Source organism: Brevundimonas sp. MYb52 (genome assembly GCF_002979535.1).
Classification (GTDB): Bacteria; Pseudomonadota; Alphaproteobacteria; order Caulobacterales; family Caulobacteraceae; genus Brevundimonas.
Genome location: NZ_PCPB01000006.1, coordinates 54,483 through 110,003 on the forward strand (window position 1 = coordinate 54,483; position 55,521 = coordinate 110,003).

The 55,521-nt window shown below is 67.8% G+C and carries 55 protein-coding genes (2 of these 55 running past the window's edge); 30 read left to right on the plus strand and 25 right to left on the minus strand.

Translation table 11 applies throughout. From position 1 onward, the window contains the following. The 5 genes from ispG to CQ039_RS08795 form a co-directional block, all read left to right on the plus strand. Window positions 1-15, plus strand: the end of a protein-coding gene (gene ispG / locus CQ039_RS08775) for a flavodoxin-dependent (E)-4-hydroxy-3-methylbut-2-enyl-diphosphate synthase (protein WP_105563246.1). Its footprint begins 1,119 nt before the window's first position; 15 of the gene's 1,134 nt are visible here — the last part of the coding sequence; its start codon lies off the left edge, out of view; it ends in the stop codon at window positions 13-15. A gap of 58 nt (window positions 16-73) precedes the next feature. Beyond that, the gene (locus CQ039_RS08780; RefSeq protein WP_105563221.1) at window positions 74-937 is read left to right on the plus strand and encodes an alpha/beta hydrolase; all 864 of its coding nucleotides are present in this window, start codon (window positions 74-76) and stop codon (window positions 935-937) included. A 4-nt stretch (window positions 938-941) separates the two neighbouring features. Further along, entirely contained in the window at window positions 942-1,538 is a 597-nt protein-coding gene (locus CQ039_RS08785; RefSeq protein ID WP_105563245.1) for a glutathione S-transferase N-terminal domain-containing protein, read from the plus strand. 117 nt (window positions 1,539-1,655) lie between these two features. Further along, window positions 1,656-2,120 carry a translation initiation factor 2 gene (locus CQ039_RS08790; protein WP_105563220.1) on the plus strand — a complete coding sequence of 155 codons (465 nt, stop codon included), beginning with the start codon at window positions 1,656-1,658 and terminating at the stop codon, window positions 2,118-2,120. Then, window positions 2,117-2,671, plus strand: a complete 555-nt coding sequence (locus CQ039_RS08795; RefSeq protein WP_105563219.1) for a hypothetical protein — start codon at window positions 2,117-2,119, stop codon at window positions 2,669-2,671. Before CQ039_RS08790 ends, CQ039_RS08795 begins: the two co-directional genes overlap by 4 nt. A gap of 56 nt (window positions 2,672-2,727) precedes the next feature. On the opposite strand, the gene CQ039_RS08800 is transcribed toward CQ039_RS08795, so the two are convergent. Beyond that, window positions 2,728-3,510 carry a sulfite exporter TauE/SafE family protein gene (locus CQ039_RS08800; RefSeq protein WP_105563218.1) on the minus strand — a complete coding sequence of 261 codons (783 nt, stop codon included), beginning with the start codon at window positions 3,508-3,510 and terminating at the stop codon, window positions 2,728-2,730. A 59-nt stretch (window positions 3,511-3,569) separates the two neighbouring features. Beyond that, window positions 3,570-4,178 (minus strand): response regulator, encoded by a 609-nt coding sequence (locus CQ039_RS08805; protein ID WP_105563217.1) that lies wholly within the window; start codon window positions 4,176-4,178, stop codon window positions 3,570-3,572. A gap of 187 nt (window positions 4,179-4,365) precedes the next feature. On the opposite strand from CQ039_RS08805, the gene prfA reads away from it, so the two are divergent. After that, complete coding sequence (prfA, locus tag CQ039_RS08810; RefSeq protein WP_105563216.1) at window positions 4,366-5,433, plus strand: peptide chain release factor 1; 1,068 nt, start codon at window positions 4,366-4,368, stop codon at window positions 5,431-5,433. Between the two features lie 165 nt (window positions 5,434-5,598). Here the strand turns inward: prfA and CQ039_RS08815 are convergent, their stop codons facing one another. Next, on the minus strand, window positions 5,599-6,834 hold the full coding sequence (locus CQ039_RS08815; RefSeq protein ID WP_233190193.1) for a YihY/virulence factor BrkB family protein: 1,236 nt from the start codon (window positions 6,832-6,834) through the stop codon (window positions 5,599-5,601). 78 nt (window positions 6,835-6,912) lie between these two features. Between CQ039_RS08815 and prmC the strand changes: the two genes are divergently transcribed. The 5 genes from prmC to CQ039_RS08840 all read left to right on the plus strand — a co-directional run bounded on the left by prmC (window position 6,913) and on the right by CQ039_RS08840 (window position 11,810). Then, entirely contained in the window at window positions 6,913-7,809 is an 897-nt protein-coding gene (gene prmC, locus CQ039_RS08820; protein ID WP_105563214.1) for a peptide chain release factor N(5)-glutamine methyltransferase, read from the plus strand. Between the two features lie 282 nt (window positions 7,810-8,091). Continuing rightward, a complete protein-coding gene (locus CQ039_RS08825; protein WP_105563213.1) occupies window positions 8,092-9,078 on the plus strand; it encodes a DUF4167 domain-containing protein in 987 nt (328 codons plus the stop codon). Between the two features lie 82 nt (window positions 9,079-9,160). Beyond that, complete coding sequence (locus tag CQ039_RS08830) at window positions 9,161-10,516, plus strand: ATP-binding protein (protein ID WP_158255994.1); 1,356 nt, start codon at window positions 9,161-9,163, stop codon at window positions 10,514-10,516. 104 nt (window positions 10,517-10,620) lie between these two features. Beyond that, entirely contained in the window at window positions 10,621-11,328 is a 708-nt protein-coding gene (locus CQ039_RS08835) for a DUF4893 domain-containing protein (protein WP_105563211.1), read from the plus strand. Between the two features lie 77 nt (window positions 11,329-11,405). Then, complete coding sequence (locus CQ039_RS08840; RefSeq protein WP_105563210.1) at window positions 11,406-11,810, plus strand: hypothetical protein; 405 nt, start codon at window positions 11,406-11,408, stop codon at window positions 11,808-11,810. 1 nt (window position 11,811) lies between these two features. On the opposite strand, the gene CQ039_RS08845 is transcribed toward CQ039_RS08840, so the two are convergent. Genes CQ039_RS08845 through CQ039_RS08855 form a run of 3 tightly spaced genes read right to left on the minus strand, consistent with a single transcriptional unit; the run spans window position 11,812 to window position 16,292 of the window. Next, entirely contained in the window at window positions 11,812-12,612 is an 801-nt protein-coding gene (locus tag CQ039_RS08845; protein WP_146112077.1) for a M48 family metallopeptidase, read from the minus strand. A 53-nt stretch (window positions 12,613-12,665) separates the two neighbouring features. Then, window positions 12,666-14,321, minus strand: coding sequence for a serine hydrolase (locus CQ039_RS08850; protein WP_105563208.1), 1,656 nt, complete (start codon window positions 14,319-14,321; stop codon window positions 12,666-12,668). A gap of 60 nt (window positions 14,322-14,381) precedes the next feature. Continuing rightward, entirely contained in the window at window positions 14,382-16,292 is a 1,911-nt protein-coding gene (locus CQ039_RS08855) for a BCCT family transporter (protein WP_105563207.1), read from the minus strand. Window positions 16,293-16,443: 151 nt separating this feature from the next. On the opposite strand from CQ039_RS08855, the gene CQ039_RS08860 reads away from it, so the two are divergent. From CQ039_RS08860 to CQ039_RS16535, 3 genes are all read left to right on the plus strand, one after another. Next, entirely contained in the window at window positions 16,444-18,723 is a 2,280-nt protein-coding gene (locus CQ039_RS08860; protein ID WP_105563206.1) for an outer membrane beta-barrel family protein, read from the plus strand. Between the two features lie 172 nt (window positions 18,724-18,895). After that, entirely contained in the window at window positions 18,896-21,484 is a 2,589-nt protein-coding gene (clpB, locus tag CQ039_RS08865; protein WP_105563205.1) for an ATP-dependent chaperone ClpB, read from the plus strand. 6 nt (window positions 21,485-21,490) lie between these two features. Further along, window positions 21,491-22,702 carry a hypothetical protein gene (locus tag CQ039_RS16535; RefSeq protein WP_146112078.1) on the plus strand — a complete coding sequence of 404 codons (1,212 nt, stop codon included), beginning with the start codon at window positions 21,491-21,493 and terminating at the stop codon, window positions 22,700-22,702. A 29-nt stretch (window positions 22,703-22,731) separates the two neighbouring features. On the opposite strand, the gene CQ039_RS08870 is transcribed toward CQ039_RS16535, so the two are convergent. From CQ039_RS08870 to CQ039_RS08895, 6 genes are all read right to left on the minus strand, one after another. Continuing rightward, window positions 22,732-23,091: a YciI family protein gene (locus tag CQ039_RS08870; protein ID WP_105563204.1), complete on the minus strand. Its 360-nt coding sequence runs from the start codon at window positions 23,089-23,091 to the stop codon at window positions 22,732-22,734. Between the two features lie 167 nt (window positions 23,092-23,258). Continuing rightward, window positions 23,259-24,656 (minus strand): dihydrolipoyl dehydrogenase, encoded by a 1,398-nt coding sequence (lpdA, locus tag CQ039_RS08875; RefSeq protein WP_105563203.1) that lies wholly within the window; start codon window positions 24,654-24,656, stop codon window positions 23,259-23,261. Then, window positions 24,653-25,192: a hypothetical protein gene (locus CQ039_RS08880; RefSeq protein WP_105563202.1), complete on the minus strand. Its 540-nt coding sequence runs from the start codon at window positions 25,190-25,192 to the stop codon at window positions 24,653-24,655. Before CQ039_RS08880 ends, lpdA begins: the two co-directional genes overlap by 4 nt. Window positions 25,193-25,339: 147 nt before the next feature. Beyond that, complete coding sequence (locus tag CQ039_RS08885; protein WP_105563201.1) at window positions 25,340-26,992, minus strand: 2-oxo acid dehydrogenase subunit E2; 1,653 nt, start codon at window positions 26,990-26,992, stop codon at window positions 25,340-25,342. Between the two features lies 1 nt (window position 26,993). Then, window positions 26,994-28,019, minus strand: a complete 1,026-nt coding sequence (locus CQ039_RS08890) for an alpha-ketoacid dehydrogenase subunit beta (RefSeq protein ID WP_199183570.1) — start codon at window positions 28,017-28,019, stop codon at window positions 26,994-26,996. 2 nt (window positions 28,020-28,021) lie between these two features. Beyond that, on the minus strand, window positions 28,022-29,254 hold the full coding sequence (locus tag CQ039_RS08895) for a 3-methyl-2-oxobutanoate dehydrogenase (2-methylpropanoyl-transferring) subunit alpha (RefSeq protein ID WP_233190192.1): 1,233 nt from the start codon (window positions 29,252-29,254) through the stop codon (window positions 28,022-28,024). Between the two features lie 145 nt (window positions 29,255-29,399). Here CQ039_RS08895 and CQ039_RS08900 point away from each other — a divergent pair, with 145 nt between their 5' ends. Together CQ039_RS08900 and CQ039_RS08905 are read left to right on the plus strand one after the other, a co-directional pair. Next, window positions 29,400-29,888 carry an Lrp/AsnC family transcriptional regulator gene (locus CQ039_RS08900; RefSeq protein ID WP_105563200.1) on the plus strand — a complete coding sequence of 163 codons (489 nt, stop codon included), beginning with the start codon at window positions 29,400-29,402 and terminating at the stop codon, window positions 29,886-29,888. Window positions 29,889-29,910: 22 nt separating this feature from the next. Then, entirely contained in the window at window positions 29,911-30,798 is an 888-nt protein-coding gene (locus tag CQ039_RS08905; protein WP_105563199.1) for a pirin family protein, read from the plus strand. A gap of 6 nt (window positions 30,799-30,804) precedes the next feature. Here CQ039_RS08905 and CQ039_RS08910 read toward each other — a convergent pair whose 3' ends face one another. Further along, entirely contained in the window at window positions 30,805-31,764 is a 960-nt protein-coding gene (locus CQ039_RS08910) for an alpha/beta fold hydrolase (RefSeq protein ID WP_105563198.1), read from the minus strand. Window positions 31,765-32,029: 265 nt separating this feature from the next. On the opposite strand from CQ039_RS08910, the gene CQ039_RS08915 reads away from it, so the two are divergent. Both CQ039_RS08915 and ybaK read left to right on the plus strand, forming a co-directional pair. Beyond that, window positions 32,030-34,702, plus strand: a complete 2,673-nt coding sequence (locus CQ039_RS08915) for an ATP-dependent DNA helicase (RefSeq protein WP_233190194.1) — start codon at window positions 32,030-32,032, stop codon at window positions 34,700-34,702. 224 nt (window positions 34,703-34,926) lie between these two features. Next, complete coding sequence (gene ybaK / locus CQ039_RS08920; protein ID WP_105563197.1) at window positions 34,927-35,400, plus strand: Cys-tRNA(Pro) deacylase; 474 nt, start codon at window positions 34,927-34,929, stop codon at window positions 35,398-35,400. On the opposite strand, the gene CQ039_RS08925 is transcribed toward ybaK, so the two are convergent. Next, the gene (locus CQ039_RS08925) at window positions 35,397-35,831 is read right to left on the minus strand and encodes a VOC family protein (RefSeq protein WP_105563196.1); all 435 of its coding nucleotides are present in this window, start codon (window positions 35,829-35,831) and stop codon (window positions 35,397-35,399) included. The genes ybaK and CQ039_RS08925 overlap by 4 nt on opposite strands. A gap of 102 nt (window positions 35,832-35,933) precedes the next feature. Between CQ039_RS08925 and CQ039_RS08930 the strand changes: the two genes are divergently transcribed. From CQ039_RS08930 to hisC, 3 genes are read left to right on the plus strand one after another with little or no spacing between them, the layout of a single operon-like run. Next, window positions 35,934-36,998 carry a DUF2125 domain-containing protein gene (locus CQ039_RS08930; protein WP_105563195.1) on the plus strand — a complete coding sequence of 355 codons (1,065 nt, stop codon included), beginning with the start codon at window positions 35,934-35,936 and terminating at the stop codon, window positions 36,996-36,998. Beyond that, window positions 36,998-37,678: a hypothetical protein gene (locus CQ039_RS08935; RefSeq protein WP_105563194.1), complete on the plus strand. Its 681-nt coding sequence runs from the start codon at window positions 36,998-37,000 to the stop codon at window positions 37,676-37,678. The genes CQ039_RS08930 and CQ039_RS08935 overlap by 1 nt, the downstream gene beginning before the upstream one ends. 24 nt (window positions 37,679-37,702) lie before the next feature. Then, complete coding sequence (gene hisC, locus CQ039_RS08940) at window positions 37,703-38,806, plus strand: histidinol-phosphate transaminase (RefSeq protein ID WP_105563241.1); 1,104 nt, start codon at window positions 37,703-37,705, stop codon at window positions 38,804-38,806. A gap of 12 nt (window positions 38,807-38,818) precedes the next feature. Here the strand turns inward: hisC and CQ039_RS08945 are convergent, their stop codons facing one another. From CQ039_RS08945 to CQ039_RS08965, 5 genes are read right to left on the minus strand one after another with little or no spacing between them, the layout of a single operon-like run. Beyond that, complete coding sequence (locus tag CQ039_RS08945; protein WP_105563240.1) at window positions 38,819-39,622, minus strand: MipA/OmpV family protein; 804 nt, start codon at window positions 39,620-39,622, stop codon at window positions 38,819-38,821. A 47-nt stretch (window positions 39,623-39,669) separates the two neighbouring features. Then, complete coding sequence (locus CQ039_RS08950; protein ID WP_105563193.1) at window positions 39,670-40,383, minus strand: 1-acyl-sn-glycerol-3-phosphate acyltransferase; 714 nt, start codon at window positions 40,381-40,383, stop codon at window positions 39,670-39,672. Further along, window positions 40,384-41,013 carry a YdcF family protein gene (locus CQ039_RS08955; RefSeq protein ID WP_105563192.1) on the minus strand — a complete coding sequence of 210 codons (630 nt, stop codon included), beginning with the start codon at window positions 41,011-41,013 and terminating at the stop codon, window positions 40,384-40,386. Between the two features lie 9 nt (window positions 41,014-41,022). After that, window positions 41,023-41,904: an ABC transporter permease gene (locus CQ039_RS08960; protein ID WP_105563191.1), complete on the minus strand. Its 882-nt coding sequence runs from the start codon at window positions 41,902-41,904 to the stop codon at window positions 41,023-41,025. Beyond that, window positions 41,901-42,626, minus strand: a complete 726-nt coding sequence (locus CQ039_RS08965) for a cell division ATP-binding protein FtsE (RefSeq protein WP_105563190.1) — start codon at window positions 42,624-42,626, stop codon at window positions 41,901-41,903. Before CQ039_RS08965 ends, CQ039_RS08960 begins: the two co-directional genes overlap by 4 nt. 74 nt (window positions 42,627-42,700) lie before the next feature. Between CQ039_RS08965 and CQ039_RS08970 the strand changes: the two genes are divergently transcribed. Genes CQ039_RS08970 through CQ039_RS08980 form a run of 3 tightly spaced genes read left to right on the plus strand, consistent with a single transcriptional unit; the run spans window position 42,701 to window position 44,770 of the window. Further along, entirely contained in the window at window positions 42,701-43,573 is an 873-nt protein-coding gene (locus tag CQ039_RS08970) for a DUF3426 domain-containing protein (RefSeq protein ID WP_105563189.1), read from the plus strand. A gap of 16 nt (window positions 43,574-43,589) precedes the next feature. After that, window positions 43,590-44,129 carry a phosphoribosyltransferase gene (locus tag CQ039_RS08975; protein WP_105563188.1) on the plus strand — a complete coding sequence of 180 codons (540 nt, stop codon included), beginning with the start codon at window positions 43,590-43,592 and terminating at the stop codon, window positions 44,127-44,129. Continuing rightward, the gene (locus CQ039_RS08980; protein ID WP_105563187.1) at window positions 44,129-44,770 is read left to right on the plus strand and encodes a DUF3885 domain-containing protein; all 642 of its coding nucleotides are present in this window, start codon (window positions 44,129-44,131) and stop codon (window positions 44,768-44,770) included. The genes CQ039_RS08975 and CQ039_RS08980 overlap by 1 nt, the downstream gene beginning before the upstream one ends. Here the strand turns inward: CQ039_RS08980 and lysA are convergent. Genes lysA through argH form a run of 3 tightly spaced genes read right to left on the minus strand, consistent with a single transcriptional unit; the run spans window position 44,767 to window position 47,728 of the window. After that, on the minus strand, window positions 44,767-46,068 hold the full coding sequence (lysA, locus tag CQ039_RS08985; RefSeq protein ID WP_105563186.1) for a diaminopimelate decarboxylase: 1,302 nt from the start codon (window positions 46,066-46,068) through the stop codon (window positions 44,767-44,769). The genes CQ039_RS08980 and lysA overlap by 4 nt on opposite strands. Before the next feature lie 38 nt (window positions 46,069-46,106). After that, window positions 46,107-46,328, minus strand: a complete 222-nt coding sequence (locus CQ039_RS08990; protein WP_105563185.1) for a hypothetical protein — start codon at window positions 46,326-46,328, stop codon at window positions 46,107-46,109. Then, entirely contained in the window at window positions 46,325-47,728 is a 1,404-nt protein-coding gene (gene argH, locus CQ039_RS08995) for an argininosuccinate lyase (protein ID WP_105563184.1), read from the minus strand. The genes CQ039_RS08990 and argH overlap by 4 nt, the downstream gene beginning before the upstream one ends. Here argH and CQ039_RS09000 point away from each other — a divergent pair. Next, entirely contained in the window at window positions 47,727-48,338 is a 612-nt protein-coding gene (locus CQ039_RS09000) for a TlpA disulfide reductase family protein (RefSeq protein ID WP_105563183.1), read from the plus strand. The two genes, argH and CQ039_RS09000, sit on opposite strands and share 2 nt — an antisense overlap. Window positions 48,339-48,498: 160 nt before the next feature. Here the strand turns inward: CQ039_RS09000 and CQ039_RS09005 are convergent, their stop codons facing one another. Next, on the minus strand, window positions 48,499-49,533 hold the full coding sequence (locus CQ039_RS09005; RefSeq protein ID WP_105563182.1) for a 2'-deoxycytidine 5'-triphosphate deaminase: 1,035 nt from the start codon (window positions 49,531-49,533) through the stop codon (window positions 48,499-48,501). A 104-nt stretch (window positions 49,534-49,637) separates the two neighbouring features. Here CQ039_RS09005 and apaG point away from each other — a divergent pair, with 104 nt between their 5' ends. After that, entirely contained in the window at window positions 49,638-50,045 is a 408-nt protein-coding gene (gene apaG, locus CQ039_RS09010; protein WP_105563181.1) for a Co2+/Mg2+ efflux protein ApaG, read from the plus strand. Window positions 50,046-50,402: 357 nt separating this feature from the next. Here the strand turns inward: apaG and CQ039_RS09015 are convergent, their stop codons facing one another. Then, window positions 50,403-50,945: a GcrA family cell cycle regulator gene (locus tag CQ039_RS09015; RefSeq protein WP_105563180.1), complete on the minus strand. Its 543-nt coding sequence runs from the start codon at window positions 50,943-50,945 to the stop codon at window positions 50,403-50,405. Between the two features lie 231 nt (window positions 50,946-51,176). Between CQ039_RS09015 and CQ039_RS09020 the strand changes: the two genes are divergently transcribed. The 4 genes from CQ039_RS09020 (at window position 51,177) to argF (ending at window position 55,335) form a co-directional block, all read left to right on the plus strand. Then, window positions 51,177-52,001, plus strand: a complete 825-nt coding sequence (locus tag CQ039_RS09020) for an ABC transporter permease (RefSeq protein WP_105563179.1) — start codon at window positions 51,177-51,179, stop codon at window positions 51,999-52,001. 54 nt (window positions 52,002-52,055) lie between these two features. Beyond that, entirely contained in the window at window positions 52,056-52,952 is an 897-nt protein-coding gene (locus CQ039_RS09025; protein ID WP_105563178.1) for a M20/M25/M40 family metallo-hydrolase, read from the plus strand. A gap of 130 nt (window positions 52,953-53,082) precedes the next feature. Beyond that, window positions 53,083-54,258: an aspartate aminotransferase family protein gene (locus CQ039_RS09030; protein WP_105563239.1), complete on the plus strand. Its 1,176-nt coding sequence runs from the start codon at window positions 53,083-53,085 to the stop codon at window positions 54,256-54,258. A gap of 159 nt (window positions 54,259-54,417) precedes the next feature. Further along, a complete protein-coding gene (gene argF, locus CQ039_RS09035) occupies window positions 54,418-55,335 on the plus strand; it encodes an ornithine carbamoyltransferase (RefSeq protein ID WP_105563177.1) in 918 nt (305 codons plus the stop codon). Between the two features lie 75 nt (window positions 55,336-55,410). On the opposite strand, the gene CQ039_RS09040 is transcribed toward argF, so the two are convergent. Next, a protein-coding gene (locus CQ039_RS09040) for a hypothetical protein (protein ID WP_105563176.1) crosses the window boundary here: on the minus strand, window positions 55,411-55,521 show its 3' portion. The gene runs 102 nt beyond the window's last position; the window shows 111 of its 213 coding nt (coding positions 103-213); the start codon falls outside the window, past its right edge — the gene reads right to left on this strand; the stop codon is at window positions 55,411-55,413.

The following is a 55,521-nucleotide window of genomic DNA, read 5'->3' on the forward strand; positions in this document are numbered from 1 at the left end:
AAGGCGGCGGAATAGCCCTGTTCCGCTTCGAACGGCTGCGCTAGTCAGGCCGGATACTGGGTTGGGGAACATCATGATCCGTCGCATCGCGCTGACGTCTGTCTTGGCTTTGTCGCTCGGGAGCGTTGCCGCGAGCCCGGTTCTGGCGCAGGCCGCCGTGACCGCGACGGCCGCAACGCCGGCGACCCATGTCGCCCTGCAAGCCCCTGACGGCCGCGCCATCGACCTCAGCGTCTGGGCGGCGGCGGACGAGCAGGCGGTGATCGTCTTCAGTCACGGCTGGAACAGCGACCCGGCCCGTTATCATCGCATCATCAAATACTGGACCGATCGCGGCTTCACCGTCATCGCGCCGATGCATACGGACTCGTTGCAGCATCCCCGCCACGCCGAGGGCGACCAACGCAGCTTCGTCATGAGCCGGATCGTCGATATGGCGGTGGTGCGCGGCTATGCGCAGGCGACCTATCTGGCCAAGCCGATGATCGCCGCCGGCCATTCCTTCGGGTCCTTCGATTCTCTGATGTCGGCGGGCGCGGTCAGCGTCGCCGGGCCGCTGGGCGATCCGGCGGTCAAGGCGGTAATCGCCATCTCGACGCCCGGCGTGGTGCCGGGTTTGGTCAGCCCCTCAACCTACGCCACGGTCGCCGCCCCGGTGCTGATCGTCACGGGCGACGCCGATCTGGTGCAGGGCTTCGTCACCGACCCCCGCGACCACCGGGCGGCTTTCGACGCCAGCCCGAGGGGCGACAAGATGCTGATGACCTTCGCGGGCGGCGATCACGGCTTCATCGGCAACGCCGACCCTGCCGACTTTGAGCTGATGGCCGCCACGACGGTTGATTTCATGCGCGCGCACGCTCTGGGCGATGCGGCGGCGCAAGCCCGGCTGGATGCCCTGACCGCGCCCGAGGGCGTCACCATTGAGCGTCGCTGAGATCATGAAGCTTTACATCACCACCCCGTCGCCCTTCGCCCGCAAGGTCCGTATCGTCGCCCGCGAGAAGGGGTTGTCCGAGCGGATCGAGGAAATCGCGGTCGATCCCTACGCCAATGCGCCGGAACTGCTGGCCACCAATCCCGTGGTGCAGGTGCCGACCCTGATCGCCGAGGATGGCCTGCCCCTGACCGACAGCCCGGTCATCTGCCAGTATCTCGACGCCATCGGCTTCGGCCCGCGCCTGCTGCCCGCCGAGGAGGCTGAGTGGCTGCGTATCAAGCGTCTGGAGACCCTGGCCAACGCCACGCTGGAAATGGGCGTCAAGCTGGTGCTGGAGAAGCGCCGCCCCGAGCAGGAGCGCTCGCCGACGTGGATGGAGCGGTGGACCTTCAACATGGGGCGCGCGCTTGATGCGCTGGAAGCGGCTGCGCCCGACGCCGAGGATTTCAACATGGCCGTGCTGAGCGCCGGGATCGCCGTCAGCTGGATCAGCTTCCGTCACCCCGACTACGACTGGAAGACCGGCCGCCCCAACCTGGTCGCGCTTCAGACCGCGCTGGAAAAGAGGCCCAGTTTCCAGGCGACTGCGCCGGTCTGACCGCTGCTGCAGGCGGTTGGGGATGTCACGCGTTCGTGATTGACGGTCGAACGACGTGATGCCAGACAGGCGGAAGGTCAGCCGGGGGGGCTGGACCGTATCCTCTTAGGGATCGTCATGATTTCCAAACGCCATGCACGGCTGGCCGTGCAAGCCCTGACGCTTGCGGGCTTGAGCGTCAGCCTGCCAGCCTGCGCCACCATCACGCGCGGCACCACCCAGGAATTCGTCATCGAGAGCAGCCCGCCCGGCGCGCGCGCCTCGACCTCGAACGGGTTCTCGTGCGAGGCCACGCCCTGCACCTTCCGCATGCCGCGCAAGGATGCCTTTACCGTGACCATCGCGCGCGAGGGCTATGCGGCGCAGACCCATTCGATCGAAAGCCGCATGTCGGGCGGCGGCGGGGCGGCTATGGCCGGCAATATCCTGGTCGGCGGTCTGATCGGCGCTGGCGTGGACGCCACCTCGGGCGCCCTGAACGACCTGACGCCGAACCCGCTGATTGTGACGCTGGAAACCGAAGGTGCAGCGACGGCCCAGGCCGCCGCAGTCGCCGCTCCTGCCCCGCAGGCCCAGCCGTGAGCCGCGCCGTCGTGATCCGCCGCGCCGTCGTCGCCGTGATGTCCCTGGGCCTGTTGTCGCTGGGCGCCTGCGCCTCGGCGGCCCGTCCCGAGGCCATGACCGTCCTGCCCTCCAGCGTGAGTGCGGCCAAGGCCGGGGACGTGGGCTATCAAGCGGTGAAGATCGTCAACGTCTCGGGCGGCACGGAGACCAACCCCCTGCTGTGGTCCGAGGTCGCCAGCGGCGACTTCCGCCAGGCGTTGGAAAGCTCGCTCAAGGCGACCGGCTACCTGGGAGCGACGGACAGCGCGCCCCTGTCGTTGACGGCGGCCATGCTGGAACTGAAGCAGCCCCTGGCCGGCCTCGACCTGTCGGTGACCAGCCGCGTGCGCTACTCGGTGACCGACGCCTCGGGGCGTCTGGTGTTCGACGAAACGGTGGCGGCGACCGGCACCGCCAAGATGGGCGAGTCCCTGATGGCGACGGAACGTCTGCGTCTCGCCAACGAGTACGCCGTCCGTGAAAACATCAAGGCCTTCATCGAACGCTTCCGCGCTCACGTCGCGCGCTGATCGGTCGAGACGGCAGGCAGGGGGCGGGACGGGCGCAGGCCGGTCCCGCCCTTTGGCTATCGGCCGATCAGTCCCGCCAACTGGGCGCCCTGGAAGGCGGCGAGGAAAAGCAGCAGGAAGCCGACCGCATAGGCCAGCCCCTTGCGCGGCACCTTTTTGACGATCAACCCCGCGAAGGGCGCGGCGATCAGGCCGCCGACCACCAGTCCGGCGACGGCGGCGGCATGGTTTTCCAGCGCCCCGGCCTCTTCCCAGTGACCCGTCACCAGGGCCCAGACGAAGGTGGCCGAGATGGCGACGGTCAGGAAGAATTCGGCGGTGTTGACCGTGCCGATGGCCTTGCGCGGATCGTGACCGGCGCCGACCATGGTCGAAGACACGGTCGGCCCCCAACCGCCGCCGCCCACGGCGTCGAGGAAGCCGCCGACCACGCCCAGCGGGGCGGTGATCCAGGCGGGCAGATGGCGATGCGGCACGTCATGCCCCGCACGCCACAGAATCCAGGCGCCGATCAGGGCCAGATAGGCGATGATGAAGGGCTTGATCATTGCGCCGTCGATCCCGGTCAGGACATAGGCGCCCAGCACCCCGCCGATCACCCCGGCGATGGCCAGCGGCAGAAACAGCCGCCACTCGACATTCCGGTGCCAGGCGTGACTGCCCGCCGAGGCGGCGGTGGTGAAGACCTCGGCTGCGTGGACGCTGGCCGAGGCCGTGGCCGGCGGCACGCCGAAGGCCAGCAGCACAGAGGACGAGATGACGCCATAGGCCATGCCCAGGGCGCCATCGACCGCCTGGGCCAGAACGCCCACCAGCAGGAACAGGAAAAAAGTATCCATTCAGCCCTCAGCCTTGGCCCGCATCAGGCGCACCGCTCGACTGACTTGGCAATGGCGGATCAGGCGGCGGGCTCCAGTCGCGCCAAGGCGTCCAGCACGTCGCGGCCCGTATAGGGCTTGATGACCATGGCGGCGGCCAGTTCGGCGTTGGCGGCGGCTGCGCTAACGTCGCCCGACAGGAAGATGACCGGGGTGCCCCAGCGCGCCTTGAGGCTGCGGGCCAGATCGACGCCGGTGGCCTCGCCGGACAGGTTGATGTCCAGCAGGGCCGCGTCGATGGGGTGCAGGGCCGTGGCGGCCTCGGCGGCTTCGGCGCTGTGGAAGGGGCCGACGATCCGGTGTCCGGCGGCGTCCAGCGCCTCGGTCAGGGCGGCGGCGGCTTCGGCGTCGTCCTCGACCAGAAGCACGGTCAGGGGTTCGACCTGGGGCGCGGCGGCGGGAGTTTCAGCCGGCGCCTGACGCACCAGGACGGCGCGCAGATAGGGCCAGAGTTCGGCGGCGGGGCGTTCTGCGTCCAGGTCGAAGATCTTGGCCAGAGCCTTCAGCTCGGTTTCGGCTTCAGCGGACACGGTGGCGTCCGGGCGCTCCAGCAAGCCGTCGTAGAGGGCGCAGAGCCGCGCCACATTGGCGTCCGCCCCGACGCTGGAATCCGCGTTTCCATCGAACATGCCTGTCTCCTGTCAGTTTCAGCCCAGGTGGAGCTAGGGTGTTTGCAGGTGCGAAGAAACCGCCCTGACGGGCTTGTGACGACTGTTCACAATCGCTCCATCTGCGCGTGTTCGGGCCTTTTCATCGACAGGGAGCGGTCCGGCGGGTAAGGCTCCGCGCTCGATTTTTCCTTCGAAGGACGCTCCATTGCGACTGCCCCAGGCTCGGCTCGATCAGGTGCTCGACCGCTTCCATCAGGTGGAGGCCCGCATGGGCGCGGCGTCGGACGGCGCCGAGATCGTGCGTCTGTCGAAAGAGCATGCCGAGCTGAAGCCGGTGGCCGACGCCGTGCAGACCCTGGCCCGCGCCCGTGCCGAGGCCGAGGACCTGCAGGCCATGGCTTCGGACCCTGAAATGGCCGCCATGGCCGCCGACGAACTGGAGGCCCTGAACGCACGCCTGCCGGAGCTGGAGCGCGAGGTCGCCCTGCTGCTGGCCCCGCGTGACGCCGATGAAAACGCCTCGGCCGTGCTGGAAGTGCGCGCCGGGACCGGTGGGGACGAGGCGGCCATCTTCGCTGGCGACCTGTTCCGCATGTATTCGCGCTACGCCTCCACGCGCGGCTGGCGGGTCGAGATCGACAGCCTGACCGAGGGCGACGCGGGCGGCTACAAGGAAGTCATCGCCACCGTCACGGGCGAAGGCGTGTTCGGCCGACTGAAGTTCGAGAGCGGCGTGCACCGGGTCCAGCGGGTGCCGGCGACCGAGTCGCAAGGGCGCATCCACACCTCGGCGGCGACGGTCGCGGTCCTGCCCGAGGTCGAGGACGTGGAGATCGAAATCCACGACAAGGATATCCGCATCGACACCTATCGTTCGTCGGGCTCGGGCGGCCAGCACGTCAATACGACCGATTCCGCGGTGCGCATCACCCACCTGCCCACCGGCATCATGGTGACGTCGTCGGAGAAGTCCCAGCACGTCAACCGCGACAAGGCGATGAAGAACCTGCGCGTGCGCCTCTATGACATGCAGCGTCAGGCCAAGGACCTGGCCCGATCCGATACGCGCAAGTCGCAGGTCGGCTCCGGGGACCGGTCGGAACGCATCCGCACCTACAACTATCCGCAAGGCCGGGTCAGCGATCACCGCATCAACCTGACCCTGCACAGCCTGCCCCAGATCATGGAAGGCGACATCGACCCCCTGCTGAACGCCCTGATCGCCGAGGATCAGGCGGCTCGCCTGGCTGATCTGGAAGCCGAGTTCGGCTGACAACGAATTCTCCCTCCCCTTTATGGGGAGGGTGGCTGAGCCCGAAGGGCGAATACGGGTGGGGGCGGCAAGGCCAATCAAGCGCCGAGGCCAGGATCACCTCGCCCTCCCCACCCGGTCGCTGCGCGACCTCCCTCCCCATGAAGGGGAGGGAGAGCTGCAGCATTATCTGCGTTTGACGCGCCGCTTCAGCACCCGGTCGCCCAGGGCCTCGGCGTATTTCAGCGTAAAGGCCAGGGCCGCCGGATTGCCCCGACGCGGGCCGACCGAATCCGCCATGATCGCGCCGCGCTCGCCGATCGGCAGGGGCGCACCGGTGGTGGTGTCTATGGCGGTCTGATGCTCGATCTCGGCGTTCAGCCGCGCCCCCATCAGGATCACCTGCACCGAGAACCAGGTCCACAGCAGGAAGCCCATGGCCGCCGCCAGGGGGCCGTAGGAGTCGGTGCGGACGAAGTTGCTCAGGAACCAGCTGAACAGGAAGGACACCAGCAGGCTCAGCGCCGCCGCGAACAGGGCGCCTGGTGTCAGCCAGCGCCAGCGCGCCCGCGCCCGGCACGGCCCGATTCGATAGATCAGGGCCAGGGCCGCGACATAGCCGAGATAGAGCAGGGGCCAGCGTAGCGGCGCCAGATGGGCCCATTCCTCCTCCAGGCCGAAGACCGACAGAACCACAGGCACGCCGACCACCAGGGCCGAGCTGAGCAACACCGCCAGCAGGCCCGAGACGGTGACCCCCATACAGAGCAGGTTGTAGGTCAGGATGTTGCGTCGCTCGACCTCGTGATAGGCGAGGTTCAGCCCATAGAAGAGGGTCTTCACCCCGCCATTGGCCGCCATCAGCGACAGGGCCAGGGTCCAGACCAGGGTGAAGGTCAGTTGCCCAGTCGAGCCGCCCGCTAGTCGCGTCATCTCGGCGCCAAGGAACTGGGCCACGTTCGAGGGCAGCACTTCATAAAGGAAGCTGAGCTGGTTCCAGGCGTCGGCCGGATCGGCGAACAGGCCATAGATGGTGACGAAGGCGCCGAGCGTCGGGAACAGGGCCAGCAGCATGAAGAAGGTCACGCCCCCGGCGACGAAGCCGACCCGGTCGCCGAAATAGCCCATGCCCGTGCGCCAGGCGATGTCGATCCAGCCCTTGCGCGGGATATGGGTCGGGTGCTGCGCCAGCCGTCCGCGGCCGGGCTCCTCGGCGTCATAGTCCTCGGGCGTGGGATCGCGCGGGGGCAGGGGCTCGGGCCGCTTGGGCCGCAACTCGACGCCGTACTTGTGGCCCTGGGTATAGAGCAGGTGCGCCGCCGTGGCGCCCGCAGCCAGTCCGCCCGCCGCCGCGCCCAGATAGCGCCAGAGCGCGCCGCCGTTTCCGCGCCGACGCGGCGCGCGTTTCAGAAGGTTCTGCATCCCCATCCGCCCCTCAACGGCCACGCTCCGACTGCGTTCCGTCTTGAAATCGCCCGCCGCAGGGGCCAATCAGCGATCATGTCCGAAAACGCCCCCGCCGCCCCGACCCTGCTCACCGCCTGGAAGGGCGCGCAAGCCCAGTTCAAAGCCGCCGGCATCGACAGCCCGTCGATCGACGCCCGCCTGTTGCTGGAGGCGGCGACCGGCGCAGGCCGCGTCGACATTCTGACCGATCCCTACCGCGTCATCGACGCCGACAAGTTCGCCGCCCTGGAGGCCATGGTGGCGCGTCGCCTGAAGCGCGAGCCGGTGTCGCGCATCCTGGGCAAGAAGGGCTTCTGGAAGATCATGCTGAACGTCACCCCCGACGTGCTCAGCCCCCGCCCGGACACCGAAACCCTGCTGGACGTCATCGTCCGCGCCTTTGCGCCGCAACGCGCCTTCGACTTTATCGACCTCGGCACCGGCTCGGGCGCTATTCTTCTGGCCACCCTGGTTGAGCGCCCCGGCGCGCGCGGCGTCGGGACCGACATCTCGACCGAAGCCATCGCCGTGGCGCGCGAGAACGCCGCCAATCTGGATCTGAACGACCGCTGCACCTTTATCCGCACCGAGTGGGCCACGGGTTTCGCCGACGACAGCTTCGACCTGGTGGTGTCCAACCCGCCCTATATCCCGACCAGCGACATCGCGGGGCTGGACCCGGAGGTGCGCGAGCATGACCCGCATCTGGCGCTGGACGGCGGCCCCGACGGCCTGCAGCCCTATCGCGATCTGGCCCCGGAAATCGCCCGCATCCTGCGCCCCGAGGGCGTCTTTGCGGTCGAGATCGGCTGGGATCAGGGCGAGGCGGTCAAGGCGCTGTTCGAGGCGGCGGGCTTTACGGGCGTCAAGGTGGTCAAGGACCTGGGCGAGCGTGACCGCGTCGTCACCAACGGCCCTGACCCGCGCGTCGATCCTATCCCCGAGGCCTGATCGGGGTCGAAGGGCAGGCGCAATAAAAGCCTTGGAAACCGCTTCAGCGCGCGCTAAGTCCTTTTTCGTCTCCCACTCAAACGCATCCTTTTCGGGCAGGTTTGCTCGTTCAAGCGCGTCTGGGCCAGTGACGGTCGGACCGGCTTGGTCCGGCGGACCACAGGGCGACGAACGGTTTTCCGAGCACATCGATACGGGGATTGGCCCCGACCGAACGGAACGACGAACTGGGTCCTGCCCGTCCTTGAACGACGGCGGCCCGCACCAGCACGGTAAGCTCCGATGAGAGATTTCAAGGGCATGAAGCGTCAGCGCGGACGCAACCGGAAGCCCGGCAGCGGCGGCGGCAACAACGCCAACGCCACCAATCCGAACCGGTCGTGGGATTCGCAGGGCCCCGAGAACATCAAGGTCCGGGGCAATGCCCAGACCGTCTATGAGCGCTACATGCAGCTGGCGCGCGACGCCTCGGCCGCTGGCGACCGCGTCCTGGCCGAGAACTACACCCAGCACGCCGAACACTATTTCCGCGTCCTGCGCGCCCTGCAGCCGCAACGTCCGGTCAGCGAGATCGCCCAGCGCGAACTGGCCGGCCAAGGCTTCGACATCGACTTCGAGGACGAGTCGGGCGCTCAGGCCGCCGCCATTATCGCCGCCGCCGCCGCCGAGCAGCAGAAGGCCGAGGACGAGGCCCGTCGTCAGGCCGAGCGCGCTGAACGCGACGCCAATCGCGACAACAACCGTGATCGGGACCGCGACTACAACCGGGATCGCGACAACAATCGCGACCGTGATCGTGAACCGCGCGAACCGCGTGAGCCGCGCGCCGAGGGCGACCGTGAGCCGCGCGCCGAGGGTGACCGCGAAGGCGGTCGCCGCGAAACCCGCCGCGAGCGCTGGGAGCGTCGCCGCGAGGAACGCAACCGTCGCTTCGAGGCCGGCGAGGCCACGCCCGAGGACGAAGCCCGCGCCCTGGCTGAGGCTGAATACGCTCCTGACGCCGCCGTCGAACCTGTCGCTGACGAACCTGCGCCTGCCGCCGCAGAGGTCGAGGCCCGCCCGGCCCGCGCTCCGCGCCGTCCGCGTACTGAACGCGCCCCGGCCGAAGCGCCCGCCGACGGCGAAGTCAGCGACGGCATGGGCCTGCCCGGCTTCCTGACGCGTCCTGCAGCCCCCGCTTCGGATGAGGCCGAGATCTCGGACGAGGCTCCGGCGCCCAAACGCCGCGCGCCGCGTCGCAAGGTCGAACCCGCCGCCGACGAGGGCTGATCGTCGGCGCGCAACTTTAGCGCGTATATTTACATAACCGCAATCTATGGGCGTCATTCTCGATCTATCGGGAGGACGTGCAATGGAACTCGTTCTGGTGGTGGTCGCTCTGGCCTTGTCCGGCTGCTGGGCGGGGATAAGGCTCGCGATCAGGGCCAGGCGCGAGGCGGCGACCTTGCGGCGGTTGAACGCCACGCTGGAGGCGCGGACCGAGCAGCGCGCGCGTGAGCTTCAGACCGCCCTGGCCGTCGCCGAGGGTCAGGCAGCCCAGGTCGAGGCGGCGCATAGGGCCAAGACCGAGTTTCTGGCCAGCATGAGCCACGAACTGCGCACTCCGCTCAACGCCGTCATCGGCTTTTCCGACCTGATGCGGATGAACGAGGCGCACGAGCCCCTGACCCATCGCCAGCATCAGGCTCTGGAGCAGATCCGCGCCGCCGGCGCCCGGCTGCTGACCCTGGTCGACGAGGTGCTGAACCTGGCCGACATCGAGGGTGGGCGGCTGGCCTTGAATGTGGAGCGCGTCGATCCCCTGCTGGTCGCGCGACAGGTCTGCGAGACCCTGCGCCCCATGGCTGAGGCGGCGGGGATCGAATTGCGCGAGCCGCCGCCCGTGGCGGGTCTGGCGGCCCTGGCGGATCGCGAGCGCCTGCGTCAGGTGCTGACCGCCCTGGTCGCCAACGCCGTCAAATACAATCGCCCCGGCGGCGTGGTGTTGATCGAGGCGCGTCAATCGGCCGAGGGGGTCAGCCTCAGCGTCCATGACACCGGGCCCGGCCTGCCCGCCGCGCGTATGGACGGCCTGTTCCAGCCCTTCAATCGTCTGGGGCGCGAAGCCTCGGAGGTGCCGGGCGCGGGCCTGGGCCTGGCCGTGGCGCGGCGTCTGATCGAGGCCATGGGCGGACAGTTGGGCGGCGACAGTCGCGAGGGTGAAGGGGCGGTCTTCACTGTCCGCCTGCCGGTCGCGACAGAGGCGCCCCGGACAGTGACGGCTTCGTTCGCGCCGACGATGACCCTGCCTGAGGCGACCCTGCTCTATGTCGAGGACAATCCGTCCAACATCGCCCTGATGCGCCATGTGATCACCGCCCTGGGCGGGATGCGGCTGCATGTCGCCGAAACGGGGCCGGAGGGTCTGGCCCTGGCCCGCGACCTGCGACCCGACGTCGTCATCCTGGACATCAACCTGCCGGGCATGGACGGGTTCGAGGTCAAGGCGCGGCTGGCCGAAGATCCGCTGACGCGCGACCTTCCCGTCCTGGCCCTGTCGGCCAGCGCCGCCTTCGCCGATATCCGGCGCGGGCGAGAGGCGGGCTTCCTCGAATACCTGACCAAGCCCCTGCAGATCCCGGCCCTGGCCCAGGCCTTGTCGCGGGCGCTGACGCCGGATGTCGAGGCCCCAGGCGCGTGCGGGGATGCTGGCGCGAACGCCGCCTGACGCGGTCGGGCGAACGCTGTCGCCGCCTGCCGGGGTTGACGCGGCGCGCCGAGAGGGCTTCCTAGGGGGCGAGGGGCTTTTCAACCCTGTGTGAGGGAGAGCCCATGTCACGCTCGTCGGCCGGTATTGCGCGATCCAAGGCGAAGGGACCTCGCGCCCTGATCCCGAGCCTGCTGGCGACGGCCCTTCTGGCAAGCTGCGCGACCACGCCGCCGCCGCCCCCTCCGCCGCCGCCGCCGTCCGTGCCGGATGCGCCCAGCGGCGCTGTCCTCAGCGATTGGCGCGGGGTCATCACCGCTTCCGATCGCGATCGCTATCAGCGCCGCGACGCCGCCTGGACCCTGGCCTTGCAGCAGGCGAGGCGCCAGCCCGGATCGGGCGACCTGTCCTCGCTCGGCGATCTTATCGAACCGAACGCCGCCCGGCCTTCGGTGGCGCCGCCGGTCGGCGCCTACCGCTGCCGCACCATCAAGCTGGGGTCGCAGGGCGGCGAAGAGGGACTGGGTTATGTGGTCTATGGCTGGTTCGCCTGCCGCATCGAGCAGACCTCGGGCGGCCTGAAATTCTCCAAGCTGACCGGGTCCCAGCGGCCGAGCGGCCTGTTGTATCCCGAGAACGACCGCCACATGCTCTTGCTTGGCTCGATGGCCCTGGCCTCCGAGCCCGCCGCCCGCGCCTATGGTCGGCGGCCGGATCGCGACATGGTCGGCGTGGTTGAGCGCATCGGCGAACGGCGCTGGCGTCTGGCTATTCCCTGGCCCGCGAACGAGTCCAACCTCGACCTGATTGAACTGGTCCCGGCCGCACGCTGAGCCGGACCGTGGCCCCTTGACCGGGGTCGCAGGGGGCGTCCACCCTGAAGCCTGTTCAGAATTCAGGGGAGGCGCACATGCGCGGTATTGGTTTCACTATCGGTTCGATCATCGCTGTCGGCGTGCTGATCGCCGTCGTCCTGGTCGGCTTTCCGACCTACAACGTCTATTCCAAGCAGATGGCGGGCAAGGCCGCCTATGAGGAGGCGGTGCAGAACCGCCGCATCCGCGTGCTGGAGGCTCAGGCGGCCCTGGACTCGGCCAAGCTGACCGCCGCCGCCGAGATCGAGCGCGCCAAGGGCGCCAATGAGGCCAACCGCATCATGGCCGAGGCGCTCGGCGGCCCCGAAGCCTATCTGCGCTGGTCCTATATCAACATGCTGCAGGAGACGGCGGGCAAGGAAGGTCGTCAGACCATCTACATTCCCACCGAGGCCGGAATGCCCATCCTAGAGGCGGGTCAACGTCCGGCGGCGCGCTGATTCAGCTCGCCGTCTTGCAGGTCAGCGGCGTCTGATAGAGGGGCCTGGCGGGGTCCAGGCGTCGGGCCTCGGCCATCTGGCGCTCGGCGTCGTCGCAGCGGCCCAGCGCCGCGAGGGCCGAGGCGTAACTGTGACGGATCTGGGGGATTTCGGGCAGGCTGGCCAAGGCCGCCTCGCAATAGGCCAGCCCCTCCGCGGCCCGCTCGGCGCGGACCAGGGTGTAGCAGTGATTGTTCTGCAGCCCCGGATCGTCGGGGCGCAGCTTCATGACCTTTTCGCTGGCGGCCAGGGCGCCGGGGAAGTCGCCCAACTGTTCCAGCAAGGCGGCGCGCTGGATCAGGGCGTCGGTCCCGTCGACCGAGATGCGCTGATAGGCCTCGAAGGCCGGAACAAAAGCCGGATCGCCGCCAGCCTTGAGAATCGGCAGGATGAAGTAGAGGACGAAGCTGCGGTATTCGCCCTCAGTCGGCGGCGGGTTCTGAGGATCGACGATGCGGGCGCCGCTCAGAATGTCCCAACTGGTCCGGGCGTCGGTCAGGGCCTCTTTCGAGCGCCCGACATGGTCGTAGGCGGCGCCACGGAACGCATGGAAGACGGGGTCGGAATAGACCTCCTGGCGGTCGCCCGGACGCGCCTCGTCATACAGGCGCGCGGCCTGCGCCATGTCGCCTTCGACGAAGGCCTGGCTGCCCAGATTGATCAGCGCCCAACTGCGCGCGGGCGAGCCCGCCGGAGCGGCGTTGGCGCAGGTGCGATAGTTGATCTGGCCCATCGGCAGTTGGCATGACGGCGGCGTGGTCATGTCGGGCCCGGCGAAGGACAGGGCGGTGATCAGGGCGAGGCCGGTCAGTATGGTCAGGTGATCCTGGTCAGTTTGAGGTCCTGATAGTCGTAGGAGAAGTCGATGTCGGGCGAGACGCCTTTCAGCGTCGCCGTCGCCGGCTTGGCGGTCATGATGTTGAAGGTGATGAAGGCGTCCTCCTCGCGCTTGTCGGGGAAGCGGGTGCGGAAGGTCTCGCCGTCATAGGGCTCCAGCCAGCCCTTCAGCGCCGGGGTGTGGGTGAAGGCCAGCCACAGGCCGGTCTTGCGGTTGCGGCCGCGCCCCTCGGTCTTTTGCTCAATGGTGATGTCGCCGTACCAGGGGTCGCGCCAGGTGCCGACATAGGCGTCCAGCGGCATGGAGGGCGCGGCGCCCGCCGCCTGCTTGGCGTCGATCTCGACGGCGGCCTTGAGCGACTTCTCTGTGCCCTCAGCCTCGCGTTTCTGGGAGTCGGCGATCCAGTCGACATCGACCTGGTTCATGGCGATGTCGGAAAGGCCCGAGCGCAGGGCGCGCAAGAGGAAGCTCTCCTCGGCGTTGGTGAAGACCGAGAAGCCGATCTTGCGGCCGGGGATCAGGACGGTCGAGGAAATGCCGCCGGGCGAGCCGCCGCCGTGGGTGGCCAGCCGCTCGCCGCGATAGTCCTGCACCTGCAACCCCATGGCGTAGGTCGAGGCCACGGCCCGGTTGGGCAGTTCCGCCGTCGGTCCGTTTGAGGACGAGACGATGATGTTGGGCTTGTACATCTCCTTCGCGGCGGCTTCGGAGAACAGGCGCGAGCCGTCGGCCAGTTTGCCGTCGTTCAGGCGCACGGCGATCCACTTGGCCCAGTCCGTGGCGCTGGCGCAGATGCCGCCCGCCGCCGCCGCCGAATCCCAGTTCCACACCTCGGCGATGGAGGCCGCAATCTGCGTCATCGGCCCCTGAAGGCGCAGCGGCGGCCCGACGCGGGCGTGGGGTAGGGCGCTCTTCTTCGGGTCGGCCAGACGCGCCAGCGGCACGCTCTCGCTCATGCCCACGCGGTCAAAGATGCGGGTCTGGACGAAGTCCTCCCACGACAGGCCCGAGACCTTCTCGATCACCGCGCCGGCCACCACGAACATCAGGTTGCAGTAGTGGTAGTCCTCGCGGAAGCCGTCCTCGATCGGCACGAAGGCGGCCTGGGCCAGGACCTCGGCGCGGGTCCGGTCGCTGTTGGGCCAGAACAGCAGGTCGCCGGCGCCCAGGCCGAAACCGGCGCGGTGGCTGAGGGTGTCGCGGACGGTGATGCGCTCGCCCACCATCGGGTCCGACAGGGTGAAGGCGGGCAGATAGGTCTTGATCGGCTCGTCCCACTTCACCTTGCCCTCATCGACCAGGATGGCCAGGCAGGCGGCGGTGACGTTCTTGGAGTTGGAGGCGATGGCGAACAGGGTGTGGGCGTCCGCAGGCTCGGCCTTGCCCTGACGACGCACGCCATAGCCCTTGGCCAACACCGTCTTGCCGTCGCGCACCAGGGCCAGGGAGACGGCGGGCTGCTCCGGCCAGGCGGCCATGCAGCGCTGGACCCAGGCGTCGGCGGCGGCGGCGATCTCCTCGTCCGAGCGTGTGTCGGGGCGGGTCTGGGCCAGGGCTAGGGCGGGCAGGGCGGCGCTGGAGGCGGCGACGGCAGAGGAAAACAGCGCCGCGCGGCGCGACAGACGGATCGACATAGGCAGGCTCCGGCAAACAGAACGGCGACGCTAGCGCCGCCGGTCCGCCGGGCCAAGAGCCTAGGCCGCCAACCGCCACCTCTGCAGATGCTCCAGCACGTCGGCGACGATCTGCGTCCGCGTGAAGCCGGTCAGGTCGCGGGGGCGGGTGCCGTCGCCGGTCTGGGCCGTCATCCGCCATTCCAGGGCGCGGCGGCCCTCGGGCGCCTCCAGCGCGGTCAGGGCCGGCAGGGGGCGCGACCGGGCGCCGATGCGATAGAGGAAGTCGCGGCCGTTGGCGTGCTCGACCACCAGCCAGACCCCGTTTTCGTCCGCCTCGACGCGGCTGTGGTCCACCCCTTCGTTGGACAGGGCGTCGCGCACCTCGACCAGGGCCGGGGCGCCCTGCCGCTCGATCTGACGGGCGATGTCCTTGCGGCTGGCGGGCGAGAAGATGCGTTTCAGCCGCTCGCCGATCGGCGGAGCCTCGGTCTCGACCGCCTCGCCCTTGAGGTCGGCGTTCATCTGTCGCGCCAGACCGAAACAGGCCAGGATCATGATGACGGCGAAGGGAAGGGCCGCCACCAGGGTCGCCGCCTGCAAGGCCCCCAGGCCGCCCGCGAGCAGCAGCAGGGCCGCCGCCAGACCTTGCAGCACGCACCAGTAGATCCGCTGCCAGCGCGGCGTTTCCTCGGCCCCGCCCGAGGCCAGGGTGTCGATCACCAGAGAGCCCGAATCCGCCGAGGTGACGAAGAAGACCGCCACCAGGGCGATGGCCAGGGTCGAGGTGATGGCCGTCCCCGGCAGGTATTCGAAGAAGTGGAAGAGGGCCGTCGACAGGTCGGTCTGCACGGCTTCGGAAATGGCCCCCGCCGCCACGCCGAGGTCCAGGCTCATGGCCGAATTGCCGAAGACCGTCATCCACAGGAAGGTGAAGGCCGAGGGGACCAGCAGCACGCCGATCAGGAACTCGCGCACCGTCCGCCCGCGCGAGATGCGGGCGATGAACATGCCCACAAACGGCGACCAGGCGATCCACCAGGCCCAGTAGAACAGGGTCCAGTCCGCCATCCAGGCCCTCGGCTCATAGGCATAGAGGGTGAAGGTGCGCACGAAGAAGTGGTCCAGGTAGAGACCGAAATTCTGCACATAGGCCCGTAGCAGGAACAGCGTCGGCCCGACCGCCAGCACGAACAGCATCAGGCAGACGGCCAGAACCAGGTTCAGCTCGGACAGCCGTCGCACCCCCTTGTCCACACCGGTCAGGACCGAGATCGTCGCCGCTCCCATGACCACGGCGATCAGACTGACCTGCATGATGACGCTGCTGGGCAGGCCAAAGACATAGTGCAGGCCCGAGTTCATCTGGGCCACGCCCAAGCCCAGGGAGGTGGCGATGCCGAACAGGGTGCCGCAGATGGCGAAGATGTCGACCGCATCGCCCAGCCAGCCGTTCACCCGCTTGCCCAGCAAGGGATAGAGGCTGGAGCGCATGGTCAGGGGCAGGCCCTTGCGGTGCGCGAAATAGGCCAGGCTCAGCCCCACCACGGCGTAGATGGCCCAGGCATGGACGCCCCAGTGGGTATAGGTGATGACCATGGCCTCGCGCGCGGCGGTCAGGGTTCCGGGCTCGGCTTCGGGCGGCGCGATATAGTGTTGCACCGGCTCGGCCACGGCGAAATACATCAGGCCGATGCCCATGCCCGCCGCGAACAGCATGGCCAGCCACGAGACGTAGGGGAAGTCCGGCTCGGCGTCGTCCGGCCCCAGCTTCAGCCGCCCGGTCGGGCCGACCGCCAGAACGGTCACGAACAGCAGGAAGCCCGCTACAGCGGCCACGTAGAACCAGCCGAAGGTGTCGATCACCCAGGCTTGGGCGGCGCCGAAGATCAGGCCGGAAGTGGAGGGCGCCAGAAGCGCGAGCAGCAACAGCCCGCCGGCAATGGCGCTGGCCCCCCAGAAGACACGGGGGTTCATCTTGGTCGTCAGCATGGGGCCCCAACGCAAGGCTACGCTTGCGGTTCCAAATTCGGCCACAGACCCGCCATTCGGATAAAAAATATGTAACTCGGTTACATGAGGAGCGGCTGATAGTCGCGCTGTCTTGAAGGACGTTGAGGGACGTCCGTGTCGGGGCAGGACCATGTCGAAATATAAGCTCGCGCCGCTTTTCGGCGCCGTCCTGGCCTTGCCGGCGACGGGCGCGCTGGCTCAGACGCCGCCGACCCCGCCTCCAGCGACCGCCCAACAGGCCCCGGCGCCGACGGCTCAACCCACACCGCAGGAAGACAAGGACGAACCCGCCACCGTGGGTGATGTCGTCGTCACCGCCCGCGCCAACGACGTCCGCACCTCGATCGATTCCATCAGCTACAGCCTGGCCGACGATCTTCAGGCCACGACCGGCAGTCTCGCCGAGGCCTTGCGCAACGTGCCTTCGGTCGATGTCGACCCCCAGGGCAATGTCTCCCTGCGCGGCGACGGCAATGTCACCATCCTGGTCGATGGCCGCCCCTCGGCCATCCTCTCGGGGCCCAATCGCGCCGATGCGGTGCTGCAGTTGCCGGCCGACCGCTATGGGCGGATCGAGGTCATGACCAACCCCTCGGCCGCCTACAGCCCCGAGGGCTCGGGCGGGGTCATCAACCTGATCACCAAGCCGATCCCGGCTGCCGCTCGGGGCGCGGCCGCCTCGGCTCCGGATGCGACCGTCACGACGGGTTCAGTCCGGGTCAACATCGGCGACAACGGTCGTTGGAACGCCGGCGTCAGCGGTTCGCGCCAGCGCGGCAAGCTGACCCTGACCGGCGACGTCAGCTATCGCTACGACGATCAAACCTTCGCATTCGACCGGCTGCGCGAACAACTGGACCCGACGACCGGCGGCGTGACCGCAACCACCACCACGCATCAGGAAAACGACTCTGTCCAGAAGGGCGCCTTCGGCCGTGTTGCGGCGGAGTATCGCCTGACCGACAAGACCATGTTGACCGGCGAACTGCGCGCCAATCAGTTCGATATGGAGGGCACGGCTCTCGGCCTGTTCGAGACCCGTGACGCCGACGGCGTCCTGACAAGGGCCTATACCCGTGATGGAACGAACGGCTTTTCCATGAAGGGCTGGGGCGTCACCAGCCGCGTGCTGCACCAGTTCGACACCTCAGGACACGAGTGGTCGAACGAGTTGCGCTATGATCGCAACGACAACGAAAACACCTCCTTGGTCGCCAATGTCTTCCAGACGCCGGTTTCGCCCGCGCTCTATGAGGCCACGCGCTGGCTGAACGAGCAGGAGATGATCGGTTTCACCAGCGCCTACACTCGTCCGATGGATGACGGCTCCAAGCTGCGCGCCGGCTATGAGCTGACTCTGACCAGACCGGATCAGGGCAATGTGCTGCGGCGCGGGCCGTCCGAGGCCGCCCTGACCCCTGTGCCGGGTCAGAGCAACCGCTTTACCGCCGAGCAGACGGTCCACGCCCTCTACGCCACCTATGAGCGCCCCTTCGGCGACAAGCTGTCGGCCCAGTTCGGCCTGCGCCTGGAACAGGCCGAGGTTGAGGTCGAGGATGTCACCAACGCCGTCCGCGCCTCTCAGGACTATTTCCGCGCCTACCCGACCGGCCACCTCCAATACAAGCTGACGGACACGCAGACCCTGCGCGCCAGCTATTCGCGCCGCATCCAGCGGCCCCAGCCGACCCAGCTGAACCCCTTCGTCACCTACAGCGACCCGCTGAACCTGCGCTCGGGCAACCCTGACCTGGAGCCGCAGGAGACGGACAGCTTCGAGGCCATGTGGCAGATGCGGCGCGGCCAGAGCTTCTATCAGGCCACGGCCTATTACCGCGACACCACCAAGGCCTTCACCGATGTGGCGACCGACGTGGGCGGCGGCGTGCTGCTGACCCGGCCCGAGAACCTGGGCGCGCGGCGGGACCTGGGCGTCGAACTGACCGCCAGCGGCCGCCTGCATCCCACCTTGCGCTACAACGCCAGCGTCAACGCCTTCCGCCAGGAAATCGACGCGGCGGGCATTCCGGGCGGGCGCGACCGCGAGGGCGAGATGCTGACCGGTCGCGTCAGCCTGAACTGGCAGGCCACGCCCAAGGATTTCGTCCAGGTCATGGGCTTCTGGCAGGGCGACCAGTTGTTGGCGCAAGGAACCCGCGAGAGCGGCGGCATGGTCAACCTGGGCTATCGCCGCAAGCTGAACGACACCCTGTCGCTGCAGTTCACGGCGCGCGACATTCTCAACTCCTTCGGGGGCGCCACCACCTATGACACACCCCTGTTCCGCGAGCGGATCGATCAGGACATCAACCTGCGCGCCTTCTATCTGGGGCTGACCTGGTCGTTCGGCGGCGGCCCGCGTCGCCAGCCTGATCAGTTCGACTTCTCGACTGGCCCGACCGGGGGCTGAGGCTTTCGGCTCGTGATGCGTCAACGCCCGTCGCCCGTCCGGCGGCGGGCGTTTTCGCCTGAGCCCTTGCGTGGCCGATCGGCCACACCCACCTCGGTTTGACACAACTCAAGGCGTCGCTTCGCAGAAGGGCGCGTTGATGGTTTTCCGCCTTCCGAGGGGACTGCACACGATGAATCTCGACCTCTATTCCGACCGCGCCAAACAGGCCGTCCAATCCGCCCAGTCGCTGGCCCTGGCCCGCCGCCACCAGCAGTTCGCGCCCGAGCACCTGCTGAAGGTGCTGCTCGAGGAACGCGACGGTCTGGCCCGCAAGCTGATCGATCAGGCCGGCGGCGATCCGTCCGCCGTTGAACTGGTGACCGAAGGCCTGCTGAAGAAGCGGCCCCAGGTCGAGGGCGGCTCGGGCCAGCTCTATCTGGACGGCGACACCGCCCGCGTCTTCAACGCCGCCGAGGACGCCTCGAAAAAGGCCGGCGACGCCTTCGTCACCACCGAACGCCTGCTGGCCGCCATCGCCAAGGAGGGCGGGGCCGCCGCCGAGGCGCTGAAGTCCGCCGGCGTCACGGCCAAGAAGCTGGACGAAGCCGTGACCGAGATGCGCAAGGGCAAGACCGCCGACAGCGCCTCGGCCGAAGACGGCTATGACGCCCTGAAGCGCTATGCCCGCGACCTGACCGAGGCCGCCCGCGACGGCAAGGTGGACCCCGTCATCGGCCGCGACGAGGAGATCCGCCGCACCATCCAGGTCCTGGCCCGGCGCACCAAGAACAACCCCGTCCTGATCGGCGAACCCGGCGTCGGCAAGACCGCCATCGTCGAGGGCCTGGCTCTGCGCATCGTCAACGGCGACGTGCCGGAAAGCCTGAAGGACAAGAAGGTCCTGTCGCTCGACATGGGCGCGCTGATCGCCGGCGCCAAATACCGCGGCGAGTTCGAGGAACGGCTGAAGGCCGTGCTGAACGAGGTGGCTGCGGCCGAGGGCGGCATCGTGCTGTTCATCGACGAGATGCACACCCTGGTCGGCGCCGGCAAGGGCGACGGGGCCATGGACGCCTCCAACCTGCTGAAGCCTGCGCTGGCGCGCGGAGAGCTGCACTGCGTCGGCGCCACCACGCTGGATGAGTATCGCAAGCACGTCGAGAAGGACGCGGCCCTGGCCCGTCGCTTCCAGCCGGTTTTCGTTTCTGAGCCCACCGTCGAGGACACGGTGTCGATCCTCCGTGGGCTGAAAGAGAAGTATGAGGTCCACCACGGGGTGCGGATCAGCGACAGCGCCATCGTCGCCGCCGCGACCTTGTCGAACCGCTACATCACCGACCGCTTCCTGCCCGACAAGGCCATCGACCTGATCGACGAGGCCGCCTCGCGCGTGCGCATGGCCGTCGATTCCAAGCCCGAGGCTCTGGACGAAATCGACCGCCGCCTGGTCCAGCTCAAGATCGAGCGCGAGGCCCTGAAGAAGGAAAGCGACAGCGCCTCCCAGCAGCGTCTGGAGAAGCTGGAGGACGAGATCGCTGACCTCGAAGGTCAGTCGGACGACATGACCGCCCGCTGGAAGTCGGAGAAGGACAAGGTGGGCCAGGGCGCGCAACTGCGTGAGACCCTGGACCGTCTGCGCGCCGAACTGGCCGCCGCCCAGCGCGCTGGCGACCTCGGCCGCGCCTCCGAGATCGCCTATGGCCAGATCCCTCAACTGGAACGCCAGCTGGCCGAGGCCGAAGCCGCCGAGAAACCCGCCGAAGGCCCCCTGACGCCCGAGGTCGTCGACGCCGAGCAGATCGCCGCCGTCGTCAGCCGCTGGACCGGCGTCCCCGTCGACAAGATGCTGGAGGGCGAGCGCGAAAAACTGCTCAAGATGGAGGACGAACTGGGCCGCCGCGTGGTGGGTCAGGACGAGGCGCTGGAAGCCGTGTCCGACGCCGTCCGCCGCGCCCGCGCCGGTCTGAACGACCCCAACAAGCCGCTGGGCAGCTTCCTCTTCCTCGGCCCGACGGGCGTGGGCAAGACCGAGCTGACCAAGGCCCTGGCCGGCTATCTGTTCGATGACGACAACGCCATCACCCGCATCGACATGAGCGAGTACATGGAGAAGCACTCGGTCAGCCGCCTGATCGGCGCCCCTCCGGGCTATGTCGGCTATGACGAGGGCGGCGCCCTGACCGAGGCCGTGCGTCGGCGTCCCTATCAGGTCATCCTGTTTGACGAGGTCGAAAAGGCCCACCCCGACGTCTTCAACGTGCTGTTGCAGGTGCTGGACGACGGCCGCCTGACCGACGGCCAGGGCCGCACCATCGACTTCAAGAACACCCTGATCATCATGACCTCCAACCTGGGCAGCCAGTATCTGGCCGACCAGCCCGAGGGCGAGGACGTCGAGGCCGTTCGCCCCCTGGTCATGGAACAGGTCCGCGCCCACTTCCGGCCCGAGTTCCTGAACCGCATCGATGAGATCATCCTGTTCCACCGCCTCGGCCGCGAACAGATGGGCGGCATCGTCCGCATCCAGCTGGCGCGCCTCGAAAAGCTGATGGCCGACCGTCGCCTGACGCTCGCTCTGGACGACAGCGCCCTGACCTGGCTCGCCGACAAGGGCTACGACCCCGTCTACGGCGCCCGCCCCCTAAAACGCGTCATCCAGAAGGAACTGGTCGACCCCATGGCCAAGAAACTCCTCGCCGGCGAGATCGAGGACGGGTCGGTGGTGGCCGTGTCAGCGGGGGCTGACGGGCTGGAGATCGGGAAGGCGCGGGTGCATTAAAGAGCAATGAGAACCGTCAATTACACCATATTCCTGTCTCGACCTTCCGATGTCGAGAGCCATGTCGAAACTGTCAAGCAAGCGGTTGCAGACGTCAATCTAGTTTCTGCACCGCTTGGTGCACGATTTGACCTGTTTGACTGGAGGGAGAACGCAACGCCGGGCTTAGATGTGGAGCCTCAGGCGCGCGTAAATCTTCAGTCTGAAAATCACGATGCTTTTATTGCTCTTGTCGGTGCAACATTAGGGACGCCAACGATCAATTATGAATCTGGAACCGTAGAGGAGATAGAGAGAGCGATTAGTAAGGCTGAAGATTCTGTTTTTGGCGGAAATTCGGTGTCAATTTTATTTAAGAATGTATCTTTAAGTATAAATTCTGATCTTGATCAGGCGAAAAAGGTTCAATCTCTTAGGTCAAGTCTTGGGCCTAGGGGAATTTTGTACAGAACTTTTGATAATGATGACGATCTTAGGGATGTTGTCTTTAGGTGTCTTGGTGTTTTGCTTTCCGGTCACGTAAGCATGCAGTCTGAGAATTTATCTGCATCTAAAGTTTCTTCTCAATTCGATGTGATTAGTACTAAGGTAGTTGATGATAATTCCACAGTAGATGATGCCGAAGAGTTGGGAATATTGGATTATTCGCAGATAATTTCGGACCGAATAGAGTCGGCGACGAATGCTTCTATTTCTATATCTGAGGCAATGAAGGTGCTGACGTCTGCTACGTCAAAAGCCACCGACGAAATTTCGATTGCTACGACTATGGATGATCAGTCGGCTAAGAAGAAAATAATAAATGATGTAGCTGCTGCTATAAATATATGCGCCGATAATTTTGAACGGAGCGGCGATCAAGTTCATGTTGAATTTCGGCGTGCTCTAGATGCGATCAGAGAGTTGATTGATATTCAAATGTCAGACATGAGCGGGGAGCAATTTGATAGTGAAATTGCTATAGTTTATGAAATGACAAAATCTCTTGATCCAACTATTACTGAAACAATGTCTCAAACAAAAAATTTTGGAGAGATGATAGCCAGTTTGCCTAGGCTTACAAAGGAGCTAAATTCATCCAAAAGGAGATTGCAGCGTGGTATTGAATCGTTGGTTGCTGGTCTTGCTATTGTGAAGTCTGAAAATAATGCCTTGAATGAATATGCCGCTTCGAGAATTAATATTGGAACCTCGGAAAAGGTGGCGCTGGGCAACTAGGGCTAGCGTGACCTCCGGGTGACTGAGCCTCAGTCCCCCAACACCGGCATCACCTCCACCCCGTCGCAGACGAAGATGCTCATGTGCGGGTGGTTGTCGAACAGGCGGGCGGCGGCCTCATGGCTGTCGGCGCGGACGACCATGAAGACGGTCAGAAGGTTGACCGCGTCCGTCATGGCGCTGTCGTCGTCGATGCGCTTGGTCGGGCCCAGCGGGCCGCCCTGAAAGACGATGGCGTCGCGGTGCGCCTCTTCCCAGGCGGCGACGGCGGCGACGCCGAGGCGGGCCGTCTCGGCCTGCTGGGTCTCGCTCATGGCGCGCCAGGCCCGCCATTTGGGGCCGGTCTTGTCGCTAGTGAAGACGGCCAGGTAGTGGGTCTCGGCGCTCATCGAAGCCTCCCGTTTCCGGGAGGGTCGGACTTTCGGCGGCCTCGGGCAAGCGGCGCCGCGCCACCCCTCATCCGAGCGCCTCCGGCGCCCACCTTCTCCCACAAGGGGAGAAGGAAGTTTGTGCTCAAGCAGCGAGCGACCGCGTCGCGAGCGTTAGCGCTCTTTGTTTAGATATGGATGGCGTGGCCCAGCGCGCGCAAGGACGCCTCGTGGAAGGCTTCGCCCAGCGTCGGGTGGACGTGGATGGTGCCCGCCACGTCTTCCAGCACGGCGCCCATTTCCAGCATCTGGGCGAAGCTGTTGGACATCTCCGAGACGTGCTGGCCGACGGCCTGGATGCCCAGGATGCGGTGGTCGGTCTTCGAGGCGATGACGCGGACGAAGCCGCCGTCTTCGCCGGCCTCGATGGCCAGGGCGCGGCCGATGGCGGCGAAGGGGAAGACGGACTGGATCACGTCGTCGCGGCCCTTGACGTCGTCGACGCCGAGGCCCGCCGAGACGATCTCCGGCTCGGTGAAGCAGACGGCGGCGATGGTGACCGGATCGAAGACGCGGTCATGGCCGGCGATGATCTCGGCCACGACCTCGCCCTGGGCCGAGCCCTTGTGCGCCAGCATGGGTTCGCCGGTCAGGTCGCCGACAGCCCAGACGTTCTTCATGCTGGTGGCGCAGCGCTTGTCGATCTTCACGAAGGGCCCGTCCATGGCCACGCCCATGGTCTCCAGACCCCAGCCCTTGGTGCGCGGACGACGACCGACCGTGACCAGCACCTTGTCGGCGTCCAGTTGCATCGGATTGCCGTCCTTGTCGGTGACGTTCAGCTTGCCGTCTCCGAAACCGCCGGCGCGGGCGCCGAGGAAGAGCTCGACGCCGTGCTTCTCGAGCCACTTCTGCACCGGGTCGGTCAGGGCCTTGTCGTAGAGCGGCAGCAGGCGGTCGGCCATCTCGACGATGGCCACCTCGGCGCCCAGCTTGCGGAAGGCGATGCCCAGTTCCAGGCCGATATAGCCGCCGCCGACGACGACCAGTTTTTTCGGCACTTCCGGCAGGCTCAGGGCTTCGGTCGAGGAGATGACGTCGCCGCCGAACGGCAGGAAGGGCAGTTCGACCGGTTCCGATCCGGTGGCCAGGATGACGTGTTCGGCGGTGATGATGATGGGGCCGTCGGCGGTCTCGACGCGGCAGGTCTTGGCGTCGGTGAACTCGGCCCAGCCCTTGATGACCTTGACCTTGGCCTTCTTCAGCAGGGCGGCCACGCCGGCGTTCAGCTTCCTGACGATGCCGTCCTTCCACGCGACCGTCTTGGACAGGTCGATGGCCGGGGCCGACGCGGTGATGCCCAGCGTGCCGTCGCCGGCGGCTTTCAGGACCGTCTCATACTTGCCCGCGGCGTGGATGATGGCCTTGGACGGAATGCAGCCGACGTTCAGGCAGGTCCCGCCCAGGCCGTCGCCTCCGTCCACCAGAACAGTGTCCAGCCCGAGTTGGCCGCAACGGATGCCCGCGACATAGCCGCCGGTGCCGGCGCCGATGATCAGGACTTTGGTTTTCAGGGTCTGGGTCATTTGGTTTCTGTCTTACGAAGGCGCGTAGCTGCTGCCCTGAGTTCAGTCGGAATTTGTCGATCTAGGACCATGCGAAGGGGAAGCGCCTCGATCACCTCGGGCTGGCCCCAGTTCAGCAGGCGTCGCCACCACGGCAGCCTTCGTCCGTAGATAATGGCTGTCTCACCAAAGCCCGGATAGAGGGTTCTGCCACATGAGCTGCCAAAATCGGGCGCGTACTGATCCTTGAGGCTACTTGAACCGACGTTGCCCTTGAGCGAGACGATAGGCTTGAGATGGCTGATAGCGCGGTTCTCGCCGACTAGCTGGAGAGAACGAATTTGAGCAAGGAACACGTAGTCGGCATTCCTCCAGCTCGCCCGTTGATGAGCGAGGTCCTCATGGTAAATCTTGCGCTCTATGAAGGCGCGCATTTCGTCCTCGCTAAGGTCAGTGCGTGGCACGTCCGCGAGGTCAAAATCGATCGTGCAGGCGAACGCAGGCGCGGCGCTGAAGGAGGCGAGCGTGACGGCGATGATCAGAGCACCAGTCTTCATCAGCTTCCTCCTACTTCCGCTCATCCCCGCGGAGGCGGGGATCCAGTGCTTTGGCCCAAAAGCGCAGGCCGATTAACGGACCGCTTGCCCGGTTCAAGAACTGGGCCCCGGCGTCCGCCGGGGTGAGCGGAAGGAAGAGGCTGGTTCTCAGTTCATCCAGAGCGTCGCCGGGTGCTCCAGCAGGCCCTTGATGCGCTGGACGAAGACCGCGGCGTCATGGCCGTCGACGATGCGGTGATCGAAGCTGGAGGACAGGTTCATCATCTTGCGCACGACCATCTGACCGTCCTTGACCACCACGCGTTCGGCGATCTTGTTCGGGCCGACGATGGCGACCTCGGGGTGGTTGATGATGGGCGTGTGAACCACGCCGCCCAACGTCCCCAGGGAGGTGATGGTGATGGTCGAGCCGCTGAGTTCCTCGCGCTTGGCCGAGCCGTCCTTGGCGGCACCCGAGACGCGGGCGATTTCCAGGGCGGTGGCGTAGGGGTCCAGCGCCTCGGCGTGGCGGACGACCGGGACCATCAGGCCGTTCGGCGTCTGGGCGGCGATGCCCAGATGGACCGGGGCGTGCTGGGTCAGCACCCCGGCCTCGTCGTCATAGTGGCTGTTGATAATCGGCTGGTCGCGCAGGGCCACGACGATGGCGCGGGCGATGAAGGGCAGGACGTTCAGCTTGGGCTGGTCCTTCGACTTCGTGGCGTTCAGGTGGGCGCGCAGCTCCTCCACCGCCGTCATGTCGATTTCCTCGACATAGGTGATGTGCGGGATGCGACGCACGCTCTCGGCCATCTTCTCCGCGATCTTGCGGCGCAGGCCGATGATCTTGGTCTCGGTGGTCCCCTCGGCGCGGGCGTAGGTCGAGGACGCGGTGCCGCCGGTCGCGGCGGGCAGGCTGCCCCCGCGCGCGACGAAGGCGTCCAGGTCTTCATGCTGGATACGACCGGCAGGGCCGGAGCCGGGCACGAAGGCCAGGTCGATGCCCAGATCGCGGGCGCGGTTGCGCACGGCGGGCGAGGCCAGGGCGCGCTCGCCCGGCTGGCGGCCGGTCATGGCGGGGACGGGCTTGGCGTCGGCCTTGGGGGCAGGGGCCGCAGCGGGCTTGGCGACCGGCGCAGGCGCGGCCTTCTCGGCCTTGGCGGCGGGCGCAGGGGCGGCAGCCGGAGTGGCGGCGACATTGCCCTTGCCCTCGACCTTGAAGCTGACCAAGGGGCCGCCGACGGGGACCTGCTGGCCCGCATCGCCGTGCAGGGCGACGACCACGCCGTTGATCGGGCTGGTGATCTCGACCGTGGCCTTGTCGGTCATGATGTCGGCGAGGATTTGATCCTCCTCGACCGCGTCGCCGACCTTGACGTGCCAGCCGACCAGTTCGGCCTCGGCGGTGCCTTCGCCCACGTCGGGCAGCTTGAACACGTAGTTCGCTCCGGCGGCGGCGCCGACCGGCGCAGGGGAAACCGGGGCGGCTTCAGCCTTCGGCGCTTCGACGGCTACCGGGGCGGGCTCGGATTTAGCGACAGGCGTTGGCGTCGGCTCGGCGTCGGACGCATTACCCGCGCCCTCGACCTCGAACTCGACCAGGGGGCCGCGCACGGGCACCATCTGGCCGGGCTCGCCGTGAATGGCAAGAACCTTGCCGCTGACCGGGGCGGTGATTTCCACCGTGGCCTTGTCGGTCATGATGTCGGCGACGATCTGGTCTTCCTCGACCATGTCGCCGACCGCGACGTGCCAGGCGACCAGTTCGGCCTCGGCGGTGCCTTCGCCCACGTCGGGCAGCTTGAAGACGAAACGACCCATATCAACGGCCTCCCGACATGACGGCTTTCAGGGCGTCGGCCACGCGTTGCGGGCCGGGGAAGTATTCCCACTCGAAGGCGTGCGGGTAGGGGGTGTCCCAGCCCGTGACACGCGCGATGGGGGCTTCCAGATGATAGAAGCAGCGTTCCTGCACCAGGGCCGACAGCTCGCCGCCGAAGCCCGAGGTTTTCGGCGCCTCGTGCACGATGACGCAGCGGCCGGTCTTTTTGACGCTGGCTTCGATGGTCTCGATGTCCAGCGGCACCAGGGTGCGCAGGTCGATGACCTCGGCGTCGACGCCGGCGTGTTCGGCGCCGGCCAGGGCCACCCAGACCATGGTGCCATAGGCCAGGATGGTGACGTCCGAACCTTCGCGCATGACGCGGGCCTTGCCGATGGGCAGGGCGTATTTCTCGGTCGGGACCTGGGCCAGTTCCTGGGTCTTCCACGGCGAAACCGGCTTCTCGTGCCAGCCGTCGAAGGGACCGTTGTAGAGGCGCTTGGGCTCGAAGAAGACGACCGGATCGTCATCCTCGATGGCGGCGGTCAGCAGGCCCTTGGCGTCATAGGGGTTGGACGGAATGACGACCTTCAGACCCGCGATGTGGGTGAACAGGGCTTCGGGCGACTGGCTGTGCGTCTGGCCGCCGAAGATGCCGCCGCCGTAGGGGCTGCGGATGGTGATCGGCGAGGTGAACTGACCGCCCGAGCGGTAGCGCATCTTGGCCGCTTCCGAGACGATCTGGTCGTAGGCCGGATAGATGTAGTCGGCGAACTGGATCTCGACGACCGGGCGCAGGCCATAGGCGCCCATGCCGATGGCGGCGGCGACGATGCCGCATTCCGAAATCGGGGCGTCGAAGCTGCGGGTCAGGCCGTGCTTTTGCTGAAGCTGGTCGGTGACGCGGAAGACGCCGCCGAAATAGCCCGCGTCCTCGCCGAACGACAGGACGTTCGGGTCCTCGGCCATCTTGACGTCGATGGCCGAGTTCAGGGCCTGGATCATGTTCATGGGAACAGTGGTCATGGTCAGACTCCGACCTCGCGGCGCTGTTCGACCAAGCGCCAGTCCTCGGTCGCATAGACCTCTTCAAACATGGTCTTCACGCTGGGGCGCGACTGGCCGAGCGTGCCGATGGCCTCGGATTCCTTGCCGGCGGCGCGGACCTGCTCGACGGCGTCCTTTTCGGCTTCGACCTGCTGCTCGTCCGACCATTCGCCGAGGACGATCAGGTGCTGTTTCAGGCGCTCGATCGGGTCGCCCAGCGGCCATTTCTCGGCCTCATCGCCCGGGCGATAGCGGCTGGGATCGTCAGAGGTCGAGTGCGGAGCGCCGCGATAGGTGAACAGCTCGATCACGGTGGCGCCCTGGTTGGTGCGCGCGCGTTCCTCGGCCCACTGGGTCGCGGCCCAGACGGCCAGGAAGTCGTTGCCGTCGACGCGCAGGGCCGGCAGGCCATAGCCGATGGCCTTGGCGGCGAAAGTCGTGTCCAGACCGCCCGCGATGCCCATGAAGGACGAGATGGCCCACTGGTTGTTGACCACGTTCAGGATGACCGGCGCGCGGTAAACCGAGGCGAAGGTCAGGGCGTTGTGGAAGTCGCCTTCCGCCGTGGCGCCGTCGCCGATCCAACTGATGGCGATCTTGTCATCGCCCTTGTAGGCGCTGGCCATGGCCCAACCCACGGCCTGCGGCACCTGGGTGCCCAGGTTGCCCGAGATGGTGAAGAAGCCATAGTCCTTGGCCGAATACATGATCGGCAGCTGGCGGCCCTTGATCGGGTCTTCGGCGTTGGAATAGATCTGGTTCATCATCGACGCGAGCGGATAGCCGCGTGCGATCAGAAGGCCCTGCTGGCGATAGGTGGGGAAGCCCATGTCCTCGCGGCTCAGGATCATGCCCTGGGCGACCGCGATGGCCTCCTCGCCGGTGCACTTCATGTAGAAGCTGGTCTTGCCCTGGCGGTGGGCGCGGTGCATCCGCTCGTCGAAGGCGCGGGTCAGGATCATGGCCTTGAGGCCGCGCCGCATGATCTCGGGGTCCAGCTTGGGGTCCCAGGGGCCGACGGCCTTGCCCTCGTCGTCCAGAACGCGGACCAGGCGGAAGGCGAGATCGCGCATCTCATAGGGGGCGGTCGAGACTTCCGGGCGGCTGACAGCGCCGGCGGGATCGAACTGCAGGTGGCTGAAATCGGGCGCATCGCCCGGACGACCCGAGGGCTCCGGCACGCGCAGCGACAGGGTGGGGGTGTTCTTCATCATGCGTCCCGTCCGGTTAATCCGTCCGCGTTTCCTCTATGGAGAGGGCATAGCATGGCGCGTCTCTGTTGGCCTTCCTAAAAATACCCTTGCCAAATGCTGATTTGGGGTATTTTATTGCGTGAAATCCCCTTTTGGAGAAACGCCTTTGGCCGATGAACTTGATCCTATCGACGCCCGCATCCTCGACATCCTGCAACAGGACGCCGGATTGTCGGTCGCCGAGGTCGCCGATCGCGTCGGCCTTTCGGCCTCGCCCTGCTGGCGCCGGATCAAGAGACTGGAGGACTCTGGCCTGATACGCAAGCGGGTCACGCTTCTGGACGCCGGTCTGCTGGGTCTGGACTTCGAGGTCTACGCCATCGTCAAGCTGAGCCTGCCGTCGCGTGAGAACCTCGACATCTTTGAAAAGGCCGTGTCCGAATGGCCGGAAGTGGTGCAGTGCGCCACCATCACCGGGCGCGAGGACTATGTCCTGCGCATCATCACTTCGGACATGCACGCCTTCGATCAGTTCCTGCGCGACAAGCTGCTGACGCTGGGCATCGTCTCCGACTGCGCCAGCCATATCGTCACGCGCGGCGTCAAGAACGTCACCACCCTGCCGCTGGGCATCATCACGCCGCACGTCGGCTAAACGACCAGGCGAGGGGGCAGGCATGATCGAACTGGTGATCGACGCGCGTCGGAAGGACCTCGGCGGGTTCGAGGTCGGGCGCGTCCTGCCCTTCCACGCCAGGCCCATGGTCGGCCCCTTCATCTTCCTGGACCAGATGGGCCCGGCCGAGTTCGCGCCGGGCGCCGACGCCATCAATGTGCGACCGCACCCGCACATCGGCCTGTCGACCCTGACCTATCTGTTCGAGGGCGAGATCATGCACCGGGACAATCTGGGCTATACCCAGGCCATCCGTCCCGGCGAGGTGAACTGGATGACCGCCGGGTCCGGCATCGTCCATTCCGAACGCACCGACCCGCTGAAGAAGGCGCAGGGCGGGGCCATGCACGGGATGCAGGCCTGGGTCGCCCTGCCGACCGAACTGGAGGAGATGGCGCCCTCCTTCACCCACCTGGGCGAGGACGCCCAGCCGACCTATGAGAACAACGGCCTGTTCGCGCGTCTGGTGGCGGGCGAGGCCTTCGGCGCCAAGGCCGCAACCCCGGTCCAGTCGCCGCTCTTCTACGTCCATTGGGACATGGCCGAGGGCGTGCGCGCCGCCCCGCCGCCGCCGAAATCCAAGGGCGGCTACAGCGAGCGCGCCCTGTTCGTGGCCAAGGGCCGGATCGAGGTCGACGGCCGCCCCTTCCACGAAGGCCAGATGGTGGTCCTGTCGGCCAATGCCGAGCCGACCGTCACGGCCCTGGCCCCGTCCAGCGTCATGGTCCTGGGCGGCGAGCCGGTCGGCGAACGTCTGATCTGGTGGAACTTCGTCTCCTCGTCCCAGGCCCGCATGGACCAGGCCAAGGCCGACTGGAAGGCCGGCCGCATGAGCCTGCCGTCTGAAGACGCGCTGGAGTTCATTCCGTTGCCGGAAGAGACGGTCTAGGCGTTCTCACAGCCCCCGCACGAACCCCGTCAGCGCCGCGCTCACTTCGTCCGGCCTTTCCTGTTGCAGCCAATGTCCGGCGCCTGGCAGGACGACTTGGCCGCGCAGGTCGGTGAGCCAGTCCGTTTGCCCTGCCTCATGCGGGCCGGCGTAGTGGCGCACGGGGTCGCGATCGCCGACGAGGAAGAGGGCGGGTTGAGCGATCTTCTGGCCTTGCAGGAAGGCGGTCAGGCTCCAGTTGCGGTCGAGGCAGCGATACCAGTCCAGCGGCCCTCGGAAGCCTGATGCGGCAAACGCGGCGACGTATTCATCGAAGTGCGCTTCGCTCATCCAGGGCGGCAGGGTCGCGTGGTCGGATATGCTGTCCAGCAGACTGACGCCCTGCGGCATGAAGCCGGTCGACTGGTCCGCCGTGGCGGTGGCGCCGTCATAGGCCCAGAACATCTTTCTCAGGGCCGTGGCCGGGTCGGCGTCCAGTTCGACATGGGCCTCCGGCGACTGGAAGCGGTTGATGTAGAGGTCGCCCAGCCCCGCCCGTTTCGTGATCGCCGCCATGGCCGCCGTCGGCGGTCCTTTGGGACGGCGCGGCTGGAAGGGCACCGACAGGCCAGCGACGGCGCGGAAGACGTCGGGCCGCATCAGGGCGCAATGCCAGGCCACCGCCGAGCCCCAGTCGTGGCCGATGACGACCGCCTGCTCCTCGCCCATCGCCCGCGCCAGATCGACCATGTCCCCGACCAGATGCAGGATCGTGTGGTCTTCCTGATCGGCGGGTTTGTTGGTCCCGCCATAGCCGCGCATGTCGGGGGCGACGGCGCGATAGCCCGCCTCGGCCAGGGCCTGAACCTGGGCTCGCCAACTGATCCCCAGTTCGGGAAAGCCGTGGATCAGCAGGACCAGCGGGCCTTCACCGGCCTCCAGCACCTGTTGCGTCAGGCCGTCGGTGGCGATGCGGCGGGTCTGCATGGGCGGTCCTCCCTTTAGAAGCTAGCCTATCGCGTTTTTGGTCTCTGGCGAGAGCGTTCCCGTTCCGTTTCGCATCGCGGGGCGCTATGGATCGGGGGTGATCGACGTCTCCGCCCCTTTCACCGTCAAGCCCGCGACCCAACCTTGGGCCGAGCTGCCGCCCGCCTTGGCCACCCCGCCGGGCGCCGGGGCCGTGTGCGATGCGTCGGGGGCGAAGAAGATCGGGCGCGGCGCCGCCGAGGGCGTCTTGACCGGCGGCGCCGTCATGGTCGCCCACGCCAGCCTGACCGCCCGCCGACTGGGCCTCAGCCCGCCGCCGCGCTCCAGCGAGATGCTGGACGTGCTGGAGCTCTACGCCTTCGTGCGGCCGGCCAAGTTCTGCGCCCCGTCGCCGTCGGGGCTGGCGCTGGCGCTGGGCCGCACCGAGCCCAAGGGGGCCGAGGCTCAGGCCCAGGCCCTGCGCGACGCCGCCGCCGACTTGCTGAATGAACTGACTGACCCCGCCTATCCGGGCCGCGAGGACGCCTTCACCCTGGCCGGGACGCTGGACCGGGCGGGCTGGTCCTGGGGATCGCGCGTGCTGGCCGCGCTTCAGGCCGGGCCTTTGCGGGATCGCCGAGAGCGCGGCACGGGACTGGATGTCTGGTCGCGCCTGGCCGAGTGGGAGGACGAGGCCCCGCGCGGCGAGGCCGGGTCCGCCCCGGTGGACTCAGAAAGCGCCCGCATCCGTCTGGACAAGCTGTTGCAGGCCTCGGGTCTGGACGAGACCCGCCCGGCCCAGTCCGACTACGCCGCCGAGGCCGCCTACGCCTTTTCGCCGCGAAACGAGGAGGGCCGTCCGCGCGTCCTGCTGGCCGAGGCCGGCACCGGCACCGGCAAGACCCTGGGCTATCTGGCCCCCGCCAGCCTGTGGGCCGAGCGCAACTCCGGCGCGGCCTGGGTCTCGACCTATACCCGTGCCCTGCAACGCCAGATCGACCGCGAAAGCCGCGCCCTGTGGCCTGACGAGGCCGAGCGCCGCAAGAAGACGGTGGTCCGAAAAGGCCGCGAAAACTACCTCTGCCTGCTGAACCTGCAGGACATGATGCAGGCGGCCCAGCTGGGCAATGGCGACCTGATCGGCATGGGGTTGGCCGCGCGCTGGGCCGCGCATAGCCGCGACGGTGACATGACCGGCGGCGACTATCCCGGCTGGCTGCCCGGCCTCTACGCCGCCGCCCCTAGCCATCAGGCCAGCCCGGCCAATCTGGTCGACCGGCGCGGCGAATGCGTCCACGCCGCCTGTCCGCACTACCGTCTTTGCTTCGTCGAGAAGACCATCCGCGCCAGCCGCCGGGCCGATCTGGTCGTGGCCAACCACGCCCTGGTCATGACCCAGGCCGCCTTCGACGGCGCCCGATCCGCGCGCGGTCAGAAGCAGGATGGCGAGACGGCGGCGTTGAAGCGCATCGTCTTCGACGAGGGCCACCACCTGTTCGACGCGGCCGACAGCGCCTTCTCCGCCGCCCTGTCGGGTCAGGAAGCCGCCGAGCTGCGCCGCTGGATCCGAGGCCCCGAGGGGCGCGGCCGTCGCGGGCGCGGGCTGGAGCAACGGCTGGGCGACCTGTGCGCCGACAACGAGGCCGCCGCCAAGGCCCTGAAGGACGCCATGATCGCCGCCGCCGCCCTGCCGGGCGAGGGCGTCTCGGGCCGCATCGCCCCGGCGTCGGGCGAGATCAATCCCATCGGCCCGATCGAGGCCTTCCTGGTCGCGGCGCTGGAACAGCTGCGCGCCCGCAGTCAGGAAACCGGCGGGACCGAGTTCGGACTGGAGTGCGCCCTGCGTCCCGCCACCGAGCCGGTGCTGCAGGCCGCCCGCGCCGCCGCCCGCGCCATCGCCGCCGTCGAGGCGCCGCTTCTGGCCCTGTCGCGCCACCTCGAGGATATCCTCGACGAGGAGGCCGCCGAGCTGGACGGCGCCGCCCGCGCCCGCATCGAGGGCGCCCTGCGCGGCATGGATCGGCGGGCGCGCATGACCCTGCCCGGCTGGCGCTCCATGCTGGCTGCGCTCGAAGAAGGCGGTGATGAACCCGATCCCGATTTCGTCGATTGGTTGAGCGCCGAGGCTGCGTTCGGCCGCATCCACGACGTGGCCCTGCGCCGCCACTGGATCGACCCGACCGTGCCGCTGGAAGCCGCCGTCATCATGCCCGCGCACGGCGTTCTGGTGACCTCGGCCACCCTGTCCGATCCCGCCGCCGAGGACCCCTTCCAACTGGCCCGGATGCGCACCGGCGCGGCGCGCCTGATCGAACCGGCACGGACGCTGAAGGTGGACAGCCCCTTCGACTACGCCGCCAACAGCCGCATCATCGTCGTCAACGACCTGATGAAGGACGACCCGCGCCAGATCGCGGCGGCCATGCGCGAGCTCTTCTTGGCGGCGGGCGGCGGAGGCGTGGGCCTGTTCACCGCCATCCGCCGACTGAAAGCCGTCTATGAGCGGCTGGGCCCTGACCTGGCCAAGGCGGGCGTCCCCCTCTACGCCCAGCACGTCGATCCGCTGGAAGTCGGGGCCTTGGTGGACGTTTTCCGCGCCGAACAGGACTCCTGCCTGCTCGGCACCGACGCCGTGCGCGACGGGGTCGATGTGCCGGGGCGCTCCCTGCGCGTTCTCGCCTTCGACCGCGTGCCGTGGCCGCGCCCCGACCTGCTGCACAAGGCGCGCCGCGAGCGTTTTGGCGGCAAGGGCTACGACGACGCCCTGGCGCGCGGCCGGATCGCGCAGGCGTTCGGCCGTCTGATCCGCCGCGCCGACGACAAGGGGGTCTTCCTCATGCTGGACGCCGCCTGTCCGACGCGGCTGTTCGCGGGTCTGCCGCCTGGAACCGAGGTGCAGCGCATGGGTCTGGCCGAGGCGGTGGAACTGACCAAGGGCTTCCTTAATCCTGAGGCCTGAAGCCCTCCGCTCCTCCTTCCTTTCGTCATCCTCCGGCAAGCCGCGCAGCGGCGCTGACCGGGGGACTCAGCGGCGCCCGCAGGGCGAAAACCCCACGCGCCGCGTCCGTCACAAAGATCGCCTTCGGCGCCGCTGGGTCCCCCGGCCTCCGCTTCGCTTCGCCGGAGGATGACGAAAATGATGAGCTCGGCTATCACCCGAGCCTTCGTTGCGATCGGCAATCCATGTCCAAGACCACCCCCGCGACCGTCGCTCTGACCCAGGCCGGCGTCGCCTTCGACCTCTTCCCCTACGCCTACGACCCCGACGCGCCGCGCGTGGGATTGCAAGCGGCTGAGGCGCTGGGCTGGGCGCCGGAGCAGGTGTTCAAGACGCTGATGACCCTGGTGGACGCCAAGCCCGCCTGCGTCATCGTTCCCTCCGACTGCGAGGTCAGCATGAAGAAGCTGGCGGCGGTCCTCGGGGGCAAGTCGGCCCAGATGATGAAGCCCGCCGACGCTGAACGCTTGACCGGCTACAAGGTCGGCGGCGTCAGTCCCTTTGGTCAGAGGAAGGCCGTGCCGACCGTGATGGACGAGACGGCCATCCTGTTCGACCGCATCCTGATCAATGGCGGCCAGCGCGGCCTGCTGCTAGGCCTGACGCCGGACGAGGCGGCGCGGGCGGCGGAGGCGAGGCTGGCTGATCTTACGGCCTAGCCTTCGAACGTCACGACCACGCTGTCAGCCGAGCGCTCGGCCTCGCCGTGGAAGACCGCCTCGATGTTGTTGCCGTCCGGGTCCAGCAGGAAGGCGGCGTAGTAGCCGGGGTGATAGGGTCGCTCGCCCGGCGCGCCGTTGTCGGTCCCGCCCGCCGAAAGCCCCGCCTTGTGGAAGGCCTCGACCATGGCGCGGTCGCGCGCCTGAAAGGCCAGATGGCAGCGGCCGGTCGGTCGGCCCGCCGAAGCGATGCTGTCTACCGCCGAGACGAACAGTTCGTCGGCCCAGAAGAAGCGTTCCGCCTCGCCGCCGATCGGCACGCCCAGGGCCTCCAGCACTGCGCCGTAGAAGCGGCGGCTGGCCTCCAGATCGGGCGTCACCAGTTGCAGGTGGTCGATCAGGCGGCCGCGATGAAGCTGCTGCGTCTCCATGGTCTTCGTCTCCTGTCAGGTTGCGATTCGAACGGGCGACAGCCTGGCCTGTTCCTGCTGACAGGGCGTGTCAGCAGCCGCGCGGCCTGCTAAACCGCGCCCATGACCGACGCTCACGCTGAACCTGTCCGCCACAGCCGCAAGGGGCTGATCATCCCCTTTGCCATCGTCTTCGTCGGCCTGGCCCTGTGGACCGGCTGGTGGTTCTTTCTGACGCAGCAGATCGAACAGAAGCTGGAAGGCCGCATCGCCCGGCTGGAGCAGTCGGGCTGGAGCGTGAAGCACGCGGGGCTCTCCACGACCGGCTGGCCGCTGCGGGCCAGGGTGGCGATGAAGCACGTCGATGTCGTCGCTCCCTCGGGCCACGCGGTCGCCGCGCCTGAGATCGTGGCGGAGGCCAATGCCTATAACCCGACCAAGTGGGTCATCGCCGCGCCGAACGGCCTGGTCATGACGCGCGGGGCCAAGGGCAAGACGGCGGTGCGCGCCGAGTCCATTCGCATGAGCATCCACGGCCTGACCCAGCGCTGGCCCAATGTCGTGGTCGAGCTGGCCAAGCCGGTCTTCACCGCCCTGCCGGACGCCGAGCCCTTCCCCTTGTCCAAGGCCGGTCTGGTTCAGTTTTACATGCGGCCGCACTTGGCCGGCTCGAACGCGCCGACCGACGACGTCGACGTCCTGTTCCGTCTGGTCGACGGCGAGGGCCGGCCCAATGGGCCGGTCGAGGGCCTGACACAGTCCGGCAAGCTGAACGCCCAGGTGGAGGCTGTGATCGAGAAGGCCGGCGCCCTGAAGGGCGCGGACGCGCACGGCCTGCTGTCGGCCTGGACCGCCGCTGGCGGGCGTTTCATCGACATGAAGGGCGAGCTGGGCGCGGGCGAGAGCAAGACCTTCCTGTCCAGCCCAGCCCTGTCGGCCGACGACAAGGGCCGTCTGCAAGGCGAGGTCTTCTTGCGCGCCGAGAAGCCTTTGGCCGCCATCGTCGGTCTGGCCGGGGCTACCCAGGGCGGATCGGTCGATCGCGCCGCCGCCGCCCGCGCCGCCGCCGCCACGCCGCAGGGCGGGGCCGGGGATCAGGGGCAGGCCGTCGATCTGGTGCTGAACTTCAAGGGCGGGCGCACCTATCTGGGGCCCTTCGCCCTGGCCCCGGCGCCGCAGTTGTTCTGATGCTGGTCGAGCCGCCCGAGGACGCGGAACGTCTGGCCCTGGACCGCGCCCTGATCGCGGCGGCGCGCGCCCGCATCGCCGCCGGAGCACGTGGTTCGGCCGACGCTGACGCCATCGCCCTGCGCGAGCTGCTGCGTGACATTCCCGTATCCGAGCGTCCGGTCCTGCGCGCCGTGCTGGGCCGCATCGAGGCCGCGACCGGCCCGGCGCTGTCGACCTGCGGGCCGCTGTCGCAAGCCTTGGCCGCCGACCGCTGGGGCCTGATCGGGCGTCCGACGGCCGAGCCGGATCAGGCGCTCCTGACGGCCCGGCAAGGGGGGCGCGCCCTGATCGACCTTGGCGTCCGGCCCTGGTGGGGCAAGCTGCTGGCCCTGCCCATGCTCAAGGTCGTCGCCGCCCTGCCGGACGATGCGGCGGGCGTGCCGCGCGCCCTGCTGGTCTCGACCGAGGCCCCCGGCCCGACCGGCGACGACCGCACCTTCTGGGTCACCGACAGTCCGGCGTCCGACGCCCGCATCGTGACGGCTCTGGGCGAGGCCGGCCTGATCGCCGCGCCCCTGACGGCAGGCGGCGGCTTGAAGCTGTTTACCCTGACAGGCTATGTGCAGGCCGAGGACGGGCGGTTGATCGACGCCCCCGGCCAGATGAGCGGCGTCATCGGCGCCGCCCCCGTTTACTGACCACAGACTTCGAGGATGACGCCCATGACCGACGCGACCAAAACCGCGCCCGCCCCCAAGCCCGGCATCCTCGACATCGCCCCCTATGTAGGCGGCAAGGGCGCCATCGCCGGCTTCGCCGAGCCGATGAAGCTGTCCTCGAACGAGAACGCCCTGGGCGCGGGCGAGAAGGCGCGCGAGGCCTATGCCGCCGCCCTGAAGAACATCCACGTCTATCCCGATGGCCGCGCCACCAAGCTGCGCGAGGCCGTGGCCGCCCATCACGGTCTGGAGGCCGAGCGCCTGATCTTCGGCAACGGCTCGGACGAGGTCTTCGCCCTGCTGAACCAGACCTATCTGAGCGCGGGCGACAACATCGTCACCGGCCAGTACGGCTTCCTCGCCTATCGCATCTCGGCCAAGGCCTGCGGCGCCGAGGTCAAGCTGGCGGCCGAGCCCAACATGAAGGCCGAGGTCGAGGCCATCCTCGAACAGGTCGATGAGCGGACGAAGATCGTCTACGTCTCCAACCCGTCCAACCCGACCGGCAGTTGGAACTCGGGCGAGGAAATTCGCCGCCTGCACGCGGCTTTGCCGTCGCACATCATCCTGGTGGTGGACGAGGCCTATGCCGAGTTCGTGGTCGAGCCGGAATGGGAGACCAGCTTCGGTCTGGCCCGCGAGGCGTCCAACGTCGTCGTCACCCGCACCTTCTCCAAGATCCACGGCCTGGGCGGCCTGCGTATCGGCTTCGGCTACGCCCCGCTGGCGATCGAGCAGGCGGTGGACCGCATCCGCCTGCCGTTCAACGTCTCGGTGCCGGGCCTCGACGCCGCCACCGCCGCCCTGTCGGACGAGGCGCACCAGAAGGCCTCGCGCGATCTGGTGCTGGACTGGCGTCCGCGCATGACCCAGGCCATTCGCGGCTTCGGTTTCGAGGTCTTCCCCTCGGCGGGCAACTTCGTCCTGGTGCGGTTCGCGGACGACAAGCGCAACGCCGCCGCCGCCAACGACTATCTGAACTCAAAGGGCGTCATCGTTCGTCCGGTCGGCGGTTATGGCCTGCCCGACTGCCTGCGCATCACCATCGGCACCGAAGACCAGAACCGCGCCGTGATCGACGCCCTCAGCGAGTTCGCCGCCAGTTGATCTGGCGGGGCGTCAGTCGCCGCTGTTGAAGCGGACGACCCCGATCAGGCCCGCGCGCCAGACGTGGTCGTCCTTCAGCAGGGGGCTGTCCTTGATGTCGCCCAGACGCTGTTCGTAGTTGACGAAGGCGCCCATGCCGAAACGGTCGCCGATCGGGATGGCCAGCAGGGCGGCCGCCCCGGCCCCGGCCGCGCCGCCGGACGGCTCATAGGCGGTGAAGCCGCTGCCCGGAACGGCGTCCGGGGCGATGCCGAAATACCGCTTGGCCCGCGCATCGTCGAAGGCGCGGCCATAGGCCATGACCTGCAGCAGGCCGACGGGCGTCACGCGCTGGTGACCGACCGAGGCCATGTATTCCATGCCCGCGTCGTCGCCGGTGGCGTCGTGCTGGATGCGGCCGCCGACCACCACATTCCCCGGCAGGCGCTTGTAGGCGTAGATCGCTGCGTCGGCGCCCAGGTCGGGCCGGTCCAGGGTGGAGCCCTCGATATCGCCGGCGGCGAAACGCGGGCGCAGTTGCACCCCGGCATGGAAGCCGTCGCGCTTGATCGCGTTCCAGCCCAGGCCGTCCAGGCCGTTGGCGTAAACCACGTCGCGATAGGAGGCCGAGCCCCAGGCGGTGAAATTGAACTGATCGCTCTTGGCGCCGGTGGCGCTGAAACCGCGCACCACGCCGCCGCCGATGTCGACCTTCCACGTCTTGGTCGCCTCGACTGCCTCATAGGGCTGGGCCTGGGCCAGGGCGGAGGCGGCAGGCAGAGCGACGAAGGCGACCGCAGTCAGGGCGGCGAGACGGCGGGCGGCGCGTAAAGGCATGAAGGGATCGCAGGTCAACGGCTGATGATATGGCCGTTCTGCAGAGCCTAGGTTTTGGGCGGCAACAAGGCGGTGGAGGCGGTTTCGATCCGGTTTTCCAGTTCCGCCATGAACTCAGCCCGTTTCAGGCCGGCCGGGATGGGCGGCAGGAACTCGAAGACGATGGTGCCCGGATAGCGCTTGAAGCCATGGGCAGGCCAGTGAACCCCCGAGTTGGTGGCGACTGGCCAGCAGGGGCTGTCCAGGTCGCGATACAGGGCGGCGATGCCAGGCTTGTAGTCGGGGGCGGCGCCGATCTCGCCGCGCGTGCCTTCTGGGAAGATCAGGATCTGGCGGCCCTCGGCGTGACGGGCGCGGGCCTGACGCACCATGTCCTTCAGCGCCTTGGAATGGGCCGAACGGTCGACGGCGATCATCCTAGTCTTCCAAGCGAACCAGCCGAAGAAGGGCAGGACCATCAGTTCCTTCTTCATGATGAAGCAGGCGTCGTCGAGGAAGGCGAAGGGGGCGATGACGTCCAGCATGCCCTGATGCTTGGCGGCGATCAGAGCCGGGCCGGTCGGGCGGTGCTCCAGCCCGCGCACTTCGACCTTGACCCCAGCGATCCAGCGCAGGCCGAACAGGACGAATTTCGACCACAACTTGATGACGCCGACGGCGACACGGTGCGGCATCAGCAGGGCCGGCGACAGGCCGACGGCGAAGATCACCATCGACAGATAGAGCCAGGCGACAAAGATCAGGGAGCGCAGGGTGGTCATTCAGGCAGTCTCTAGCTGGGGCTGCGGCGCCGATCGTTCCGGGTGGTGGCCCCGCAGGCGGTGCATCCCCTCGCGGCCCAGCACGGCCAGGTATTTCATGTATTCCAGCGTCATCCGGCGGGCGGTGACGGCGGCGCGCCACCAGCCGGAATTGTCCAGCGACGGCGTCGAGACGGCGTAGGGCGTCAGCTTGACGCCGGGAGCCGCGCCGCGGATCTCCAGCAGGCTGCGCGGCATGTGATAGTCGGAGGTGACGACGATCAGGCTGTCATAGTGCTTGGCCTTGGCCCAGGCGGCGATCTCCTGGGCGTTGCCGACGGTGTTCTCGGCCTCGAAGCCCAGGTCGACGCAGCAGTTGAACAGCTTGCTGGAACCCGGCGTCAGGGCCCGCAGCTCCTGGCGGCGCACGTCGCGGTTAACGCCCGAGATCAGCACCCGGCGCCCCTTGTCCTGCTCCAGCAGGCGGATGGCGGCGTTGACGCGTTCGGCCGAGGGGCCGGTCAGGGCGACGATGGCGTCGGCGCGCGCAGGCTCGGGCGCGGGCGTCAGGCCGCGCACGCGCTCGGCGAAGGCGAACAACCCCACCAGCCACATCAGCGCCACCACGGCGATCAGCGTCACGAACTTCATGATGCTTAACTAGCCACGACCGCCCAGCTTCGCCAGCGCCGTGAAGCGGGCGGCCAGCAATGCGACGCCGAAAGCCAGCAGCGGACAGGCGATCAGGATGGCCAGATCGCTGAAGGCCAGGGGCAGGGCCGGGGTCAGCCCGCCCTCGCCGCCGATCAGGCGCACCAGGGCCAGCAGCAAGGCGGCGACGCCGGCCCCCAGGGCGCCGGCCTGGGCCGCCAAACCGCCGAAGCGCCGCTGGAACAAGCCGGCGACATAGCTGTCCGAGGCGCCGTTCAGGCTCAGGGTCTCGATCACGTTGGCCTGGGCCGCCATGCCCGCGCGCGTGGCGTAGGCGATGACGGCGGCGGTGGCGGCCGCGATCAGCAGGAAGGCGGCCCCCGCCAGGGCCGTGATGACGCCCGCCGAACGCTCGACCTCGCCGCGCCATAGGCTGTGGTCGTCCACCGTGGCGTCCAGCCCGGCCTCGGCCAGGGCCCGGCTGAGGGTGGGCGCGCTGGCCGGGTTGTTCGGGTCCAGACGGACCGTGACCAGATAGGGCAGGGGCAGGTCGGGCAGGGCCGCCTCGCCGACCCAGGGCCGCAGAAGGGCCTCGGCGGCCTTCCTGTCCATGGCCTCAGCCTCGGCCACGCCCTTGACCCCGGCCAGGGTCTCGGCGGCGCGGGCGGCGGCGGTGGGGCCGGTCTCGTCCACGCGCGGGCGCACCTGGACCGTGGCTTCGCCGCGCAGTTGGTGGGCCCAGCCGTGGGCCGCCCGGTCGGCGGCCACGGCCCCGACGGCGGTGATGGAGGCGAGGAAGCACAGGACGGCGACGACCACCATCAGCCAGCGCTCGCCGCCCGCCTCGCGCGACAGCAGGGCGGGGCCGCGTCGGAACAGGGCGCGGATCATGCGGCCTCTCCTGCGGGTTCCATTCGGCTCAGATGGCCGTCCTCCAGCCGCAGAACCGTGGCGCCGACGCGCTCGGCCAGGGCCTCGTCGTGGCTGGCGATCAGGATGGTGGCCCCCAGCTTGTTCAGCGACTGGAACAGCCGCATCAGCTTCTCGCCCATGGCCCGGTCGACGCTGCCGGTCGGCTCGTCGGCCAGGATCAGGCGCGGGCGGGTGATGACGGCGCGGGCGATGGCCAGTCTTTGCTTCTCGCCGCCGGACAGGGCCGGGGGCAGGGCGTCCATCCGCTGGCCCAGACCGACCCAGCGCAGCATCTCGGCCACGTCGGCGGCGTGATCGGCGGTCTTGCCGCCTGTCAGGGTCAGGGGCAGGGCCGCGTTTTCAAAGGCGGTCAGGTGATCCAGCAGGCGGAAATCCTGAAACACCACGCCCATGCGTCGGCGGAAGGCGGGCACGCCGCCGCGCGGCAGGTCGGTGACCTCGCGGCCGAACAGACTGATTCGCCCGGTCTGCGGTCGCTCGGCCAGGGTCAGCAGACGCAAAAGCGAAGACTTGCCCGCGCCGGACGGTCCGGTAAGGAAGTGGAAAGAGCCCTGCGGCAGACTAAGGTTAACGTCGCGCAGGACGTCGGGCCTGTCCGCATAACCGAAACCCACGCCCCGCAGGCGGACGGTGTCGGGCGCGGAATCAGGGTCGGCGGCGCGTCGGGTCGAGTTTGGCATTCAGGTTTCGTATTGGACCGGGGCGTTGCGGGCGCCTCGACAGGAGGGGGCGTCGAGCCTCGCAGTCAGCCGACATGATACTGACCTGCCCCGCCTGCGCCACCAGCTATTTTGTTCCCGATGAAGCGATCGGCTCGAACGGCCGTCGCGTGCGCTGCAAATCCTGCGGTCATGACTGGCGCGCGACGCTGGAGGATGAGCCGCTGGAACTGTCCGCCGCCTCCGAAGACCCCGTCGTCGAGGGCGGCTTCGGCAAGCGTGAGGAAGCGCCCGAAACCCTGGCCGAAACCCCGGCCCCGGAACTGCCCCGCGCCTTCCGCGCCAAGGCCGAGCAGAAACGCCGAATGAAGAAGGCCGCGGCCCAGGGCGCCGCCTGGGCGGCCCTGGCTGTCATCCTGCTGGCCCTGATCGGCGCCGCCTTCGCCTTCCGTCTGCAGATCGTTCAGGCCTGGCCTCAGGCCGCCGCCGCCTACAAGCTGGTCGGCGCGCCGGTGAACCTGGCGGGGCTGGAGTTCGAGGCCGTGGGCGCCAAGACCGCGCCCCATGATCCGGGCAAGGTCGTGGTCTCGGGCGCCCTGAGGAACATTCGCGACAACGAAGTGGTGGCCCCGCCGGTGCGCGTGGCCCTGCTGAACGCCGCGGGCGCCGAGGTGGCCCACCGCATCGTCCGCCTGGAGACCGCGCCTGTCCTGCCGGGCAAGGTCCAGGGCTTCGCCGTCGTCATCCCCGATCCCGAACGCAAGGCCTCCGGCGTCGGCGTCGATTTCGTGCTGGAGCCGAAGAAGACCGCCCGGGCTGCACCGCCGCCTGCGCCCCGCATCGAGCAGGCCGCCGCCCGCCCGGCGCGTCGCGCCCCGCCGCCGGCCCCGGAAGAGGGCCTGCGTCGCGCCACGGCCTATGATCTGTCCCCCGTGGACGCAACGCCCCTCGACAGCAGCCCCGCCTAGGGGGTATCCGCCGGGCATGGCTGATCACGACCCGACGCCCGCCCCGACTGTTCTTCTGCCGCAAGCCGAGATCGAGGCGATCGTCGCCGATCTGGCGCGGCGCATCGCCCCTGTCATCGACGATGAGACCGTGGCCGCCGTCCTGCTGACCGGCGGACTGTGGTTCGGGGCCGATCTGACCCGCGCCCTGTCGCGCGAAGGCCGCAACGTCCGCTTTGACGCCCTGTGGCTGGCCTCCTACGGCGACGAGACCACCAGCCGCGGCAAGATCGACGTCTACGCGCCCTATCAGCGCCCGATCGCGGGCAAGCGCGTCCTGATCCTCGACGACGTCTTCGACACCGGCCTGTCGCTGGCCGAGGCGGTGCGCATTACGAAAGAAGCGGGCGCGTCCGAGGTCCTGACCTGCGTCTTCGCCCGCAAGCCCTGGCCCAAGCCCCGTGCGCCGGAACCCGACTTCGTCGGCTGGGAGGCCCCGAACCGCTTCCTCGTCGGCTACGGCCTGGACCACAAGGGCGGGATGCGCGGCCTGCCCGACATCTGCGCCCTGGACTGATGGCTGTTTCGGGGAAGTCGCCACTTGCCCGGATTGAATCGGCTTTCGGCTGCGCGGGATTTCCCGACGCTCTCTTCTACGAATTTCCCAATGCTCTACGCTTTGAGTTGGCTGGCGATCAGTCACGAGTGGCGACCAGCTTTTTCACGGCGACAGATAGAATTCGGGGGGTAGCCCGAGATCTCTTCGCTCAATCTGACCGACTGACGGCGGTGGTTTCTTTCTGGGAACAGGGACGCGACAAGCCCAAACCCAGCCGACCGTTAGGGCCCCTGAAGGAGCTCGGCTTCACCGCGCCTTTCGGCCGATGCTGCCGGGTGCTTGAGGAAGACTTTAGCGCTGATGAGCCGGCAGCGGAGCGTCTGTGGCGATGTTGGCGTACCGCCGAGTTCTCCCCGGATGCTCAATCGTTGGATGCTCTCGCCTGGGCGTCAATCGCATGGGGGCCGATAGCGCCCCAGCCATCTTCGATTGCCGTTTACATCGTCGACTTTGAAAGGCGGATAGCGCTGCATCCCTATGACGATCGCGGCATGGACGTCATCGGGATGTCGCCCCAATCGCTAAAGCCGATCTACGACCGACATAGGGCTTGGCTCCTGTCCTTCGATCAGGATCGAATGGATGCAGTCTTCGGCTAAAGCCAGTCCGCCATCGGTTCGCGCGCGAACATCTGCTCGTAGGTCGGGCGCGGCCGGATGACCGCGCTGCGCGCGCCGTCGACCAGAACCTCGGCGGCCAGGGGGCGGGTGTTGTATTCGCCGCTCATCACCGCGCCGTAAGCGCCGGCGCTCATGAAGACGACCAGATCGCCGGCCTCGAACGGCGGCAGTTCGCGGTCGCGGGCGAAGGTGTCGCCGGTCTCGCAGACCGGGCCGACCACGTCATAGGGGATCATGTCGCCGTCGCGCGGACGCACGGCCTTCAGGTCGTGGAAGGCGTCATAGAGGGCGGGGCGCATCAGGTCGTTCATCGCCGCGTCCAGCACCAGGAAGCGACGGCCATCGGTGCGCTCATTGACCTGGATGACCCGGCTCAGCAGGACGCCCGCATTGGCGGCCATCAGACGACCCGGCTCGAACGCCGCCTCGACACCCAAGCCATCCAGCACCCGCGCGGCCATGGCCACATAGTCGGCGGGCGAAGCGGTTTCAGCATCGCCGTAATAGGGCACGCCCAGACCGCCGCCGAGGTCGAGGCGGGTGACGCTGTGGCCCTGCGCCCGCAGGGTCTCGGTCATCTCGCGCAGGACGCGGAAGGCGTTTTCCAGCGGGGTCAGGTCGGTGATCTGGCTGCCGATGTGGCAGGCCAGGCCCACGGGCGTGACATGGGGCGAGGCTGAGGCGCGGGCGTAGAGGGCCATAGCCTCCTCGACCGGCACGCCGAACTTGTCGCCGGCGCCGCCGGTGGTGATCTTGGCGTGGCCGCCCGCGCCGATCTTGGGATTGACGCGAATGGCGATGCTTGGTGTCCCTATCGGACGCGACGCGGTCGCGCCCTGCTTGAGGGACGCGGCCACCGCGATCAACCGTTCCAGTTCGGCCGAGGACTCGACGTTGATCTGGCGCACCCCGACGTCGATGGCGAAGGCCAGTTCGGCGTCGGTCTTGCCCACGCCCGAGAAGATGATGCGTTCGCCCGGAACGCCCGCCGCCAGGGCGCGGCGGATCTCGCCCTCGGACACGGTGTCGGCGCCGCAGCCCAACTGGGCCAGGGTCGCCAGCACCGACAGGTTGGAGTTGGCCTTGACCGCAAAGGCGATCAGGGCTTCGCCCAGTGCATTCTTATGCGCGTCACAGGCGTCGCGCAGCAGGCCGTAATGACGGCGCAGGGTGGCCGAGGAATAGACATAGGTCGGGGTCCCGACCTCTGCCGCCAGCTTTTCCAGCGAGACGCCCTCGGCGTGCAGAACGCCGTCCTCAAGGTCGAAATAATGCACCGGCGGGGAGTCCAGTCAGGAGGGGAGGGGAAGGCCGATCAGCGCGACGGCGGACGGCCGAACGGGTCGGAGGCGCCGCTGTCGATGGGGTTGTTCCGGGGGGCCGTGTTGATGGTCGCCGGTTCCGGCATGTGCTCGGCGTTCTTGTCACGCGGCGCGCGCTCGGTCTGGACGGCGCCGGGCGCTTCCAGATCGGCCATGCGGCCGCAGCCCGCCAGCAGAAGGGCGGCGGCGCCCGCCAGGATCAGGGTCTTCTTCACAGGCGGTTTCTCCAGTCGGTGATGCGGGCGCGGACCTGTTCCGGCGCCGTGCCGCCGAAGCTCTGGCGGCTGGCGCAGGAGGCTTCGGGCGTCAGGACTTCATACACGGCTTTGGTGATGCCGGAATCCAGAGCCTGCAATTCTTCCAGCGGCAGATCGCCCAGACCGACGCCCAGCGCCTCGGCCCGCTTCACCGCGGCGCCGGTGACATGGTGCGCCTTGCGGAAGGGTAGGTTCAGTTCGCGCACCAGCCAGTCGGCCAGGTCGGTGGCGGTCGAGAAGCCGGCGCCGGCGGCGGCGGCCATGCGCGGGGTGTTGGGGATGATGGCGGCGACCATGGCGGTCATGGCCGTCAGCGCCAGATCGAGGGCGTCAAAGGCCTCGAACACCGGCGGCTTGTCCTCTTGCATATCTTTCGAATAGGCCAGCGGCAGGCCCTTCATCACCGTGGTCAGGGCGATCAGGGCGCCGTTGATGCGGCCCGTCTTGGCGCGCACCAGCTCGGCGGCGTCGGGGTTGCGCTTTTGCGGCATGATCGACGAGCCGGTGGTCAGGTCGTCGGGCAGGGTGGCGAAGCCGAACATCGGCGTCATCCAGACCACAATCTCTTCGGCCAGACGCGACAGGTGGCCCGCCGCGATCGAGGCGGCGGCCAGGCTTTCCAGCGCAAAGTCGCGGTCCGACACGGCGTCGAGGCTGTTGGCCATGGGCCGGTCAAAGCCCAGGGCCTTGGCCGTCATGTGACGGTCGATGGGGAAGGGCGAACCGGCCAGGGCCGCGGCGCCCAGCGGGTTCTCGTTCATGCGCGCGCGGGCGTCGGCGAAGCGGCTGGCGTCGCGACCGAACATCTCGACATAGGCCATCAGGTGATGGCCGAAGGTCACCGGCTGGGCTGTCTGCAGATGGGTGAAGCCGGGCATCAGGTCGCCGGCGTGCTGTTCCGCCCGGTCCAGCAGGACGCCTTGCAGGGCCTTCAGTTGTTCGACGGTGCGGTCGCAGGCGTCGCGCACCCAGAGGCGGAAATCGGTCGCCACCTGATCGTTGCGGCTGCGCGCCGTGTGCAGACGCCCCGACGGCTCGCCGATCAGCTCCGACAGGCGGGCCTCGACGTTCATGTGGATGTCTTCATAGGCGTCGCGGAAGGGGAAGGACCCGTCCCGGATCTCGCCCTCGATGACGTCCAGTCCGCCCAGGATGGCCTCGGCGTCAGCGGGCTGGATGATGCCCTGTTGGGCAAGCATGCGGCAATGCGCCCGCGATCCGGCCAGGTCCTGGGCCCACAGGCGTTTATCGACGCCGATGGAGACGTTGATGGCCTGCATGATGTCGGCGGGCTTGGCGCTGAAGCGTCCGCCCCATAGAGACTGACCTTGAGGGGTGTTGGAAGGCGTGTCGGACATGAGCGGCTCTAAACGGACTTTGGCGGGCGTGGCGACAGTGCTGGCGCTAGCCGTCGTAATCGGCGGCGCGGCGCTGCTATACGCCAATCGGGACGGCGGGGGCAAAGAGTCCGCGTCATCGGCCCTGTCGGTCTACGCCAGGGGCTCGCTAGGCAAGCTGCTGACGCCCGCTCCGGCCCCTGCGCCCGACTATGTCTTCAAGGACGCCGAGGGCCGCGATGTCCGCTTTGCCGATTTCACGGGCAGGGTGACGGTGGTCAATCTGTGGGCGACCTGGTGCGCGCCCTGCAAGATCGAGATGCCCACGCTCGCCGCTCTGGCCGAGCACTACAAGGACCGCGACGACGTCGCCGTGGTGACGATCAGCATGGACGTGGACAAGGCCGTGCCTGAGGCTCGCGCCTTCATCGCCGAGCATCCGCCGCTGGTCTATTACGCCGATCCCAGGTTCCAGCTACCGTTCGAATTCCCCGGCAAGGGGGCCATGCCCCAGACCATCCTGCTGGACCGCCAGGGCAAAGTCCGCGCCGTCCTGACCGGCGAAGCCGACTGGGCCAGCGATGAGGCCAAGGCTCTGGTGGAGGCGCTTCTTGCAGAAGAAGACCGCTAACGGCCGCGACACGGTCGCGGCCTGCTTGAGCGGAAAGGCGGAGGGCCGGTCCTCCTGCTCTTGAGCGAGAAGTCGTTGTGAGCAGCATGGCGTCGCACAAAGAAAAACGCCGCGGTCCTTCGACCGCGGCGCCCACCTTCTCCCTCAAGGGGAGAGGGCCTTAGCCCCAGGGGCGGAAGTGTTTCGACAGTTTCAGCCCCTGGCTCTGATAGTGGCTGCCGCCTTCGCCATAGAGGCGGGTCGGGCGTTCCGTCAGCGGCTCATAGACCAGGCGAGCGACGATCTGGCCGTGTTCCAGCAGGAAGGGGGTGTCGTGGGTGCGAACCTCCAGCACGCCCTTGGAGCCCGCGCCGTGGGCCTCGTCCGTGCCGAAGCCGGGGTCGAAGAAGCCGGCGTAGTGGACGCGGAACTCGCCAACCGAGGGGTCGATGGGGGTCATCTCGGCGGCCTGATCCACCGGGATCTCCACGTCGTCCGACGAGGCCAGGATGTAGAACTCGCCCGGATCGAGCAGCAGTTCGCCGCGACGCAGGGTCAGCGGCTCCCAGAAGTCGCGCGGGTCGTGGCCGTCGATGTGATCCATGTTGACCACCCCGGCGTGGCGACGGCCGCGGAAGCCGACGACGCCGTTCTCGCCCGCCTGCAGGTCGACGCCGACGCTGCGGGTCTCCAGCTTGGGCGGATCGCCGGCCTTGAGACGCAGCTGGTTCAGGCGGGTGCCGGGCTTGACCAGGATGGAGAAGGTCTGGGGCGCGATCTCGAGGTAGAGGGGGCCGTCATAGCCTTCGTCCACGTCGTCGAAGCTGCCGCCCTTGTCGGTCAGCAGGCGGACGAAGACGTCCACGCGGCCGGTCGAGCTTTTCGGGTTGGCGCGGGCGTTCAAGCCCTTGGGCAGGCTGAGGCGTTCCTGCAGCCGGGCGATATAGACGCAGCCCTTTTCCAACACCACGCCGCCCGACAGGTCGATGGCGTGCATCTCCACGTCCTGGATGCGGTCCTCGACCTTGCGCTGACCGGGCAGGAAGGAGGCGCGCACGCGCCAGGCCTGGTTCGACAGGCGCAGGTCCAGGCTGGCTGGCTGCACCTGATCGTGATCGAAGGGGGTGTCGGACTTGATCGCGCCGGTGGCGATCAGGGTCTCGATGCCCTGGAAGGGCAGAATGCCGGGCTGGGCGGGAATCTCGAAGATGCTCATGCCGTCCTGTCTCACACGGTTTTTTCCATCTGTCTCGCTTCGGAATGCGACATCCGTAGCGCCAGACGGGTTGAACCCCGAGGTCGGCGGGCTGCATATAGCCTATGCACGCCCCTCCTGCCTATACCGCCGAAACCGAAGGCGTCGTCGTCCGCGTCCGCCCCTCCTATCTGGCGGCCCAGTCGGACCCCGACGGCGGGCGCTGGGTCTGGGCCTATCAGATCGAGATCGTCAACCTGACCGGCTCGCCAGTGCAGTTGGTGGCGCGGCGCTGGACCATCACCGACGCCTACGGTCATGTCGAGGAAGTGCGCGGACAGGGCGTGGTCGGCGAGCAGCCGGTGATCGAGGCCGGCGACAGCTATTCCTACGCCTCGGGCTGTCCTCTGGGCGCCTCGTCCGGTTCGATGGTCGGCGCCTACTACATGACCGACGTGGACGGCCGGATGTTCGAGGCGGCCATTCCGGCCTTTAGCCTGGATGTGCCGGACACGCGACGGGTGCTGAACTAGGCCGCCTCTCAGCTGTCATCCCGGACGGTCCGAAGGGCCGATCCGGGACCCAGGCGGTCAGACCGGCAGCTACGGTGTGCGTATCAGGCGTCTGGGTTCCGGGTTCCGCTGCGCGGCCCCGGAATGACAGCGGTTGGTGCGAGGTCGCGCCCAACAAAAAACCCCCGCCTTGCGGCGAGGGCGATAGGGCTGCGTCAACCCGGATGAACCGCAGCCCCCTGATTTCATCCGGCAAGCCGGACGAAATCAGTTTCTTGTTGGGCCGCGGTCAAAAGGCTCCGCCATTTCGACCCGACGCGGCCTGGCGCTTCGCGCGCGCTCAAGCAGCGAGCGACCGCGTCGCGAGCGGTAGCGCTCTTAAATATAACGCCGCAGGCTGCGCGCCAGTTCGCTGGCGCCGTCCTTGGAGGCGCCGCGGCGGACTTGCGGTTGGTAGGCGACGCGGGCGTGTTCGCCGCAATAGACGTTTTCCGTGGCGCGGCGGCCGCAGAAGCTGAACTCGCGCGACGACGGGTCGCCGATCGGCCATTTGCACATGTGGGCGCCCAGGGTCATCACCGTGGCCGTGCCGGGCAGTTCCGGCATGGGGGCAGGGGCGACGGGCTGGGCGGTCATGACCGGACGCGGGGCGGCGGCCTCGATGCGGCGCGGGGCCGACGGGGCCTGAACCGGAGCGGCCGGAGCGGCGGGGCGCGGACGGGTGGCGGCGCGGAAGGTGGTGCGCGCCGGTTGCGACGGCGCAGCGCGGCCCGACAGGCCCAGGCGGTGCACCTTGCCGATCACGGCGTTGCGGGTCACGCCGCCGCCGAGGGTCTTGGCGATCTGGCTTGCCGACTGGCCTTCCAGCCAGAGCTTCTTCAGCGCGCCGACGCGGTCTTCAGTCCAGCTAGCTGTGGTCATGGCCACCCTCCCGGGGATCGGATTCAATATCTTGGGTCACCAACGGATTTCACCGCCTCGACCTACTTCTAATCGTAAAGCAGCCCTTAAAACACGCAAGATGTGGCAATTCAGCTGTCCACAGAAACCAGATGTAGTGTGGTTAACGTCCCGTTTTGAATCAGTTTTGCGGCGCCTCGCAAAACGTCGGGCGCCTTGCGAAACCAGCTTAGCGGGCGCATCTGGGCGCCTATGAAGACCGATCTCGCCGCCACTCGCCCTTCCGGCTTGCCCCAACCGCGTCGCTACGACGGGATCAACTGGGTCGGCCTGCGCACCCTCTACCTGCGTGAGGTGCGCCGTTTCTGGAAGGTGGGCGCCCAGACCGTGGCGGCGCCGGTGGTGACGACCCTGCTCTACATGCTGGTCTTCGTGGTGGCCTTGAAGGGCGCGCGGCCGCCGCTGCACGGCACCCCCTTCGCCGAGTTCGTGGCCCCGGGCCTGATCATGATGGCCATTCTTCAGAACGCCTTCGCCAACGCCTCGTCCAGCCTGATCCAGGCCAAGATCATGGGCACGGCGACCGACTTCCTGACGCCGCCGCTCAGCCCGCTGGAGCTGACCATTGGCTTCACCCTGGGGGCCGCGACGCGCGGCGTGGCGGTCGGTCTGGTGACGGCCCTGTGCGTCCTGCCCTTCGCCAAGCTGGGCGTCGCCAATATCGCCCTGATCGTCTGGTTCGGCCTGATCGCTTCGCTGCTGATGGGGATGACGGGCGTGCTGGCGGGGCTGTGGTCCGAGAAGTTCGACCATCTGTCGGCGGTGCAGAACTTCGTGGTCATGCCGATGACCTTCCTGTCCGGCACCTTCTACTTGATCGACAGCCTGCCCGAGCCCTTCGCCAGCATCAGCCGCTTCAACCCCTTCTTCTATCTGATCGACGGCTTCCGGGCCGGCTTCATCGGCCACGCCGAGGGCAATCTGATGATCGGCGTGGTCATGAGCGCTGTGCTGACGGTGCTGATGGGTGCGGCCTGCTGGCTGGTGTTCCGTTCGGGCTGGCGCCTGAAGAGCTGAGCCTTTAGGCAGGGCGGATCGGCTCCGGGGAGAGGGGCCTCTGGGAGGTTCCTCATGCTGTTCCGATCCGTTCTGGCGTCCGCCGTCGCCGTCGCCGCGCTTCTGTCCACGCCCGCGTTGGCGCAGGACGCCGAGGCGTTGAAGGCCCAGGTCGGCGCCTATGTGCAGCCCTCCAATAGCGAGCGGATGAACGTCCTTGTGGGCCAACTGCGCGCCGCCGGCTTCAATCCGACTATCGAGACCTTCGAAGGCGGTGGCCGCGCGGGTCCGATGCAGGGCTCCAACGTCGTCGTCACCATTGGCGAGGGCGCCAAGGAAATCCTGCTGACCGCCCACTATGACGCGGTCAAACTGCGCGACGGGACCATGTCCCAAGGCGTGATCGACAACGCTGGTTCGGTGGTGGCCCTGATCGAGGCGGCCAAGATCCTGCGCGACAAGCCCCTGAGCCACCGCGTCCGCGTCATCTTCTTCGACCAGGAAGAGCTGGGCCTGATCGGCGCCAAGAAGTGGATCGAGGCCCACGGCGTCGCCAATGTCGCCGCCGTGGTGAACTCGGATGTCGCCGCCTATGGCGACACCATGATGTACGGCCAGAACAACGGGCCGCAGTCGGCCTTCGTCACCCGCGCCACCCAGGAGTTGTGCGCCGAGCGCGCCCTGCAGTGCGTCGGCTTCCCCGAATATCCGCCCTCCGACGACCGCGCCTTCTCGGCGGCGGGCGCGCCGGTGGTGTCGCTGGGCTTCCAGGACGAGGTCGGCGCCCACCAGATGTGGTTGGCCTTCAACGGCGGCAAGGAAAACGGTCTGGCCGAGGGCTTTGTCCCGCAAGTCTTCCGCGTGATCCACTCCAAGGACGACGCCATCGAGGCCGTTGAGGGGGCAACCATCGCCACCGCCGGCGCCACCTACGCCGCCCTGATCCAGAAGCTGGACGCGCAACTGCGCTGACAGCGGTCGGCACGGTGTTGACTATGGGCAAATAGCGCCCGACAAGTCCCTCACCCTTTTTGAAGCGGTCCCGTCGCTGATGCGCCGGGGCCGTCTCGCTTTATGGAGTCTGCCTGTGTCCGGTCATCTGATGGGTGTCTACAATCGCGCGCCGCTGGAAGTGGAGCGCGGCCAGGGCGTCCGCCTGTGGTCCACTGACGGGACCGAGTATCTGGACTGCGTCTCGGGCATCTCGACCAACGCCCTGGGCCACGCCCACCCCAAGCTGGTGCAGGCTGTCAAGGATCAGGCCGAGAAGCTGTGGCACGTCTCCAACATCTTCAAGATTCCGGGCCAGGACGCCCTGGCTGACGCCCTGTGCGAGAAGTCGTTCGCCGACGTGGTCTTCTTCACCAACTCGGGCACCGAGGCGGTCGAGTGCGCCCTGAAGACGGCGCGCAAGTTCCACTCGGTCAACGGCCAGCCGGAACGCATCGACATCTACGGCTTCGACGGCTCCTTCCACGGCCGCACCTATGGCGCCATCAACGCCGCCGCCAACCCCAGCTACACCGAGGGCTTCGGGCCCAAGATGGAAGGCTTCCATCAGCTGAAGTGGGGCGACAAGGAGGCCCTTGCGGCGGCCTTTGAGAACCCGACCACGGCGGCTGTCATCCTGGAGCCGGTTCAGGGCGAGGGCGGCTGCCGTTCGACCCCCGAAGAAGACCTGCGCTGGATGCGCGAGATGGCCGACCAGTACGGCGTCCTGATCATCTTCGACGAGGTCCAGTGCGGCATGGGCCGGACCGGCAAGCTGTGGGCCCACGAATGGGCCGGCATGACGCCGGACATCATGGCGGTGGCCAAGGCCCTGGGCGGCGGCTTCCCCATCGGCGCCTGCCTGTCGACGGCCGAGGCGGCCAAGGGCATGACGGTCGGCGCCCACGGCTCGACCTTTGGCGGCAACCCCCTGGCCATGGCCGTCGGTCAGGCCGCCTTCGACGAGGTGTCGTCGGACGCCATCCTGGCCAACGTCAACGAGGTGGCCGGCTATCTGAAGCAGCAGCTTCACGGCCTGGCCGAGCGCTTCCCCGACGTGATCGTCGAGGTGCGCGGCAAGGGTCTGCTGGTCGGCGTCAAGCTGGTCCCCAACAACCGCGACTTCATGGGCTGGGCCCGCGACGAGGCCAAGTTGCTGGTCGCCGGCGGCGGCGACAACCTGGTCCGCATCCTGCCGCCGCTGAACATCACCCTCGAAGAGGCCCGCGAAGCCGTCGAGAAGTTCGAAACGGCCTGCGAGTTCGCCCGCACCAAGCTGGCGGCGTAAGTGCTTTCTCCCTCCCCTTCATGGGGAGGGTGACTGAGCCCCCATCGGGGGTGAAGTCGGGTGGGGACGACGTCCCTTCATTTCCGGTTTCCGCAAGGTCGCCCCCACCCGGCCCCTGCGGGACCACCCTCCCCAGAGCGGGGAGGGAGAGGTTCTGTCATGGTCCGTCACTTCCTCGACATTCACCGGCTGGACTCGGCCGACCTGCGCGCCATTCTGGACGACGCCCACGCCCGCAAGCAGGCGCGCAAGGGCTGGCCTCAGGGGCGTTCCGACGCCGATGCGCCGGGCAAGGACCGCGTCCTGGCCATGATCTTCGAGAAGAACTCGACGCGCACCCGTTTCAGCTTCGACGCAGCTATCCGCCAGCTGGGCGGCTCGGCCATCATCGCCACGGCATCCGATATGCAGTTGGGGCGCGGCGAGCCGGTCGAGGACACGGCCAAGGTCCTGTCGCGCATGGTCGACGCCGTGATGATCCGCGCCAACAATCATGAGGACGTCGAGCGTTTCGCCCGCGTCTCCACCGTGCCCGTCGTCAACGGCCTGACCGACCGCAGCCACCCGTGCCAGATCCTGGCCGACCTGCTGACGATCGAGGAGCACCTGGGTCCGATCGCGGGCAAGACCGTCGCCTGGGTCGGCGACGGCAACAACGTCTGCCACAGCTTCATGCACGCGGCGGCCAAGTTCGGCTTCCGTCTGAACGTCGCCTGTCCGGCGGAATACCACCCCGACCTGCGTGACCTGGAGAAGGGCGGCGCCCACGTCTTCCTGACCAGCGACCCGCGCGAGGCCGTGGTCGGCGCTGACGTGGTGGTCACCGACACCTGGGTGTCGATGGGCGATCAGGACTATGAGGCGCGTCTGGCCGCCTTCGAGCCCTATCAGGTCGACGAGGCCCTGATGGAGCGGGCCAACGCCGACGCCGTCTTCCTGCACTGCCTGCCCGCCCACCGCGGCGAAGAGGTGACGGACGAAGTCATCGACGGCCCGCGCTCGCTGATCTGGGACGAGGCCGAGAACCGCATCCACGCTCAGAAGGCGGTCTTGGCTTGGTGTTTCGCAGGCGAGTGAACCTCGCCTGCGAAGGGGCCCTAACGCCTCGCCCGCGGGGCGAGGCTGCTTGAGGGCTTTTTTTCCGCGCTCGCCTCAGTAGGGGGGCGGGACGGTGCGTCCGCTCAGGGTCGAGGCCAGGTGGATCAGCAGCAGGAAGGTCAGCGCCCCGGCGACCAGCATGATGAACCGCCACGGCATCATGCG

Coding starts and splice junctions, on each gene's coding strand:
- CQ039_RS09030 (WP_105563239.1), top strand. CDS start 53,083: ATGGGTGTCTACAATCGCGCGCCGCTGGAAGTGGAGCGCGGCCAGGGC.
- CQ039_RS08980 (WP_105563187.1), top strand. CDS start 44,129: ATGGCTGTTTCGGGGAAGTCGCCACTTGCCCGGATTGAATCGGCTTTC.
- apaG (WP_105563181.1), top strand. CDS start 49,638: ATGCACGCCCCTCCTGCCTATACCGCCGAAACCGAAGGCGTCGTCGTC.
- CQ039_RS08950 (WP_105563193.1), bottom strand. CDS start 40,383: ATGACCACCCTGCGCTCCCTGATCTTTGTCGCCTGGCTCTATCTGTCG.
- argF (WP_105563177.1), top strand. CDS start 54,418: ATGGTCCGTCACTTCCTCGACATTCACCGGCTGGACTCGGCCGACCTG.
- CQ039_RS08845 (WP_146112077.1), bottom strand. CDS start 12,612: ATGACCACGCCGCCGTCATGCCAACTGCCGATGGGCCAGATCAACTAT.
- CQ039_RS08815 (WP_233190193.1), bottom strand. CDS start 6,834: ATGCAGAACCTTCTGAAACGCGCGCCGCGTCGGCGCGGAAACGGCGGC.
- hisC (WP_105563241.1), top strand. CDS start 37,703: ATGACCGACGCGACCAAAACCGCGCCCGCCCCCAAGCCCGGCATCCTC.
- CQ039_RS08925 (WP_105563196.1), bottom strand. CDS start 35,831: ATGGAGACGCAGCAGCTTCATCGCGGCCGCCTGATCGACCACCTGCAA.
- CQ039_RS08850 (WP_105563208.1), bottom strand. CDS start 14,321: ATGTCGATCCGTCTGTCGCGCCGCGCGGCGCTGTTTTCCTCTGCCGTC.
- CQ039_RS08965 (WP_105563190.1), bottom strand. CDS start 42,626: ATGCCAAACTCGACCCGACGCGCCGCCGACCCTGATTCCGCGCCCGAC.
- argH (WP_105563184.1), bottom strand. CDS start 47,728: ATGTCCGACACGCCTTCCAACACCCCTCAAGGTCAGTCTCTATGGGGC.
- CQ039_RS08890 (WP_199183570.1), bottom strand. CDS start 28,019: ATGACCACTGTTCCCATGAACATGATCCAGGCCCTGAACTCGGCCATC.
- prmC (WP_105563214.1), top strand. CDS start 6,913: ATGTCCGAAAACGCCCCCGCCGCCCCGACCCTGCTCACCGCCTGGAAG.
- CQ039_RS08930 (WP_105563195.1), top strand. CDS start 35,934: ATGACCGACGCTCACGCTGAACCTGTCCGCCACAGCCGCAAGGGGCTG.
- CQ039_RS08830 (WP_158255994.1), top strand. CDS start 9,161: ATGGAACTCGTTCTGGTGGTGGTCGCTCTGGCCTTGTCCGGCTGCTGG.
- CQ039_RS08915 (WP_233190194.1), top strand. CDS start 32,030: ATGGTCGCCCACGCCAGCCTGACCGCCCGCCGACTGGGCCTCAGCCCG.
- CQ039_RS08885 (WP_105563201.1), bottom strand. CDS start 26,992: ATGGGTCGTTTCGTCTTCAAGCTGCCCGACGTGGGCGAAGGCACCGCC.
- CQ039_RS08840 (WP_105563210.1), top strand. CDS start 11,406: ATGCGCGGTATTGGTTTCACTATCGGTTCGATCATCGCTGTCGGCGTG.
- CQ039_RS16535 (WP_146112078.1), top strand. CDS start 21,491: ATGAGAACCGTCAATTACACCATATTCCTGTCTCGACCTTCCGATGTC.
- CQ039_RS09020 (WP_105563179.1), top strand. CDS start 51,177: ATGAAGACCGATCTCGCCGCCACTCGCCCTTCCGGCTTGCCCCAACCG.
- clpB (WP_105563205.1), top strand. CDS start 18,896: ATGAATCTCGACCTCTATTCCGACCGCGCCAAACAGGCCGTCCAATCC.
- CQ039_RS09005 (WP_105563182.1), bottom strand. CDS start 49,533: ATGAGCATCTTCGAGATTCCCGCCCAGCCCGGCATTCTGCCCTTCCAG.
- CQ039_RS08975 (WP_105563188.1), top strand. CDS start 43,590: ATGGCTGATCACGACCCGACGCCCGCCCCGACTGTTCTTCTGCCGCAA.
- CQ039_RS08935 (WP_105563194.1), top strand. CDS start 36,998: ATGCTGGTCGAGCCGCCCGAGGACGCGGAACGTCTGGCCCTGGACCGC.
- CQ039_RS08790 (WP_105563220.1), top strand. CDS start 1,656: ATGATTTCCAAACGCCATGCACGGCTGGCCGTGCAAGCCCTGACGCTT.
- CQ039_RS08870 (WP_105563204.1), bottom strand. CDS start 23,091: ATGAGCGCCGAGACCCACTACCTGGCCGTCTTCACTAGCGACAAGACC.
- CQ039_RS08895 (WP_233190192.1), bottom strand. CDS start 29,254: ATGATGAAGAACACCCCCACCCTGTCGCTGCGCGTGCCGGAGCCCTCG.
- CQ039_RS09015 (WP_105563180.1), bottom strand. CDS start 50,945: ATGACCACAGCTAGCTGGACTGAAGACCGCGTCGGCGCGCTGAAGAAG.
- CQ039_RS08905 (WP_105563199.1), top strand. CDS start 29,911: ATGATCGAACTGGTGATCGACGCGCGTCGGAAGGACCTCGGCGGGTTC.
- CQ039_RS09000 (WP_105563183.1), top strand. CDS start 47,727: ATGAGCGGCTCTAAACGGACTTTGGCGGGCGTGGCGACAGTGCTGGCG.
- CQ039_RS08835 (WP_105563211.1), top strand. CDS start 10,621: ATGTCACGCTCGTCGGCCGGTATTGCGCGATCCAAGGCGAAGGGACCT.
- CQ039_RS08780 (WP_105563221.1), top strand. CDS start 74: ATGATCCGTCGCATCGCGCTGACGTCTGTCTTGGCTTTGTCGCTCGGG.
- ybaK (WP_105563197.1), top strand. CDS start 34,927: ATGTCCAAGACCACCCCCGCGACCGTCGCTCTGACCCAGGCCGGCGTC.
- CQ039_RS08785 (WP_105563245.1), top strand. CDS start 942: ATGAAGCTTTACATCACCACCCCGTCGCCCTTCGCCCGCAAGGTCCGT.
- CQ039_RS08970 (WP_105563189.1), top strand. CDS start 42,701: ATGATACTGACCTGCCCCGCCTGCGCCACCAGCTATTTTGTTCCCGAT.
- CQ039_RS08910 (WP_105563198.1), bottom strand. CDS start 31,764: ATGCAGACCCGCCGCATCGCCACCGACGGCCTGACGCAACAGGTGCTG.
- CQ039_RS08860 (WP_105563206.1), top strand. CDS start 16,444: ATGTCGAAATATAAGCTCGCGCCGCTTTTCGGCGCCGTCCTGGCCTTG.
- CQ039_RS08945 (WP_105563240.1), bottom strand. CDS start 39,622: ATGCCTTTACGCGCCGCCCGCCGTCTCGCCGCCCTGACTGCGGTCGCC.
- CQ039_RS08955 (WP_105563192.1), bottom strand. CDS start 41,013: ATGAAGTTCGTGACGCTGATCGCCGTGGTGGCGCTGATGTGGCTGGTG.
- CQ039_RS08880 (WP_105563202.1), bottom strand. CDS start 25,192: ATGAAGACTGGTGCTCTGATCATCGCCGTCACGCTCGCCTCCTTCAGC.
- CQ039_RS08960 (WP_105563191.1), bottom strand. CDS start 41,904: ATGATCCGCGCCCTGTTCCGACGCGGCCCCGCCCTGCTGTCGCGCGAG.
- CQ039_RS09025 (WP_105563178.1), top strand. CDS start 52,056: ATGCTGTTCCGATCCGTTCTGGCGTCCGCCGTCGCCGTCGCCGCGCTT.
- lpdA (WP_105563203.1), bottom strand. CDS start 24,656: ATGACCCAGACCCTGAAAACCAAAGTCCTGATCATCGGCGCCGGCACC.
- CQ039_RS08855 (WP_105563207.1), bottom strand. CDS start 16,292: ATGCTGACGACCAAGATGAACCCCCGTGTCTTCTGGGGGGCCAGCGCC.
- CQ039_RS08825 (WP_105563213.1), top strand. CDS start 8,092: ATGAGAGATTTCAAGGGCATGAAGCGTCAGCGCGGACGCAACCGGAAG.
- CQ039_RS08800 (WP_105563218.1), bottom strand. CDS start 3,510: ATGGATACTTTTTTCCTGTTCCTGCTGGTGGGCGTTCTGGCCCAGGCG.
- CQ039_RS08805 (WP_105563217.1), bottom strand. CDS start 4,178: ATGTTCGATGGAAACGCGGATTCCAGCGTCGGGGCGGACGCCAATGTG.